General features: G+C 38.5%; 51 protein-coding genes, 3 tRNA genes and 4 pseudogenes. 46 read left to right on the top strand and 12 right to left on the bottom strand.

Translation table 11 applies throughout. The features are described from left to right. Nucleotides 1-662: 662 nt before the first annotated feature. From FNZ60_RS04470 to FNZ60_RS10095, 4 genes and pseudogenes are all read right to left on the bottom strand, one after another. Nucleotides 663-1,613, bottom strand: a complete 951-nt coding sequence (locus tag FNZ60_RS04470) for a lysylphosphatidylglycerol synthase transmembrane domain-containing protein (protein ID WP_142416483.1) — start codon at nucleotides 1,611-1,613, stop codon at nucleotides 663-665. 25 nt (nucleotides 1,614-1,638) lie between these two features. Then, nucleotides 1,639-3,380: pseudogene (locus FNZ60_RS04465) on the bottom strand (cation:proton antiporter domain-containing protein). A 95-nt stretch (nucleotides 3,381-3,475) separates the two neighbouring features. Next, nucleotides 3,476-5,989, bottom strand: a complete 2,514-nt coding sequence (secD, locus tag FNZ60_RS04460) for a protein translocase subunit SecD (protein ID WP_142416482.1) — start codon at nucleotides 5,987-5,989, stop codon at nucleotides 3,476-3,478. Nucleotides 5,990-6,080: 91 nt separating this feature from the next. Continuing rightward, nucleotides 6,081-6,458, bottom strand: coding sequence for a hypothetical protein (locus FNZ60_RS10095; protein ID WP_142416481.1), 378 nt, complete (start codon nucleotides 6,456-6,458; stop codon nucleotides 6,081-6,083). A 184-nt stretch (nucleotides 6,459-6,642) separates the two neighbouring features. On the opposite strand from FNZ60_RS10095, the gene FNZ60_RS04450 reads away from it, so the two are divergent. From FNZ60_RS04450 to FNZ60_RS04440, 3 genes are all read left to right on the top strand, one after another. Further along, the gene (locus tag FNZ60_RS04450; RefSeq protein ID WP_142416480.1) at nucleotides 6,643-9,018 is read left to right on the top strand and encodes a mechanosensitive ion channel domain-containing protein; all 2,376 of its coding nucleotides are present in this window, start codon (nucleotides 6,643-6,645) and stop codon (nucleotides 9,016-9,018) included. Next, nucleotides 9,012-9,284 carry a hypothetical protein gene (locus tag FNZ60_RS04445; protein WP_142416479.1) on the top strand — a complete coding sequence of 91 codons (273 nt, stop codon included), beginning with the start codon at nucleotides 9,012-9,014 and terminating at the stop codon, nucleotides 9,282-9,284. Before FNZ60_RS04450 ends, FNZ60_RS04445 begins: the two co-directional genes overlap by 7 nt. A 553-nt stretch (nucleotides 9,285-9,837) precedes the next feature. Continuing rightward, the gene (locus FNZ60_RS04440; RefSeq protein WP_142416478.1) at nucleotides 9,838-10,731 is read left to right on the top strand and encodes an outer membrane protein; all 894 of its coding nucleotides are present in this window, start codon (nucleotides 9,838-9,840) and stop codon (nucleotides 10,729-10,731) included. A gap of 330 nt (nucleotides 10,732-11,061) precedes the next feature. On the opposite strand, the gene FNZ60_RS04435 is transcribed toward FNZ60_RS04440, so the two are convergent. Next, nucleotides 11,062-11,147 (bottom strand) — tRNA-Leu (locus FNZ60_RS04435). A 156-nt stretch (nucleotides 11,148-11,303) separates the two neighbouring features. On the opposite strand from FNZ60_RS04435, the gene ilvA reads away from it, so the two are divergent. From ilvA to FNZ60_RS04420, 3 genes are all read left to right on the top strand, one after another. After that, the gene (gene ilvA / locus FNZ60_RS04430) at nucleotides 11,304-12,569 is read left to right on the top strand and encodes a threonine ammonia-lyase IlvA (protein WP_142416477.1); all 1,266 of its coding nucleotides are present in this window, start codon (nucleotides 11,304-11,306) and stop codon (nucleotides 12,567-12,569) included. 35 nt (nucleotides 12,570-12,604) lie between these two features. Continuing rightward, nucleotides 12,605-13,135: a hypothetical protein gene (locus tag FNZ60_RS04425; protein ID WP_142416476.1), complete on the top strand. Its 531-nt coding sequence runs from the start codon at nucleotides 12,605-12,607 to the stop codon at nucleotides 13,133-13,135. A gap of 253 nt (nucleotides 13,136-13,388) precedes the next feature. Then, nucleotides 13,389-14,804: a DEAD/DEAH box helicase gene (locus FNZ60_RS04420; RefSeq protein ID WP_142416485.1), complete on the top strand. Its 1,416-nt coding sequence runs from the start codon at nucleotides 13,389-13,391 to the stop codon at nucleotides 14,802-14,804. Between the two features lie 1,268 nt (nucleotides 14,805-16,072). Here FNZ60_RS04420 and FNZ60_RS04415 read toward each other — a convergent pair. Continuing rightward, nucleotides 16,073-16,147 (bottom strand) — tRNA-Asn (locus FNZ60_RS04415). Nucleotides 16,148-16,331: 184 nt separating this feature from the next. Between FNZ60_RS04415 and FNZ60_RS04410 the strand changes: the two genes are divergently transcribed. The 6 genes and pseudogenes from FNZ60_RS04410 (at nucleotide 16,332) to FNZ60_RS04385 (ending at nucleotide 24,831) form a co-directional block, all read left to right on the top strand. Then, nucleotides 16,332-16,405: transfer RNA gene (locus FNZ60_RS04410), tRNA-Cys, on the top strand. Nucleotides 16,406-16,639: 234 nt separating this feature from the next. Then, entirely contained in the window at nucleotides 16,640-17,314 is a 675-nt protein-coding gene (locus FNZ60_RS04405; RefSeq protein ID WP_142416475.1) for a protein-L-isoaspartate O-methyltransferase family protein, read from the top strand. 57 nt (nucleotides 17,315-17,371) lie between these two features. Next, complete coding sequence (locus FNZ60_RS04400) at nucleotides 17,372-18,673, top strand: TolC family outer membrane protein (RefSeq protein ID WP_185913476.1); 1,302 nt, start codon at nucleotides 17,372-17,374, stop codon at nucleotides 18,671-18,673. Nucleotides 18,674-18,918: 245 nt separating this feature from the next. After that, nucleotides 18,919-19,470, top strand: a complete 552-nt coding sequence (locus FNZ60_RS04395; protein ID WP_142416473.1) for a DUF2497 domain-containing protein — start codon at nucleotides 18,919-18,921, stop codon at nucleotides 19,468-19,470. A 150-nt stretch (nucleotides 19,471-19,620) separates the two neighbouring features. After that, nucleotides 19,621-22,344: a valine--tRNA ligase gene (locus FNZ60_RS04390; protein ID WP_142416472.1), complete on the top strand. Its 2,724-nt coding sequence runs from the start codon at nucleotides 19,621-19,623 to the stop codon at nucleotides 22,342-22,344. Nucleotides 22,345-24,033: 1,689 nt separating this feature from the next. Beyond that, nucleotides 24,034-24,831: pseudogene (locus FNZ60_RS04385) on the top strand (tetratricopeptide repeat protein). A 95-nt stretch (nucleotides 24,832-24,926) separates the two neighbouring features. Here FNZ60_RS04385 and FNZ60_RS04380 read toward each other — a convergent pair. The 5 genes from FNZ60_RS04380 to xth form a co-directional block, all read right to left on the bottom strand. Further along, nucleotides 24,927-25,673, bottom strand: coding sequence for an amino acid ABC transporter ATP-binding protein (locus tag FNZ60_RS04380; RefSeq protein ID WP_142416471.1), 747 nt, complete (start codon nucleotides 25,671-25,673; stop codon nucleotides 24,927-24,929). 11 nt (nucleotides 25,674-25,684) lie between these two features. After that, nucleotides 25,685-26,401: an amino acid ABC transporter permease gene (locus tag FNZ60_RS04375; RefSeq protein ID WP_142416470.1), complete on the bottom strand. Its 717-nt coding sequence runs from the start codon at nucleotides 26,399-26,401 to the stop codon at nucleotides 25,685-25,687. Between the two features lie 2 nt (nucleotides 26,402-26,403). Then, entirely contained in the window at nucleotides 26,404-27,156 is a 753-nt protein-coding gene (locus tag FNZ60_RS04370) for an amino acid ABC transporter permease (RefSeq protein ID WP_142416469.1), read from the bottom strand. Between the two features lie 137 nt (nucleotides 27,157-27,293). Further along, a complete protein-coding gene (locus FNZ60_RS04365; RefSeq protein ID WP_142416468.1) occupies nucleotides 27,294-28,199 on the bottom strand; it encodes a transporter substrate-binding domain-containing protein in 906 nt (301 codons plus the stop codon). Nucleotides 28,200-28,318: 119 nt separating this feature from the next. Beyond that, nucleotides 28,319-29,101, bottom strand: coding sequence for an exodeoxyribonuclease III (xth, locus tag FNZ60_RS04360; RefSeq protein WP_142416467.1), 783 nt, complete (start codon nucleotides 29,099-29,101; stop codon nucleotides 28,319-28,321). A gap of 504 nt (nucleotides 29,102-29,605) precedes the next feature. On the opposite strand from xth, the gene rpsL reads away from it, so the two are divergent. From rpsL to FNZ60_RS04190, 34 genes and pseudogenes are all read left to right on the top strand, one after another. After that, entirely contained in the window at nucleotides 29,606-29,977 is a 372-nt protein-coding gene (gene rpsL / locus FNZ60_RS04355) for a 30S ribosomal protein S12 (RefSeq protein WP_005773262.1), read from the top strand. Between the two features lie 19 nt (nucleotides 29,978-29,996). Then, on the top strand, nucleotides 29,997-30,467 hold the full coding sequence (gene rpsG, locus FNZ60_RS04350; RefSeq protein ID WP_142416466.1) for a 30S ribosomal protein S7: 471 nt from the start codon (nucleotides 29,997-29,999) through the stop codon (nucleotides 30,465-30,467). A 24-nt stretch (nucleotides 30,468-30,491) separates the two neighbouring features. Continuing rightward, nucleotides 30,492-32,576 carry an elongation factor G gene (gene fusA / locus FNZ60_RS04345; protein ID WP_142416465.1) on the top strand — a complete coding sequence of 695 codons (2,085 nt, stop codon included), beginning with the start codon at nucleotides 30,492-30,494 and terminating at the stop codon, nucleotides 32,574-32,576. A gap of 62 nt (nucleotides 32,577-32,638) precedes the next feature. Beyond that, on the top strand, nucleotides 32,639-33,814 hold the full coding sequence (gene tuf / locus FNZ60_RS04340; protein ID WP_142416464.1) for an elongation factor Tu: 1,176 nt from the start codon (nucleotides 32,639-32,641) through the stop codon (nucleotides 33,812-33,814). 62 nt (nucleotides 33,815-33,876) lie between these two features. Beyond that, nucleotides 33,877-34,185 carry a 30S ribosomal protein S10 gene (gene rpsJ / locus FNZ60_RS04335; protein ID WP_005773267.1) on the top strand — a complete coding sequence of 103 codons (309 nt, stop codon included), beginning with the start codon at nucleotides 33,877-33,879 and terminating at the stop codon, nucleotides 34,183-34,185. A 28-nt stretch (nucleotides 34,186-34,213) separates the two neighbouring features. Continuing rightward, nucleotides 34,214-34,951, top strand: a complete 738-nt coding sequence (gene rplC, locus FNZ60_RS04330; protein WP_142416463.1) for a 50S ribosomal protein L3 — start codon at nucleotides 34,214-34,216, stop codon at nucleotides 34,949-34,951. Between the two features lie 2 nt (nucleotides 34,952-34,953). Further along, the gene (gene rplD / locus FNZ60_RS04325; RefSeq protein ID WP_142416462.1) at nucleotides 34,954-35,574 is read left to right on the top strand and encodes a 50S ribosomal protein L4; all 621 of its coding nucleotides are present in this window, start codon (nucleotides 34,954-34,956) and stop codon (nucleotides 35,572-35,574) included. Then, nucleotides 35,571-35,864, top strand: a complete 294-nt coding sequence (locus tag FNZ60_RS04320; RefSeq protein ID WP_005773270.1) for a 50S ribosomal protein L23 — start codon at nucleotides 35,571-35,573, stop codon at nucleotides 35,862-35,864. Before rplD ends, FNZ60_RS04320 begins: the two co-directional genes overlap by 4 nt. 21 nt (nucleotides 35,865-35,885) lie before the next feature. Continuing rightward, on the top strand, nucleotides 35,886-36,719 hold the full coding sequence (gene rplB / locus FNZ60_RS04315; protein ID WP_142416461.1) for a 50S ribosomal protein L2: 834 nt from the start codon (nucleotides 35,886-35,888) through the stop codon (nucleotides 36,717-36,719). 15 nt (nucleotides 36,720-36,734) lie between these two features. Further along, on the top strand, nucleotides 36,735-37,013 hold the full coding sequence (gene rpsS / locus FNZ60_RS04310; protein ID WP_004855734.1) for a 30S ribosomal protein S19: 279 nt from the start codon (nucleotides 36,735-36,737) through the stop codon (nucleotides 37,011-37,013). Nucleotides 37,014-37,015: 2 nt separating this feature from the next. Then, nucleotides 37,016-37,405, top strand: coding sequence for a 50S ribosomal protein L22 (gene rplV, locus FNZ60_RS04305; RefSeq protein ID WP_100129420.1), 390 nt, complete (start codon nucleotides 37,016-37,018; stop codon nucleotides 37,403-37,405). Continuing rightward, nucleotides 37,405-38,115, top strand: coding sequence for a 30S ribosomal protein S3 (gene rpsC / locus FNZ60_RS04300; protein ID WP_142416460.1), 711 nt, complete (start codon nucleotides 37,405-37,407; stop codon nucleotides 38,113-38,115). The genes rplV and rpsC overlap by 1 nt, the downstream gene beginning before the upstream one ends. 36 nt (nucleotides 38,116-38,151) lie before the next feature. Next, the gene (rplP, locus tag FNZ60_RS04295; RefSeq protein WP_005773276.1) at nucleotides 38,152-38,565 is read left to right on the top strand and encodes a 50S ribosomal protein L16; all 414 of its coding nucleotides are present in this window, start codon (nucleotides 38,152-38,154) and stop codon (nucleotides 38,563-38,565) included. Nucleotides 38,566-38,576: 11 nt separating this feature from the next. Further along, a complete protein-coding gene (gene rpmC, locus FNZ60_RS04290; protein ID WP_142416459.1) occupies nucleotides 38,577-38,777 on the top strand; it encodes a 50S ribosomal protein L29 in 201 nt (66 codons plus the stop codon). An 11-nt stretch (nucleotides 38,778-38,788) separates the two neighbouring features. Continuing rightward, nucleotides 38,789-39,028 carry a 30S ribosomal protein S17 gene (gene rpsQ / locus FNZ60_RS04285; RefSeq protein ID WP_142416458.1) on the top strand — a complete coding sequence of 80 codons (240 nt, stop codon included), beginning with the start codon at nucleotides 38,789-38,791 and terminating at the stop codon, nucleotides 39,026-39,028. 143 nt (nucleotides 39,029-39,171) lie between these two features. After that, nucleotides 39,172-39,540, top strand: coding sequence for a 50S ribosomal protein L14 (gene rplN, locus FNZ60_RS04280; RefSeq protein WP_004855715.1), 369 nt, complete (start codon nucleotides 39,172-39,174; stop codon nucleotides 39,538-39,540). An 11-nt stretch (nucleotides 39,541-39,551) separates the two neighbouring features. Continuing rightward, on the top strand, nucleotides 39,552-39,866 hold the full coding sequence (rplX, locus tag FNZ60_RS04275) for a 50S ribosomal protein L24 (RefSeq protein WP_142416457.1): 315 nt from the start codon (nucleotides 39,552-39,554) through the stop codon (nucleotides 39,864-39,866). Continuing rightward, nucleotides 39,859-40,416, top strand: a complete 558-nt coding sequence (gene rplE / locus FNZ60_RS04270) for a 50S ribosomal protein L5 (RefSeq protein WP_142416456.1) — start codon at nucleotides 39,859-39,861, stop codon at nucleotides 40,414-40,416. Before rplX ends, rplE begins: the two co-directional genes overlap by 8 nt. Nucleotides 40,417-40,440: 24 nt before the next feature. Beyond that, nucleotides 40,441-40,746 (top strand): 30S ribosomal protein S14, encoded by a 306-nt coding sequence (gene rpsN / locus FNZ60_RS04265; protein WP_120122467.1) that lies wholly within the window; start codon nucleotides 40,441-40,443, stop codon nucleotides 40,744-40,746. Nucleotides 40,747-40,760: 14 nt separating this feature from the next. Next, nucleotides 40,761-41,159 carry a 30S ribosomal protein S8 gene (gene rpsH / locus FNZ60_RS04260; protein WP_142416455.1) on the top strand — a complete coding sequence of 133 codons (399 nt, stop codon included), beginning with the start codon at nucleotides 40,761-40,763 and terminating at the stop codon, nucleotides 41,157-41,159. Nucleotides 41,160-41,198: 39 nt separating this feature from the next. After that, a complete protein-coding gene (gene rplF / locus FNZ60_RS04255) occupies nucleotides 41,199-41,732 on the top strand; it encodes a 50S ribosomal protein L6 (RefSeq protein WP_142416454.1) in 534 nt (177 codons plus the stop codon). Nucleotides 41,733-41,744: 12 nt separating this feature from the next. Beyond that, nucleotides 41,745-42,107: a 50S ribosomal protein L18 gene (gene rplR, locus FNZ60_RS04250; protein WP_142416453.1), complete on the top strand. Its 363-nt coding sequence runs from the start codon at nucleotides 41,745-41,747 to the stop codon at nucleotides 42,105-42,107. Between the two features lie 112 nt (nucleotides 42,108-42,219). After that, nucleotides 42,220-42,768, top strand: a complete 549-nt coding sequence (gene rpsE, locus FNZ60_RS04245; protein ID WP_142416452.1) for a 30S ribosomal protein S5 — start codon at nucleotides 42,220-42,222, stop codon at nucleotides 42,766-42,768. Nucleotides 42,769-42,799: 31 nt separating this feature from the next. After that, on the top strand, nucleotides 42,800-43,006 hold the full coding sequence (gene rpmD, locus FNZ60_RS04240; protein WP_142416451.1) for a 50S ribosomal protein L30: 207 nt from the start codon (nucleotides 42,800-42,802) through the stop codon (nucleotides 43,004-43,006). 20 nt (nucleotides 43,007-43,026) lie between these two features. Beyond that, nucleotides 43,027-43,494, top strand: coding sequence for a 50S ribosomal protein L15 (gene rplO / locus FNZ60_RS04235; RefSeq protein ID WP_142416450.1), 468 nt, complete (start codon nucleotides 43,027-43,029; stop codon nucleotides 43,492-43,494). Between the two features lie 161 nt (nucleotides 43,495-43,655). Beyond that, entirely contained in the window at nucleotides 43,656-45,002 is a 1,347-nt protein-coding gene (secY, locus tag FNZ60_RS04230; protein ID WP_142416484.1) for a preprotein translocase subunit SecY, read from the top strand. Then, nucleotides 44,999-45,577: an adenylate kinase gene (locus tag FNZ60_RS04225; protein WP_142416449.1), complete on the top strand. Its 579-nt coding sequence runs from the start codon at nucleotides 44,999-45,001 to the stop codon at nucleotides 45,575-45,577. Before secY ends, FNZ60_RS04225 begins: the two co-directional genes overlap by 4 nt. 180 nt (nucleotides 45,578-45,757) lie before the next feature. Next, entirely contained in the window at nucleotides 45,758-46,126 is a 369-nt protein-coding gene (gene rpsM / locus FNZ60_RS04220) for a 30S ribosomal protein S13 (protein ID WP_142416448.1), read from the top strand. 115 nt (nucleotides 46,127-46,241) lie between these two features. Continuing rightward, entirely contained in the window at nucleotides 46,242-46,631 is a 390-nt protein-coding gene (rpsK, locus tag FNZ60_RS04215) for a 30S ribosomal protein S11 (RefSeq protein WP_005773294.1), read from the top strand. A gap of 95 nt (nucleotides 46,632-46,726) precedes the next feature. Next, nucleotides 46,727-47,740, top strand: coding sequence for a DNA-directed RNA polymerase subunit alpha (locus FNZ60_RS04210; protein WP_142416447.1), 1,014 nt, complete (start codon nucleotides 46,727-46,729; stop codon nucleotides 47,738-47,740). A gap of 24 nt (nucleotides 47,741-47,764) precedes the next feature. Continuing rightward, nucleotides 47,765-48,193, top strand: coding sequence for a 50S ribosomal protein L17 (rplQ, locus tag FNZ60_RS04205; RefSeq protein WP_142416446.1), 429 nt, complete (start codon nucleotides 47,765-47,767; stop codon nucleotides 48,191-48,193). 269 nt (nucleotides 48,194-48,462) lie between these two features. Further along, the gene (locus tag FNZ60_RS04200; protein ID WP_142416445.1) at nucleotides 48,463-49,857 is read left to right on the top strand and encodes a DegQ family serine endoprotease; all 1,395 of its coding nucleotides are present in this window, start codon (nucleotides 48,463-48,465) and stop codon (nucleotides 49,855-49,857) included. An 8-nt stretch (nucleotides 49,858-49,865) separates the two neighbouring features. After that, nucleotides 49,866-51,185 (top strand): replication-associated recombination protein A, encoded by a 1,320-nt coding sequence (locus FNZ60_RS04195; protein ID WP_142416444.1) that lies wholly within the window; start codon nucleotides 49,866-49,868, stop codon nucleotides 51,183-51,185. Nucleotides 51,186-51,731: 546 nt separating this feature from the next. Next, nucleotides 51,732-52,601: pseudogene (locus FNZ60_RS04190) on the top strand (tyrosine-type recombinase/integrase); the annotation flags it as partial. On the opposite strand, the pseudogene FNZ60_RS04185 reads toward FNZ60_RS04190, so the two are convergent. After that, nucleotides 52,597-52,866: pseudogene (locus FNZ60_RS04185) on the bottom strand (Arm DNA-binding domain-containing protein); the annotation flags it as partial. The pseudogenes FNZ60_RS04190 and FNZ60_RS04185 sit on opposite strands and share 5 nt — an antisense overlap. Nucleotides 52,867-53,061 lie beyond the last annotated feature (195 nt).

Genomic DNA, 53,061 nt, shown 5'->3' with positions numbered 1-53,061 from the left:
AAGTGCCAGGAGTGCCATAACTTTGGGTGTGGAATAGATAACGGTATAGGCTTTTTTTATGAGACATACGGATCTTGGTGCACAATGGCTACTTTTCACGAGGCTTATGAGATGGAAGGATGAGCGATATTTCTAAAGAAAGATGTATAAATTGGTTGCACGATGGTATTTTCTTCTTTGTAAGAGGCATGACTTTGTTCAAGAACGTGACAAATAAAAATATGACATATATGTATATACACTATTATTACATATTTTTTATGATATTTTAGAAGAAATTCTTTTATTCTTTTCTTTTATAGAAAGTTTATTTAATTGTTTTTAATTTATATTTTTTTGAAACAATTATATGCTTTATCTAATCTTAAAGTCGATTATAGCATGAAAAATTACCTCTGATATTTTTAAGCTTAAAGGTTCCTTGAAGCTTATAGAAGCAATTGCTTTTCTTTACGGAGAGGTATTTTCAAATTTATGTTTTTTTGAAGGACAATATATCTCTATGTTTTTCCTAGAGTAGGATCTTTATAAAAGAGGCGCTTAAAGTCTCAATATAAAAAAGATAAATACAAATAACGATTGTATTCATTCATATAGGCAATAAAACTTCAGCATGATGATTATTTATATATGTGAAAAAGAAACCCTTGATAGGGTTTTATTTATTCAGGCGGTGTTTTGATTCTTTTCCAATATTGTTGCGTTTCAAAAATGGCGACCACAAATAATGAAATGATGAGAGGTATGATCAAATAAAGCATTCTAAAGACAATAAGTGCTGCAATAACATCGGTTGGATTTATATTGGGCATGCCCGTTATGAAGAGAGCTTCAAGAACACCTACACCTCCTGCTGGAGCATTGGAGAGAAGAGTTATCGTAAAAGATGCTAGGAAAACACCAAGAACAGAGATAAAATGAATATCTGTATTGTGTGGGAGGACGGCATATATAATTCCTGCTGCTCCTAAAAGTTCTAGGGGGCTAATGAGAAGCTGTTGAACGACAATTTTTAATCGTGGATAGGAAAGCTGAATTTTCTTGCCCAAACGTAAAGGTTTCAATTGAAGCCAGCTACCAAACGTATAAAGTACTATGCAACTGAGTAAAATTGCTCCAACCGTGGTTCCAAGCCATTCAGGAAGCTCTTCATGAATGAGGGTGATAATTTCGGGTTGCAGAACCAAAACGATTCCTAAAAGTAAGATTGTACCGATTACAAAAGTAAAAGAGCAAAAACCCACTAATATTGCGATTTCTGTTCCATTTAATCCTTTCATTTTATAGGCGCGATAGCGCACAACGGCACCAGAAAAAACTGAAGCACCGATATTGTGTGAAAGAGCATAGGTTGTAAATGAACATATAGCGATAAAAACCCAAGAAATTTTATGACCTAAATGTTGTAAGGCAATGCGATCATATCCAGCAAGAGCAGCATAGGCTAGGAGAGAACATAAACAAGCTAATAACCAATGTTGTGCACTTAAATCGCTCAAACGTTCTAATACGTCATCGAAAGAAATGGCAGAGAGCTTTATATAAAGAATCCGAATAGATACTAGCATTGCGAAGATACCAATTAATGGCCATATAAATTGCTTTATTTTCACGCTTCTTTATCCATTTTATGTTTTTTTATAAATTTTCATGATTGAGCATATTCTTTACAGATCTTTGTTCTGTTATATGTTCTATAACGCCATTGGCAATTTCTTCATCATCAGTTACTACAATATCAGCACCTAAATCAATGAGATAAGCTGTTTCTGTGTCGGATAATGCATGTGTGATTATCTGGATGTTTTTCTTCATATCACGTATATTCACGATACATTCTCCTACTTCAATGGTACTTCGCATTGTAATAACAACTTTCTCTGCATGACTGATATTTGCTGCATTCATTATTTCTTGTTGAATAATATTGCCACAAATAACCTCAAAGCCATCGGCAATTGCTTTCTCAGCGAGGCGTTTTGATTCTTCCACGATCACTATAGGCTTATCTTTATTCATGAAAGATAATGCAACACACTGACCAATGGCACCATAGCCAATAATGACGATATGGTTGTTTTTTAAGGTTACGGGTAAAAATCTTGGTCAGGGTCTTCTAGATCAATATCAATAATTGTTTGGTCATTTTGAGAGGAGGCAGAAAGTTTTTCTAAATGTTTTTTAATTTTATTACACGCAATAAAAACAAGAGGATTGAGCAAAATAGAAAAAATTGCTCCTCCAAGAATTAAATCATGAGCGTCATTGTTTAAAAGTCCTAAGCTTAGACTTAAGCCAGCAAGGATAAAGGAAAATTCTCCAATTTGTGCAAGGCTTGCAGCAATCGTTAAAGCTGTTGCATTCGAATAGCGAAAAGCTTTAACGATGAAAAAGGCAACAGCAGATTTTCCGATGACGATAATGAATACGGTTGCTAAGAGGGGAAAAAAATGAGTCAAAAGTTTCTCTGGGTCAAATAACATGCCTACAGATACAAAAAAGAGAACAGAAAAGGCATCGCGCAGTGGTAAGGATTCTTCAGCAGCACGGTGACTTAATTCTGATTCGCTCATGACCATACCGGCAAAAAAAGCACCAAGAGAAAGAGAAACACCAAATAAATGAGCTGCTCCGAAAGCTACGCCTAAAGCAATAGCAAAGACACTAAGGCGGAATAATTCACGTGATCCTGATTGCGCGCTCATTTTTAAGAGCCATGGGATAACGCGTCGCCCAATAATGAGCATAAGGGTGATAAATACAATCACTTTCAGAATGGTGAGACCAAAAATACCCCAAATACTTAAATCTAACCATTGAACGAGAGGGTCCAATGCTTCTTTTTTTGTATTGCTAAGGGCATTGGCCAAGGATGGGATGAGGACAAGTATAAGGACCATTGCTAAATCCTCAATAATCAACCATCCAACGGCAATGCGGCCTTTTTCTGTTTCAATAAGATGACGCTCTTGCAAAGCACGTAGTAGAATAACAGTACTTGCTATGGATAAAGCAAGGCCAAAGATCAAACTCCCGCTGAAGTCCCACCCCATAACCAGACCAAGGCAGAAACCTAGAAAAGTAGAAAATGCCATTTGTGCAATAGCAGCGGGAACAGCAATCGCTTTAACAGATAAAAGATCTTTTAAGGAAAAGTGGAGCCCAACACCAAACATGAGCAAAATAATACCAATTTCAGCAAGTTGGCTGATAATAACGGAATCTATTTTAAAGCCACCGGTATTGGGGCCCACAATAACACCGGCTAATAAGTAGCCGACAAGCGGGGAAATACGTAAACGGCTAGCAAGCATTCCCAAAATAAATGCTAAACATAAACCGGCAACAATGGTTGTGATAAGGGGTGTGTCATGGAGCATAGATTATTGACTATTCTTGATCAAAAAGCGAATGAATGAAAATGACGAATACTTTTATGAGAAGAGTAATGGATCGTATGTAGTAAAGAACATTTTCATTTCACTTTAATATTTACACGATTATTTCGTTCACGCCACCAGTTTCCTAGCAGGAGTAAAATAGGAGCTGCAATAAAGATAGAAGAGGATGTTGCAACAATAATCCCAAAGACCATGGGCAATGCAAAATTATGAACGGCACTTCCACCCCATATCGCCATAGGAAGCATAGCAAGAATTGTTGTGGCTGATGTAAAAAAGCAACGGACAAGAACCTGATTAATGGACAGATCAATTAGTTCGCGCAACGGCATTTTTTTATAAAGACGCATATTTTCGCGCATCCTATCATAGACGACAACCTTATCATTTATAGAATATCCAACAATTGTTAAGAGGGCAGCGATGGCTGTTAAATTAAAATCGAATTGAAATAAAGCAAAAAAACCAATCATTTTTGTGGTGTCTAGAATGAGTGTGACAATGGCGCCAATGGCAAAAAACCATTCGAAGCGTAACCATATATAGAGAGTCATGGCAATTGCTGCAAGAATAACAGCCGTAAAAGCCGCTGTGGCAAGCTCGCCTGAAATTTTAGGGCCAACAACTTCTATTTGGTCAAATGTGGCATCGGGATAGATCTTTTGTACAGCCGTTTTGACTTTATCAATGGCGATGGTTTGTTGTGCTTCGCTACCACTTTGTTTTTGCATACGAATGAGTACGGTGTTTTCATTATCAATATTTTGCAAGGTAATTTCACCAACATTAAGGGCAGAAAGCTTAGAGCGCAGGGTTGCTAGGTCTGCTGGTGCTTTTGTGGTAATACTCATTTGGCTGCCACCAATGAAATCAATGCCGAAATTTAAGCCAGGCTTAAAAAAGAGGAAAACTGAAGCCATTGATAAAACAATTGAGACGCCAATACCCAAAAAGCGCGCGTTCATAAAGTGGAAAGTTGTATTTTCGGGGAGAATGTTAAAAGCAGAGTGAATATGCAATTTTTTAATTTTCCATTTACGAACAATCCAAATCATGATGATACGTACAATGGTGATATTGGTAAACATGGAGATGATAATACCAAGCAACATGGTTACGGCAAAACCACGAACGGGACCGGTGCCAAACCAAAAGAGTAAAACAGTTGCTATAATCGCCGTAACATTTGCATCAACAATAGTTGCAAAAGCCTGTTTAAAACCACGATCGAGAGCCGCAAAAGCACTCACACCTTTGCGACTTTCTTCACGGATACGTTCATTGATGAGAATATTGGCATCAACCGCAATACCGATGCCTAAGATAATACCAGCAATCCCAGGTAGGGTCAGTGTTGCACCGAGGAGACTGAGGGCTGCAAATGTTAAAATCGTGTGGAGCGCTAGGGCTATATTGGCAATGAGCCCCCAAATCCGGTAGAGAAGAAAAATAAAAATTGCAACAAGTATAAAGCCGATTATACCGGTGTAAAGTCCCATTTGAATGGCATCAGCACCAAGATTTGGACCTACCGTTCTCTCTTCAATGACTGTGAGTGGGGCGGGGAGAGAGCCAGCACGGAGCAGCGCAGCTAGAGTTGAGGCTTCTTTGGGGTCAAAGTTTCCTGTAATTTGACCTTGTCCATTGGGAATAACACTATTGATGATAGGAGCGGTTAAAACCTTATGATCAAGAACAATGGCAAAAGGGCGGTTAATATTTTGTCGTGTTATATCGGCAAATATTTTTGCACCAGCAGAATCTAGCGTAAATGAAATAATAGAACGTCCAGGCATTTGCGGGTCGAAACCTGCACGGGCATCTTTAAGGACATTTCCGTCTAAAGCGACTTGATCATAAATCGCAAAATGTTGTGTTTCATCCGTATATCCAGGAAGAATAGAAACACCTATAGGAGGATTATTGAGGTCCACATTAGAGGGAACAAGATGAAAACTCATCTTGGCGGTTGTGCCTAAAAGATCTCGCAGTTGTTTTGGATCTTGTAAGCCAGGCAATTGGACCATAATACGATCATTTCCAACCTTTTGGATTGCTGGTTCTGAAACACCTACTTGATCGATACGGCGACGGATGATTTCTAAGCTTTGTTCAATAGCATTGCTTATACGATCTTTTATCCCTGCTTCTGTTAACGTGACACGGAGTATTTCATTTTCAGCGCTGATCGTGATGTTAGGTTCTGTCGTACCAAAGCTACTGTGGATGGGGGTTATTAATGTTTTTAAAGCAGAGAGTGCTTTTTCAGTTTGTGTGGGATCAGAAATAAGGGCAACAACACTATCTTCGACGATACGCACACTTGAGGTACGGATTTGTTTTTCACGCAATGTATTGCGCACGTTGCTTAAAACGATGTGTAATTGATCGCGTTTTAACGTTTTACTATCAACCTCGAGCAAGAGAGAAGAGCCTCCTTGGAGATCAAGACCAAGGGCGACACGGGTATCGGGTAAGAATTTCGAATTTTTAACTTGTTCGTGTGAAAATAAATTGGGTAAGGCAATATAAATGCTACTTAAAAGAATAAAGCAATAAAGGGTAGTTAACCAACCAGGTGTACGCATGATATATTCCGTTAATAGGCAATCTAACAGTGATTCAAAGTTAAAAGCACAAGTAAAATAAGATGATTGTTTTATAATTCAAGGGAGAGGATTAGGGGTATTCATTGGGAGGAGCCCGTTTATTGGAGAAATATTGCGTTTGAAGATCACAAAGTCTTGTATAACTAACTGGAAGTTCTCTTAAAAAGAAATCCAATGTGAGGATTTTTTGAAAAGTCCTCATGAAAAGAGATTCTGCGTGGAATGTTACAATTTTTTTGGTTTTAGTTGTAGTAACATTCAACTGATCGCACTTGTTTTGTGAAACAAATCTATTCGTTTTAATGATATTACTGCTGTGTGATTGTTTGATAAAAGAAGCACGCGTTCCTAGGTTGCTCGTCAAGAATACTCCCAAACTGGATAGAAAAATCCAAGTTGTAAAAGGGAGAAGATTTTCTTTTTTGCAAGAGAGGTGCAAAAAAAACATAGGAGAATGCCTTCTTTAATCTTAATGGAGTTTAACGTATAATTATCCTTTTCTTTGCCTTATTACCAGTATTATAGGATAAGGGAAAGCTTTTATAAGATTATTCTACAAAAGTTGAAAATATCTGCTTTATACATATTTAAAAAAGGGGTATAAAATTCTTTTTGTATATATAAGGTAGAATATGTATTCATTTTGTAGAAAAAGCATCCCTATACTTTTTCTTCTTTTGGGGATCATTTTTGTTTCTAATTCTGGTGCTTGGGGAAATAGGGGGGTACAACATACAATTGTCGAACAAACAATAGCTTCTTATTCAGTTGATGAAATTATTCAGCAACAACAGTTGATTATTAAGACTCTTGAAGAAAATACTGAAACTTTAAAAAGAGACTTTGATAAAAAATTAGAAGACGAACGTGCTTTAGAAGAATTGCGGTTACGTGCCCAAGATATCCGTGAACGGGCTATTGAGGCAGCATTTGTTTTGCGTTCTCCTCTTAATGAGATTAATGCACTTCTTGATCAATTAACTGAGCTTCATCATGACGTCAAAAAACTGAAGAATTCAGTGAAGGAATATTCTTACTTAATAGAGCAAAAAGCTAAAATTAATCGTATCATGCTTCGGTTCGAGGCAGTTTTCTTGGCAACAAATAGAATAGCTGAACTTTCTATTTCTCAATCTCGTGAGCTTTTTAAACGCACACTTACCGATAGGCTTGAGTTTTCGATCCCGATGGTTAAACATCTCGCCAAAAAAACAAAAGAGGCTTCATTAGATTTTCTTTTGTTGTTGAGCTCTTGGTGGAATTTTATCTTTTATTTCAAGTTGTTGCATCTATTTCTTTCCTTTTTGATTCCACTTTTTATCACTTTAGGACTTTCATATTTTTCTCGTAAGATTCTTGTTCATGTATATTGTCACTTTACCAAGTCTAACGAAGAAATATCTTATTTACAACGCTTACTAATCGCCTTTATTTCAGTTCTCCTCCCTTCGCTTGTCTGTATTCTTTGCGTTTATCTTGTGTTGTTTTTATTTCGTCAGTTTAACTTAGATCCAGGTAAGCTCACGCCAGTTTTTGATATGATCGGTTATCAAATTATTTTAGTCTTTTTAATCAATAGGTTATCGGTTATTCTTTTATCATTGAATATGCCTTCTGTGCGTCTTTTCAATATTGCACCATTGTCTGCTTATCAATTAGTGATTTTGCTGACTTCTTTAGGGGTTGTTTTGGCATTTGATGCTGTTTTTGATAGTATTTATCAAATTATTTCAGCACCTCTATCTTTGACAATTGCTAAAAGTTTTATTGCTGTTTTCTTTGTCGCGATCTTACTGTTTACAATAGCATTTGTGCCTTTGCGGTTTAGACGTCAATCTTTTCAAGGAGAGAAAAGAAAAGCATATTTTGGGCCATTTTATATACGCATTCCTTTTATTGGCTTGGGATTATTGCTCTTTGTATTGATTTTTTTAGGTTATGTTGGTCTCGCGCGTTTTATTATGCAGCAAATTATGATTGGTGGAGCATTTTTAGTTCTCATGTATTTAGGCATAAAAAGTGCTCAAGAAATTGGAACTAAAGGCCAATTTATGAAAACAACAGTTGGTTATCTTTTAATGCAGAGGTTTCACTTAGAAGAAAAAACGATGAATCAGTTGGGAATTGTTGTGAGCATTTTTCTCAATTTGTTTGTTGTTGTATTTTGTGCTATGCCAATTGCTGTACAATTTGGATTTTCTTATTCTGATTTGAAAGCAGTTTTGTGGCAATCAGTGACCGGTTTTCAGATCGGAAATATGACTCTTTCTTTGATTTCTCTTGTAACAGGAATTGTTTCTTTTGGTGTTTGTTGGTTTCTTATTCGCCGATTTATTGATTGGTTAGATCATGTGGTGTTGGCCCATGGAGAATTCGATTCTGGTATCCGTAATTCTATCAAAACAGTGATAAGTTATGGAGGTGTTGTTGTGTCTGCTTTGATAGGATTATCAATGGCAGGTTTGGATCTTAGAAATTTTGCTCTTATTGCTGGAGGACTTTCACTTGGTATCGGTTTTGGTTTACAGAATATTGTGCAAAACTTTGTCTCTGGACTTATTATCTTAGTTGGAAGGCCATTTAAAATAGGAGACTATATAGAATCTGGATCTGTTGGCGGTGTTGTGAGGCGGATTAGTGTGCGTGCAACTGAACTTGAGACCCTTCAGCGTAAGACGATTATTATTCCCAATTCAAGTCTTATTAATAACAATGTTAGTAATTGGACACGACGTAATAAAATAGGAAGAATTGATATTCCTGTGACTGTATCCTCTAAGATTGCTCCAGAGCATGTTGCTGAAATTTTGTTAGAGATTGCTTCTGCGACAGAAGGTGTTTTAAAAAATCCCATCCCACAGGTGAGTTTTACGGCATTTGATCAGAAGAGCTTTTCTTTTAATTTGGCTATTTATGTGCCGAATATTACTTCACCTTCTCATGTAACCAATACTCTTCGATTTGCCTTATATAAGCGTTTTGCTGAGGAAGGAATTTTAGAATGCTGAAATATATTTATGCTTTGATAACAAGTATTCTGTTGAATATCTTTGCCATAACGACTTTTGCTGCAACAGTGAAGAATACTGATTTAAAGATACACTCTCTCATTGTTGTCGAAGGAAGTATACCTTTAAAATTTTCTTTGCATACACATCAAACACTAACAATTTGTATAAAGGGATGTTTTATAACTTTTCCTAATAAAGACCGTTTTGTAATAAAGGCAGATGATCGTATAGAGATTAGCAGGGGACGAGCAATTTTTAAATAAAATGATTGAGAACTTTTATTTTGATACAAGTTTTAGAAGGATAATAGACTTGCACGTTTTCATCATCTCACCCTTTGAAGGTGGTAGGAAAAAGGGTAATTTTAGTGTGAAGTAGCTTTTATTTTATATATAGAGAGAATCTATAATATGGATTTTATATATAAAATATTGATCTATATTTATAATAAGTTTAATATATTTTATTTTTATAGATAATACTTACATAATTTATCTCATTAAAAGAGATGCAGAATATTATATTTGTATTTTTTTGATTTATTTTTTAATGCAAAATGTTTTATATTTACTTATTTAAAATAACAAATAGATACATTTTGTTAAATAGTTATTATTTTAAGTATTTAATATTTTTAAATTATAAAATTTATTTACTAAACTTCAATTTTAATGTAATGATGTGTTTATATAGTGATTATTTTAAATGTAACTATAAAGGAGTAAATGCAATTTTTTTATATAATATTTTATAAAACTTTGTTTTTCTAAATGTGATTTTTGATTGTATTTAAATTTAGAAATGGGGTATAATTTTATGAATACAAAATTTATAACAGCGTCTGTTTTTTCTTTGATGACACCTTCTATAGTACAGGCAGCAGATGTGGTGGCTCCAGAAGAGCCAGTACATGTTGTTTCGGAAGCTGTTGCTTCTTCACCTTTTTCTTGGGCAGGTTTTTATTTTGGGGGGCAAGTTGGTGGCTTTTCAAGTAAAACTTCTGCAACAACGCGTGATGTTGATATTCCTCTCTATCCTGATGAGCGGAGTAAAAGTAAACCATGGGTTCCCGTTGAGAAGCAGTATATGCCTGAACTTTCTGGGTTTGTAGGTGGTTTATATGCGGGTGTGAATTTTGATCTCGGTAATAATTGGATCGTGGGGCTTGATACGGATATCCTTTTTACGGAAAAAAAGGATACAAAGACGAGATTTCATGCTGAGGAATCAGGTTCTGATAAATCGGACACTGATACTGTAGGTACAGAAGATGAAAATGAGAAAAAGGTCAACCTTATCAGTGAACACGGAGGTTCTTCTCGATCTGATCCAGAGAATAAAGAAGAGAAAAATAGTTTAACTTTTAATCATACATTAAAACAAAAATGGGCTGGTGCCACACGGGTACGTGTTGGGTTTTCTGCAGGGCGGGTGATGCCTTATATTGCTGGTGGTGTCGCTTATGGACAGTTTGAAGATATTTTATCGACAGTCATTACAGGAGGTGATCCCTTTAATAAGACATTGGATACTACAAAAACGATGATTGGTTATACACTCGGTGGTGGTATTGATTTTGCAATGACAGATAATCTTGTGGTACGTGCAGAATATCGTTATTCAGATTTTGGTAAAAAGAAATTTAAAGACGAGATTGAAGTTAAGTATAAGACGAATGATTTTCGTGCAGGAATAGCTTACAAATTCTAGTTTTTGTAGGATAAAGGAGCTTTAAGTTTAAGAGGTCCTATCTTTGATAGGGCCTTTGTTATTTTTTATTTTATGTATTGTCAATGCTATTTCATGATAAAGAAAAGAATCTTTGATTTTGGATGACGATGAGGAGATAAGAAAGAGTTACCGAAATTCTTAGTTATTAAGAATAAATTTCTTTAGTTCATAAGGTATGGACAAAATATTTGTTTGCAAAGAAGGAACGATTCGTCTTTCGCATTATGACAGTTTTATTTCATAAATATTGTTATAGCATTATTTAAATTGTTTTCTATTTAAGTGATTAAAAACAAAAAATGCACGAAATGGTGCGGACGGCGGGACTTGAACCCGCAAGGTCTTCGACCGGCAGATTTTAAGTCTGCTATGTTTACCGTTTTCATCACGTCCGCGATGAGAGTTCTCTCATAAGCTATATCTTTTATTGAATCAAGAATTAATAGCAAAAGAAAAAAAATCATTTTTTAGTGAATTTGACTGACAATGGTTTTCTTTATCGCTAGAACAGCTTGTATAATATAAACAAAGCATGGAATGATCAGAGGGTTATGAGCCAATTTATTCAAGATGTCACAAAAGCTATGGTGGGATTGCATCACGTATTTGCTGAAACACCACTTCAAAGAAATGATTTTCTAAGCCAAAAATATGATGCAGAAATTTATTTGAAGCGTGAAGATCTAACACCGGTGCGATCTTATAAGATTCGTGGTGCTTTTAATTTTGTTTCAGAAATGCTGAGCAGTATATCGTCAGATTCTGCCTTTGTGTGCGCTTCAGCGGGGAATCACGCGCAAGGCGTTTCTTTTGTTTGTCGTTATTTTAAACGTAAAGGCGTGATTTTTATGCCTATGACAACACCGCAACAAAAAATTGAGAAGACACGTATTTTTGGTAAAGAGTTTATTGATATTCGTTTGGTTGGTGAAACATTTGATCAATGTTATGAAGCTGCTCAATCTTTTGTCGTAGAGAGCGGTGGTATGATGGCGCCACCTTTTGATGATCTTCGCATTATTACGGGGCAGGCAACAGTGCTTTGCGAAGCTGCTTTGCAATGGAAAAAGCTCAATGGAGAAAGTGAGCCAGATTTAATGATTGTGCCGGTAGGGGGTGGGGGGTTGGCAAGTGGAGTGAGCAAGTTTTTACGTGAATATGGTTGGAATACAAAGCTTCGTTTTGTTGAGCCCCAAAGAGCTGCAAGTCTACTTGCTTGTTTGGAGAGTGGAAAACGGGTCAAACTAGAAAGTATTGATACTTTTGTAGATGGGGCTGCTGTGGCTGAAATTGGTGCCCTAAACTATACAATTTTAAAGCATTTTTCTCCTGATTCTGTCATTACAGTTCCTGAAAATCGCGTTTGTTCTACGATGGTTGAAATGCTTAATGTAGAAGGTGTGGTTCTTGAACCGGCTGGTGCTTTATCGATTGATGCGCTTAACAGTCTTCCACTTCAAGAGTTAAAGGGTAAAAAAATACTTCTTGTTATTTCAGGAGGTAATTTTGATTTTGAGCGTTTACCAGAGATTAAAGAGCGTTCTTTACGTTTCCAAGGCTTGAGAAAATATTTTATTTTTAGTTTTCCGCAACATCCTGGTGCATTGCGTCATTTTCTTTCCACATTATCACCGGATGATGATATCGTGCGTTTTGAATATCTCAAAAAATCAGCGAGAAACTTTGGTTCTGTATTGGTTGCGATTGAAACGAAAAAATACGATAATTTTCGTCTCTTAGAGGAAAAATTTCAAGCGTTAGGGTGGCGCTATCGTGATATTACGGATGATCAAACATTATTTGATTTTGTTATTTGAGAAATTGAAATTTTACTAAAACGAGAAATGTAAAAATGAAATCTATTTTTTATTTTGTGTTAAGTCTCTTTTTCCTTTTGATTGTTCATCAACAGAGTTTAGCATCTCAGGCAACGGCAGTACAAAAAGCTGAACTTTCAAGAATAGTTGTTGATGTCAATAATGCTATAAAAAGTGGAGATTTTTCGCTTATATCTGATTATATGCCTGAGCGGCTTTATAAAGAGATGGCACGTCGGTTAAATACAACAGAGGATGCTTTACGTGCTGATTTTCTTCAACAGTTGCATAGGCAATTTGAGAATTTGCCTTCTGGTGCTTATTCTTTAGATCAGGAAAATATTGAGTATCTTCAAACAGATAATGGTACTTTATATGCTTTAATTCCAACGGTTCTTGAGATGAAAGATCGCCTTATTCAATATAAAACTTTGGCAATTTTTGATAAAACCCAATGGTATTTAGTTTATGGCGGTCAAAAAACTTTACAAAATCCAGTTTTTCTCGAGATTTATCCTGACTTTATTAAGGTGCATTTACCAATGGAAACAACTATTAAGAAATAAATGATTTAAACATTTTTTGTCGTGATAAATGTATTTCGTAAAGCCCTTGCTTTTTTATCATAATCTAAGGATAATAAGAATGAAGGTATTTAAGCTTGTTTGTTGGCTTTTTATAAAGTGAGATTATATGCCTTTACCTTGGTTTCAAGGGGCTCATGGGTTGCGCAGATCGCTTTTCAAGCGTTGCTTTATTTAAAATGTCAAGGATTTTTCTTGCGCGGATTCTTGAGTGGAGAGTTCAGCTGGTGACTTCGTGGAAGTTGTTCAGCTGAGGAAAGATTTTATTTTGCCTATAAAAAAAGAAGATACTTTTACAAAGTTAGGTTTGACCGCTCTTTTGGTTAAAAATTTACACAGTGCTGGGATCAGTAAACCTAAACCTATACAAGAACAAGCTATTCCGGTGATGTTAAAAGGGCACGATATTTTAGGTATTGCACAGACAGGCTCTGGAAAAACCTTGGCATTTGGCTTACCTATTTTAAGTCAAATTTTAGCTTTGGGGAATAAGCGCTGTCCTAAAACTGCACGCGCTTTGATTTTAGCGCCAACGCGTGAGCTTGCTGTCCAGATTGATGAAGCAATTCGCACTGTGGCGAAAGGAACGCATCTTTCGACGTGTCTTGTTTTTGGCGGGGTATCACGTTTAAAACAAATTAAGCGTATGGAAGCAGGTGTGGATGTTTTGATAGCGACGCCAGGGCGCTTGAGAGATCTTGTTCGTGAAAAGTGTGTTGATCTTTCTCAATCTCGTTTTTTAATTTTGGATGAAGCAGATCGTATGTTGGATATGGGATTTATCCATGATGTTAAGCAAATTGCAAAGCTTTTGCATCAAGAGCGTCAGACAGCCCTTTTTTCTGCGACAATGCCGAAAGAAATTGCTGCGCTTGCAAAGTGTTTACTCAATGATCCGGTTAAGATCGAAACTGTCCCTCAAGGGACTACAGCTGTAGAGATTACTCAGAAATTATATTGTGTTCCTACGCGTGAAAAAAAGATTGTTTTAAGTAAACTTTTGACAAATCCAGCTTTTGATTTGGTTATTGTTTTTACGCGAACGAAACATGGGGCTGATGCTGTTACACGTCATTTAGCAAAGATAGGTTATTTAGTTGCAACAATTCATGGGAATAAATCACAAGGTGCTCGCCAGTCTGCTTTAAAAGCTTTTCGTGAAAGATCAATACAGGTTCTTGTTGCAACAGATATAGCAGCACGCGGTATTGATATCCCAAGGATAAGCCACGTTATTAATTATGATTTACCAGATGAAGCTGAAAGTTATGTCCATCGGATTGGTCGTACAGGACGCAATGGTGAATCTGGTGAAGCACTTACACTTTTTGATGAAAAGGTAGAAAGGGCTCGGTTGCGTGCTGTAGAACGCTTGATTCGTATGAAATTGGTGTCTGAATCTGTTCCAGAACAGTTTGCAGCATTTCCAGAAAAGACTATTACGCCAGAAAATGGAGAAAAAGAAAATAATAAAGAACGCCGTTTAAAAAAGTCTAGACGTCAGAAACGGTCTTTAGATCGAAAAGATGATACAGCACAGTTACAGCGGAAGAATTCATCACTTAAAAATGAGAGGCATAAAAAAGCAAAAGCGGCGGCAAAGCGCGCAAAATCTTTCCGTTTCCGCAAGTCAGTCAAGAAGGCGGCTTAAATAAAAATTTGAAAAAAGATTATATACTGGGCGTATTTTTATTGATTCCTTTTCAATTCAAAAAAGAAATATACAATACTCTTGCCAAAATCAGAGAGGTCTTCAAAGGTTTTCATTTTTTAGAAATGAAAACCTTTGAATGTTTAGATTAATTTAAAAATACTTTGAAAAGAAAGCTTTATCCTAAAGACGATTATTTATTTGCTTTATTCCCATCTTTAAAAAAATTTATTATTTAATGATAACCTATTGTTTTGTATATTGAATAATCCATCTATATCGTAATTTTTTTCATTTTGAAGCTGTTTATATTGTTCCTTCAAACTATTCATTTGCACGTTACATGTGCGATTGTTGTGTGGATAAACATTTAAGCAATAAATAAAACTTCTCTTTTAATCTATTGAAAAAGTAAGGATTATTTAGCATTGAGAGTTGAAGAATAGTATGATGGTATGACTTTTATTATAAGTAGAGATGGCGTTGATCAATGGATTTTATTTGATCCCATTTACGGGGGCTATTGTGAAACGAACTTGGGAGGATTGAAGAGATTCTTTTTAAAATAAGCATGCAACTGCATGATATAATGGAGAGAATGTCATGATTGGTTGAAGGATTTCTCAAGATTTTTATCCATTTCATTCGTTATCTTATTTGTTCTGTAAAATATTCTTGTTTAGGGACGTGATATAAAGCCGACAAAATTTTACGCACTCGGTGTTTTTCTTGACCGTGTAGTGAATATTCAAGATAGGATTGTCTGTAGAGACTATGAATTTCTTAGCAGGGAGAAGGTCCGATTAGGATAAAAACTATGCTTGTTTTTGAACAAGTTTTAATGATTACTTCATGAGCATGTTTTTGAGCTTAATTGCTTTATTGTGTACTCATCATTTTTGAATTGAAAGAGGAAGATGATACGAAATCTTTTCCATTTACTTATGGAGTTCAATAATTCTTTCTCATAACAGAAATCGTACTTTAATCGTAATTTAGATGCGAAAACAATTTATGGTGTTCTCTGATGGAGTGATATTTAAAAAGCAATCTTATTTGCGCTATTTTAAAATTAACCAATAAGAAAAAAACTTGCGTAATCGTTTTCTATTTAAAATGAATGGATTGTTTTCTGCATTCATTGCAAAAAGTATATTCTGTAGGATATTGCTTTATTGTAGAAATTCTATTCCCTCACTTTTATTCGGGCATCCCTCACATAAAAAATACTCATAAATTTTAATAAGTTATGTAGAAGACAAAAGAAGTGGCTCCCCGGGCCGGATTCGAACCAGCGACCAACCGGTTAACAGCCGGTTGCTCTACCGCTGAGCTACCGGGGAACGGTGCCCAATCATTTAGCTGAGAAGGCTATAGCAAAGCAAGACTGATTTGCAAAGGATAAAATTACTTTTTTTAAAAAAATATGATAAATTGTGTAATAAGAGGAAAAAAGACGAGAGAAGATTTCTACATCTTGACGGATGCGTTGCCTTCCCTTATTGAGACCTTTATATCTGTTGATAAGGCCTTGTGGCGGAATGGTTACGCAGAGGACTGCAAATCCTTGTATCCCGGTTCGATTCCGGGCGAGGCCTCCAGCCGATTTGAAACGAGACGGCTTTTAGGAGAGGTATAGGAAAATAGATTATTTCCCTCTACAGTTGTAAAGACACTTTTATATGAGAGCACTTTTGTATGAGAGATTGTAAGGTTAGAATCTAATTGGTTGACTGTCGTATCCTTTTTTGTAACATCCTTAGTTTAAGAAATCTTTAGGTCCTCATTGTTGCTGTTTTTGTTTGTTTTTTGTAAATTAGGAGAAAATAGTCGTTATGGTTGCAGATTTTGCTGAGCTTCGTCGCAAAATGGTTGACAATCAAATTCGTACAGTTGATGTGACGGATTTATCAGTTCTTGAAGCGTTTTTAACGGTATTGCGTGAGGATTTTGTATCGGAAGATATGAAAGCATTAAGCTATCTTGATACGGATATTGTTCTATGTCCCATGCAAGATGAGGTTCCAGCACGCTACTTAATGAAGCCTGCATCTCTCGCGAAATTATTACAGCTTGCTGCTGTAAAATCATCAGATGTTGTTTTAGATATTGGTGCAAATAGTGGTTATTGTGCAGCCTTGCTTTCAAAACTCGCAGGATCTGTGATTGCATTAGAAAGTAACAAGTCTCTTTTTGAACATGCTCTTGAAGCTTTAGAACGTAATCAATGTGATAATGTAGTTGTCATTCATGGTTCATTAGAGTATGGATACGCTGTTGAGGGTCCTTATGATGTGATTTTTATTGAGGGATCTGTCGATTTTATTCCACAAGGTATCTTTGATCAAATGAAAGACAATGGACGTCTTGTTGTGGTTGAAGGAAATGGAAATGCTGCTGTGGCACGAATCTATATAAAAGAAGATGGAATCATTTCATCCCGTCGTGCTTTTAACCTCGCTGTAAAGCCTCTTCCTTGTTTTTTAAAAACACCTGACTTTGTATTTTAGTGCTTGTTTGTTTTGTGGATAAAAGATAATTTTACTCTTTATTTGAGGTTTGTTACTGTGTGTATTGTGTTTAAAGTAAACAAGAAGTTTCAAGCGTGTTTTTTTCTTCTCTTGAGTCTTTTACTATCAAGGACTGTTCGTGCTGAAACATTGATGGATGCCTTTTCTAAGGCTTATAAACACAATGCTAAGTTGAATAGTGAACGGGCAGCTGTTCGTATCGCTGGTGATGACGTTGTCATTGCGCGGTCAGGGTTATTGCCACAAATTGAAGGGGTTGGGAGCTATGGGCGGAATAAGTCTTTTCCAGGTTCTTATGTCACTTCTGGATCTATAGGCGTAAGATTAAATCAAAGATTATTTGATGGTTTTATTACGCAAAATATGTTTTCTTCCGCTCAAGTTAAGTTACAAGCTCAACGGGAGTATCTTCGCAATGCTGAACAAAATACCTTTCTAGAAACTGTGACGGCTTATGCTAATGTTTATCAGGCACGTCGTGTTGCTGATCTTCGGAGAGAAAATTTAGCAGCTCTTGAAGAGCAAGTTCGTTCCAATAAGGCAAAACTTGATGTGGGTGAGGGAGGACGTGTTGATCTTGCTCAAGCTCAAGCGGCACGTTCTGTGGCGGTTTCAGAACTCAGTCTTGCGCGTGCTGATGTAAAAGCAGCAGAGGCAGTGTATCGACAAATTATTGGTTCTGATCCGGAAAAACTAAAACGCCCGCCTGTTGCCACAGATTTTCCCGCCAATCTTGATACCGCTTACCAAATGAGCGTTGTGATGCATCCAGCAATCCTTTATGCTCAATATTTAGTCGATGCGAGTGGTTATAATGTAAAGGCGAAAGAAGGAGCGTTGCTTCCTAAAGTTGATTTTTCTGCAACAGCATCTTATAATCGAATTTACAGTGGTGTTGGAGAGGATGGCGTTTCTAAATCAATAGGACTGTCAGTGAGTGTTCCAATCTTTGAAGGGGGGCGTACGTCTGCACAGATTCGCCAATCGAAGGAACAGCTTGGACAGGCGCAGCTTCAACTCGATTTAGCGCATAGTAATACGAGACAAGCCCTTACTTCTGCTTGGTTCCAGTTGGAGGGGGCTCGTGCATCTGTTATTGCCTACCGTGAAAGTGTTCGTGCTGCTGAAATTGCTCTTAAAGGTCGTGTTCAAGAAAATCGTATAGGGCAGGCAACGACATTGGATGTTTTAAATTCTCGTACGCAATTGATTAATGCTCAAATTGCGCTTGCAACGGCAGAGCGTAATGCTGTTGTGGCAAGCTATAGTGTTCAATCTTCTATTGGCAAATTGACTGCGCGTTATTTAGGTTTAAAAACAATTCAATATATTCGATAATGCATAAAAGTAGCTCTTTGATTTCAAATCATTTTAGTTTGGAAAAAATTCGTTAATTCGTCGTTGGATATGTTGAGAAATAGAGCGGTGATTGTTCTTTTTAAATGCAGAAAATTGTGCGTAGCGCCCTCTTTATGACAAGCATATTTGAAAATATCATGAGAGGTATGTTGATCTTATGATTCTTTTGCATACACTGAAAGTATGATTCTATTTATTGTTGCGTCTTTGAGAGGTTGTAAAGTATGGTACAGAGTTCAAGCGTGTTACGTGAGCCAAGTATGGATGAAATTTTGACATCTATTCGTGAAATAATCGAAGAAAATGCGGTTCAGTCTGATCAATTTTTAAATGAAGATGTTGTAGTAAATGCTTCGGAAAATCGTTTAGAAGGTGTTTATGATACAACCTTATCGGTTGATGATGCTATGAAAGCCTTGGCTGATCGTATTGGTCTTTCTACTGAGAATCAAGAGGGAAGGATAGCGCAAGAGAAAGAGAATATAGAGGGAGAAAATAATACAGTGGGTGTGGATGCGCAAAAGATGAAGCTTTCTTCTGAAGAGCAGAATTCTGTTTATAAAGAAAAAGAATATGAAGATGAGATAAGAAAATCACAGTCAGATGGAGGAGCTGGTCGTGTGGAGTTGTCTGCATACTGCATTTCTTCTGCAGAAAAGATTGCAAAGGATGTCTTGCGTCCGGCTATAGCAGAATGGTTACAGTCTAAATTGCCTCTTTTGCTGGAAGATATTTTGCGTGAAGAGATTGTGAAGGCGATTAAAAAGTCGTCTTAATGATTTTCTTTGTATTGTTTTTATATTTTCCATTTTATAGGAACTTTTTAACAGTTTTGCGATCTCTCTAGTAAAGAGTTGAGGTTTCTGGGATTCTGATCGAATTTTGATCATATATTATGTTTTTCAGCGGCGTTATGGATGGATAGAATGTTAGAAAAAAACTATGATGCTGCTTCCATAGAGCAACGGGTTGCAAAGAGATGGGAGACTCGTGAGGCTTTTAAAGCGGGAGCGGGTTCTAAAAGTGGGGCTGAGCCTTTTTGCGTTATGCTTCCACCGCCTAATGTTACGGGCTCACTTCATATGGGGCATGCGCTCAATACAACAATTCAAGATATAATGGTTAGATTCCAACGGATGCGTGGCAGAAATGTATTGTGGCAGCCAGGGATGGATCATGCTGGGATTGCTACACAAATGGTTGTAGAGCGTCAACTTGCAGAACGCCAAGAGCCAACGCGTCAAGAAATGGGAAGAGAAAAGTTTATTGAGCGTATTTGGGGGTGGCGCTATGAAACGGGAGGCGTTATTGCAAATCAATTGCGTCGCCTTGGCATTTCATGTGATTGGTCGCGTGAGCGGTTTACAATGGATGAGGGGTTGTCACAGGCTGTTCGTGAAGTTTTTGTTACGCTTTATAAGCAAGGGTTGATATATAAGGATAAGCGCCTCGTTAATTGGGATCCTAAATTGTTAACGGCTATTTCAGATCTTGAAGTTGAGCAAAAAGAAGTTAAAGGACATTTGTGGCACTTTAGATATCCACTTGAGGGTAAAACTTTTGATCCAAATGATGCGACAACTTTTATAATAGTGGCAACAACACGACCAGAAACAATGCTTGGTGATACAGGAATTGCTGTTAATCCGGAAGATGAGCGTTATAAAAATCTTATCGGTAAAAATGCTCTTTTGCCACTTGTTGGTCGTCGATTATTGATCGTTGGCGATACGCATGCTGATCCTGAGGCTGGAAGTGGTGCTGTGAAAATCACACCAGCCCATGATTTTAATGACTTTGAAGTAGGACAGCGTAATGACTTACACTTGATCAATATTTTTACCCAAAAAGCCGAGATCTTTCTTCGTGAAAATGAAGCATTTTTTGATGGTTTGTTTTTATCAGATGAATTAAAAATGTTAGTAGAAAATCTCGATAAAGCTGATCGTTTTGTTGCACGCCAAAAGATTGTTTCTTTGATGGAAGAACGAGGCTATTTAGCTTCTGTTGATGATCATTCTCATATGGTTCCGCATGGAGATCGCAGTGGTGTGCCTATTGAACCTTTTTTGACAGATCAATGGTATGTTCATGCTGCTGAATTAGCGAAGCCCGCGATAGAAGCTGTACAACAAGGAAAAACGCAGTTTGTTCCTGATAACTGGAAAAAGACCTACTTCAATTGGATGCAAAATATTCAGCCTTGGTGCATTTCACGTCAATTATGGTGGGGACATCAGATTCCTGCTTGGTATGGTCCTGATGGAACGGTTTTTGTTGAAAAAAGTGAAAAAGAGGCTTTAGATTCAGCTTTTGCTCATTATGGTGAGACGGTTGAATTAATCCGTGATCCGGATGTTTTAGATACTTGGTTTTCATCAGCTCTTTGGCCTTTTTCAACATTAGGATGGCCCGATAAGACGACAGAATTATCGACCTTTTACCCAACATCTTTATCGGTGACAGGATTTGATATTATTTTTTTCTGGGTTGCTCGTATGATGATGATGGGACTTCACTTTATGGGTGATGTTCCTTTTCCAACGGTTTATGTGCACGCTCTTGTCCGGGATCAAAAGGGTGCAAAGATGTCAAAATCAAAGGGAAATATTATTGATCCCCTAGAGCTTATTGATCAATATAGTGCTGATTCATTGCGCTTTACCTTGGCGATTATGGCGGCACAAGGTCGTGATGTAAAACTTGATGCTTCTCGTATTGCCGGTTATCGTAATTTTGCTACAAAACTGTGGAATGCTACTCGATTTGCACAGATGAATGGTGTAAAGCATGATCCAAATTTTAAGCCAGAACAAGCGAAACTGGCGCTTAATCGTTGGATTTTAACAGAGCTCTCTAAAGCGATTTCGGTTGTAACGAAAGGGATTGAGCACTATAAATTTAATGAGTCTGCTGCTGCACTTTACCGCTTCATTTGGAATACTTTCTGTGACTGGTATTTGGAACTACTCAAACCTATCTTTCAAGGAGAAGATGACGTGGCTAAAAGTGAGGCTCAGGCTTGTACTGCTTGGGTTTTAGATGAAGTCTATAAGCTTCTTCATCCCTTTATGCCGCATATTACAGAAGAGTTATGGTCACTTACAGAAACGCAAGAAATCAAGCGTGAGGATATGCTTGCATTAATAAAATGGCCAGAGGCAACATTGATGGATGAAGAGGCTGCTGCTGATATTAATTGGCTTATTGATGTGGTCACGGGGATTCGGTCTGTACGTTTTGAAATGAATATTCCTGCGGCGACACGAGCACCTCTTGTTGTTGTTGAAGGAGGGGAAGTAACGCGAAAGCGTGTGCAGCGTTATGATGCACTGCTTAAAAAGTTAGCACGTATCGAAGTCATTGATTTCTCTGATAAAGTTCCGGAAATATCAGCCCAAATGATTTTGGGAGAGGCTGTTTTTTGTTTGCCATTAGGACAGTTGATTGATTTAGAGGCTGAACGTGTTCGCTTGAAGAAGGAAGTTCGTAAAATTGAACAAGATATTGAAAAAATATCACTTAAGTTAAATAATCCTAAATTTATAGAAAATGCAAAAGCAGAAATTGTTGAAGGTGAACAAAATAGGGTTATAGAACTGCGGGCTGCACAAGAAAAAATATCTATTGCTTTAGAGCGGTTGGGCTGATTCTCATTTTTTGTTTTTTGATGGATGATTTCATAGCATTATGGCTGGTATCGATTTTTTTTTGAGAAAACTTTTTCTTTTGTTGGTGTTTCGTGAATGCGATCATGAGATCTCTACGGCGCTCCAACATTTTTTATGTTCATTATTAAAGAGACGTTTCTTAAGGCATCCCAAGCTTATTTCGTGCCGATGCCTATGAATAGTATGATGATAAAAAGTCATAGGGGCTCCCTATCTTTGCGCTTGTGAAGTAACGAGGCGGTGCCACTATACAACTTTACCGGGGTTCAATGCTGTGCGGGCAGCTCTGGGTACTTAAAATGTTTTTTAATTCTTTCTTATACAGTTTCACTCCACGCAGGCTCTCCTGCTTGTAATGTGCAAGTGGATGGTTTTGATTTTTTCAACATGCAACAGGTTTGGAATGAGAAAATTTTTACGGTATTTAGTGTTCTTGTTCAGTAAGCGAAGAAGAAAGTTATCATTATAAATCAACATGTTGATTTGTTACTGGAAGACATTATTATTTAGGGAAATAAGGCATATAAAACTTCACATGTGGTATTTTTGTTAGGAAGTGGTGAATATTTGGGAGAAATCTTACTTGTAGAGCTAAGGCGCAAGCGGGTAGGTCGCTTAGATTTTCTAGTCTCCCATGTTGTGATAGCTTTTCTATTTGAGTATGTTTGTTAGAGGTATTTTAGATTCTCTTTTAAGTTTATCCGCAAACCCTGCTTATCGCTTATGTGCAAGTGATTTTAATTGCTTCAGTATGAAAGGGAAAAGGAATCTTTCTATATCGGGAGTATAAATCATATTAAAAATGATCATTATATCTTTATAAATCAATATATTATTTATTAATCAAAGCGTGTGAAATAACCAGTAGTGAGAATTTAGCGAAAAAACTAGATTGTTTATGGATTGATGGGGATGAGAAACTTCATTGTTAATGAATAACGATAAAGCTATTGAGCAGCACCATCTTTACGCTTATGAAAAAGTAATCCGGCACTATTGTACACTTGTGCCAGCCCTAGAATGTTGTAACAGATCTTGGCATTTAAGACGGAAGAGCCATTTTTAGTCCTTTCTTATACAGTTTTACCCATATGATCCACCCAGCTTGTGACGTGCCAGCCAAGTGATTTTGATTGATTTAACATATACAGATTTGAAATAAGAAAATCTTACAATATTCGGGATACTACTCAACATACAAGACAGTAAATTATGATTATAAATCAATTTGTTGTAAAGTTATAAAGGCAGTTATGAAGTCATCGCTTAACGATCATCATTATATTTATCTATTTTTTATGTTATTTTTTGTATTTAAATTTTTATTATTCAACATATGTTCCCTCTGTTTTCAAAATTCTGTTCAGTGCGCAGGTTATGTTATTGAGTGATTTTTACGCATTCATATAAACTTTAAAGATAAGACAATCCTATAACGTTAAAGAATATGTTATAAAATCTAGAGTGATGATTTGTATTTAAAAATCAAATTGTTGTCTATAAAAATAAACGCTTAATTTTATTGAATAGTTTTGATTGTTTTTATTTATTTGTCTTTTCTTTTAAAAATTTTACTTTAGAATCTCTATTACAAAGAAGAAGAATTGAAAGGTTTACAAAGAAATTTGTAACAGAGAGAGCAATTAACATTCAGAGTGGGAGGGGGAAATGGTTAAGAGATTCCAGAGCAAGGAAAAAAGCTACGATTGTCGTAACTTTAGGCGGATTTCTTTCGACTGTTTATGTAATAGATGTTAATAGTTTGTAGGAAGTAAATGATGGTTCATTTTATTTTTTAAAAGATGGTATGTTTGCTTATAAAAATAGGCATATACATCAGGCTATTTCAGCATTATATTGTGCTGCTAAAAGAGGCCATATTGGTGCGAATTGGAAACTTGGCTCTATCTATGCAAATGGTGATGCTATTCCTAAAGGATGATTATAAGGCCTATTATTTTTTTGCCATATATCGTTGAAAAAGGTGCTGATCTTGGCTCAGAGGATAAAAGTTATGTTTCTGACGCATTGGTTAAACTTGCGGGATATATAAAAAAGTATTCCTCAATCATCTGTAAAACCTAATCCTTCTTATGTCGCTTGTCTTGATACGCAAGCTGCAGTGAACTATGAAAATCCTAAAGCTCAGTATTATTTAGGAAAAATATTTTTAGAGGGCGAGGGAAAGGAAAAACTCTTATATAAGCAGCATGATGATTTCAACTTTCAGCAAAAAAGAAATCCTTCCGCCCAAGCGATGCTTGGAAATATACTTCTTCAAGAAGAAAAGATCATTCGCAGTACGGAAATGTTAACTGCTGCCTATGAAAAAGCTAATGTAAAAGACAAAAAATAGATTCAACCTTTGCAAGAGAAGGCTTTTACTCTTTGTAATGAATTTGAGAAACGTACAGCAATTTCACTGGCTGCTGATATTTAAAAAATAACAATTTTAAAAATATCTGATCATAATATTTTTTATATTCTCTCATCTGTTATTAAATTTTTCTTCTTTATGTCCAATTGTATAGTAGAGATAGCTTTTTATGATAATATAATGGCTAATGACTTAGGATTTTAGATAAAAATTCTTGCGCTCTTGGTGTTCTTTCTTGCGGATGAGAAAAGAATTCTTTAGATAAACAGTCTTCAAGAATTGTTCCTTGATCTATGAAGATAACACGCTCTGAGACTTTTTGTGCAAAGCCCATTTCGTGTGTTACACAAATCATCGTCATGCCTTCTTCTGCTAAACTGATCATGACATCGAGTACTTCACCTACCATTTCAGGATCTAGAGCAGATGTTGGCTCATCAAAAAGCATAACGTGCGGATCCATGGTTAAAGCACGTGCAATAGCAACACGTTGTTGTTGCCCTCCGGAAAGCTGACCAGGATATTTATCTTTATGCTCGGTCAGTCCAACGCGTTCAAGATATAATAAACCACGTTCAAGCGCTTCTTTTTTGCTGCGTTTTAGAACTTTGATTTGTGCAATTGTCAAATTTTCTGTGACAGATAAATGGGGAAAAAGCTCAAAGTGTTGAAATACCATCCCCACCTGACTTCGCAATTTAGGCAGATTCGTTTGTTTTGAATGCACTGGTGTTCCATTAATCCAAATTTCACCTTTCTGAAAAGGAACGAGAGCGTTAATGGTTTTAATAAGCGTTGATTTTCCGGATCCTGATGGTCCACAAATGACAACCACTTCTCCTTTATTAATGTTGGTTGTACAGTTTTTAAGAACTTGAACTTCGCCATACCAATTAGAAACATTTTTTATTTCGATCATATGCGTAGACATTTTTTTCCCCGTTAGCGAATAATGGATACTTTTTTTTGTAAATATAAAACGATTTGTGACAGTGTAAAACAGATCACAAAATAGAAAATAGCTGCTAAGATATAAGCTTCTTGCTTTACACCAAAATTATTAGCAGCAATATCAAAGCCATTCAAAAGGCTATGACCGCTGATGGCATAAACAAGGGTTGTATCCTGAAAGAGGATAATGACTTGGGTTAAAAAGACTGGAAGCATATCTCTAAAAGCTTGAGGAAGAATAACAATATACATACTTTGCCAATATGTCATTCCAAGAGCCTGTCCCGCATATTTTTGTCCTTGCGAAACTGAATTGATACCAGCACGCATAATTTCAGCAAAGTAGGCTGTTTCAAATACGGTAAAGGTAATGAGTGCTGATTTATTGGCACCGATGGAGGTACCGGTTAAAAAAGGCAGAAGCACAAAAAACCATAAGATAACCATTACAAGCGGTATTGAACGCATAGCGGTTATGTAAACGATTGCAAACCAAGAAAGAAGTTTTATGGAAGAAAGGCGCATCATTGCCAAAAATGTGCCGAAAATAAATCCTAATACCGTTGCAAAAAGAGTTAGAAAAACGCTAAAGAGCAAACCTGATAAAATGTAAGCACGAAATACATCAAAGGTAAAAAAGGAAAAATCAAAGTCAGAAAAGTTGAAAGGAAAATAAAGTCCAAACTGAGAGCTTATGAAATTTATCATATTCAATTTCCCTTTGTTTGAAAATTAGGAATTTTGAGTATTTGTTCAATGATTGTCATCACAATGAATACGAATAAGGCGATAAGAATATAAAGAATCGTAACAAGCAAATAGTTTTCGTAAACATGGCTTATTTCTTCAATTGCTTGGTATTGAAACTGCATGAGCTCATTGATTGAAACGGCGAATGCTATAGATGAATTCTTCACAATGCCCATTGCTTCTGAAGTAAGCGGCGGCATAATTGCACGCATAGCACGCGGTAATAGGATATAGCGATAAGTTTGATAAGTCGTAAACCCCATTGCCATTGCAGCATAGCGTTGTCCTGAAGGAATTGCTTCAATGCCTGAACGAACCTGTTCTGCAATGCGTGCTGATGTAAAGAATCCTAACGCGCATGTTACTAAGAGAATCGGGGAAAATTTCATCGCTGGTGGATAAATTTTAGGAACAACGAAATACCACAAAAATACTTGTACAAGGAGGGGAATGTTACGCATGATCTCCACCCAAATAGCACCGATAGTGCGAAATACACAATTGATGATGGATGTTTTGGGTAAAGTGCGCATTGTTCCTATAATAACACCACAAAATAGGGCTAATATCAGTGAGGTGATAGACAATATAACCGTATTTTTTAAGCCATCGAGAAGTGTATCTAGATAAGTATGACTCACACCGGGAGTCCCCAAACATCCCATTACCAGTGTTTGCGTAAGGTCATCTCTACAAAGAAAAGAAAAGTCCATTAATTGATATTCCCTTAAATTAGTCATTCACAGATAGAACAATAAATCCAAGTGTATCTACATAGGTAGAATTTGTTAAAAAGTGAACTAAAATATAAACCACACTCAACTAAAGAGTGTGGTTCTTTTTTCGAATTTTATAAATCTTTTTCTGTGTAGCTTTCCCGCGGCTTATTGTTTGGGTGTTCCCAAGCGTATCTTGTCTGTTTTGATAAGGGAAGGTTCATCACAGTATTAGCAGGTGGAATCGGTTTCATAAACCACTTATTGTAAAGCTGTTCAAGTGATTCGTCTTTAATTTGACGGAGAATACTATCGTTGATTGCTTGTTCAAATTTTTTGTCATGTAATCTAAGCATGCAGGCGATGGGTTCGACTGACAGTACGGTATCAAGAATGACATAATCAGATGGATTTTTTGATTTTGCAATATGTCCAGCAAGAATTGAGGCATCCATAACAAATGCATCGGCACGACCCGATTCGAGCAATAAGAAGCTATCTCCGTGATCCTTTCCTTTGACAACCTTAAAATGAATGTTTTTTGCACGTTTATTTTTACGAATAAGTTGAACTGATGTCGTACCGGTGGTTGTTGCAACCGTTTTTCCATTTAAATCATTAAGAGATTTAATGTTGGAGTTTTTCTTAACAGCAATCCTAACCTCTTCAACGTATGTTGTATAAGCAAATGCTGCTTCTTTACTGCGGGCAATATCATTTGTCGTTGAGCCGCACTCAAAATCATAGGTTTTATTTTTTAAGAGAGGAATTCTATTTTGAGAAGTGATGGGAAGATAATGGATTTTAATTGGTTTACCAATTTTTTTTGAGATATCATGAATGATACGTTCTGCCATTTCTGTGTGAAAACCTACATATTTATTATTACCAAGGGCATAGGCCAATCCCGATGATTCACGGACTCCTAAAGTGATTTCCCCTGTTCGTTTTATTTTTTCAAGGGTATCGTCTCCAGCATGTGCAACACTTGTAAACCCAATGGTTGCTGCTGCAACAAACATTAATAATGATTTCTTCATTTATGTCCTCCATTCATTTATTTTTTAATTACTTAGAATATATTGTTTGTATGGTGTAGCATAGTTATTTTTCTGAGTGGATTTTTTTTGTTATCTCATAAAATGAGGGCTGTACTTTCTTAATTGACATTAAGATGAATCCAAACAGGAACATGGTCTGATGTTTTTTGATATCCCCTTACTTCTGCTTGACTATGAGCACAAATAAGGTGATCAACAGCTTCTGGTGATAAGAGTAAATGATCAATGCGAATCCCATTATTTTTAGGCCAAGCAGCCGCTTGAAAATCCCAGAAACTAAAGGAGGGGGCATCGGTAACATTCCGGATAGCATCGTAAAGACCTAAATGAAGAATACGTTGGAATGCTTTTCTTGTTTGTAGAAGGAACAAGGCATCTTGCTTCCATTCTTGAGGTTTTTTTGCATCTAATGGGGCGGGGATGACATTGTAATCACCTGCTAAAATAAGAGGCTCTTCATAGGTAAGCAGTGATTTTGCATGGGCATATAATCTTTCCATCCATTCCATTTTATAGGCATATTTTTCACTCTCGATAGGATTTCCATTGGGCAAATAGAGAGATGCAATACGCACAACACCTTTGTTTGTTGAATAAACGGCTTCAATGTAGCGTGTTTGTTCATCATTATCATTGCCTGGTAATCGACGGATTACTTCATCAGGTGTTTTTTTAGAAAGAATCGCAACGCCATTAAAACTTTTTTGTCCGTGTGTTTCTATATGGTAACCTAGATTTTCAATTGCATCGCGTGGAAAATTTTCATCAATACTTTTTATTTCCTGCAGACAAACTATGTCGGGCTGACTTTGCTGTAGCCATTGATACAATGTTTCATGTCGTGCTTTTATTCCGGCAATGTTCCACGTTGCTATTTTCATTCCGCTTATCATTAGATGTTAAATATTCAATTCAATTTAATTGCATTCATTTTTTATTATGTTTTATCGTTCGTTTTCTTATTTAAGTCGATATTACTATGGTAAATTCGATATTACTATGGTAAATTGATTTATCAAGGGTACAAAAACAAATTGAAAGTTTTAAAATTTAATTTATTTTGATTTTTGAAAACTTTCTGCTGTTTAGTTCTTGACGAATGTCTGTGTTCTCGCTATTAAACACAAACATAACCGATGTGGAAGTGATCGTTTTTTGGATAGCTCCAAAATATTGTTCAAGCGGGTGTTAAGAAGATTAAAAGCAAATGCTAGTGCAAGAGGCTATTGCCTTCTCTGCTTGTGATCGGGTAGGCTGTTTTTAGCAGGTGTGCCCGATTTTGTGTGTAGAATAAGGTATCCATTTTGATTTCTGTTGGAGTGGATAAAAAAATAAAAAAGCCCGGTTGGGTACAAAGAAATGTAGATCAAAAAGAGGAAGGTTGCATGCCTACCGTAAACCAGTTGATTCGCAAGCCGCGTGTGGCGCCAGTTAAACGTAATAAGGTTCCTGCTTTGCAGTCGAATCCACAAAAGCGTGGTGTTTGTACGCGTGTTTATACAACAACGCCGAAGAAGCCTAATTCTGCTCTTCGTAAGGTTGCTAAGATTCGCTTGACGAATGGATTTGAAGTGATTGGTTATATTCCTGGAGAGGGACATAACCTTCAAGAGCACTCTGTTGTGATGATTCGTGGTGGTCGTGTGAAAGATTTGCCAGGGGTTCGTTATCACATCATTCGTGGTTTGCTTGATACGCAAGGTGTTAAGAATCGTAAACAGCGTCGTTCAAAGTATGGCGCGAAGCGTCCAAAATAATATATGAGAGACAAAGCCGATGTCCCGTCGTCATAGAGCAGAAAAGCGTGAAATTAATCCGGATCCTAAATTTGGTGATTTGGTTATTATGAAATTTATGAATGCCATTATGTTTGATGGTAAAAAGTCAGTTGCAGAGCGTATTGTTTATGGTGCGCTTGATTCTGTAGAGAAAAGAGTAAAGGCAGATCCTGTGGAGTTATTTCATCGGGCTTTGGAGAATGTTGCGCCCCATGTTGAGGTTCGTTCGCGTCGTGTTGGTGGTGCTACTTATCAAGTTCCGGTTGATGTTCGTCCTGATCGCCGCCAGGCTCTTGCTATTCGTTGGTTGATTTCTGCGGCACGTGGTCGCAATGAGACGACGATGATTGAGCGTTTATCTGGTGAATTGATGGATGCAGCTAATAATCGTGGTTCTGCTGTGAAGAAACGTGAAGATGTTCATCGTATGGCCGAAGCTAATCGTGCTTTTTCTCACTATCGCTGGTAGAAGTTTTAAACTAAGGCAAATATAATGGCTCGCGAATATAAAATTGAAGATTATCGTAATTTTGGTATTATGGCGCATATTGATGCCGGTAAGACCACAATGACTGAACGTATTCTGTTCTATACAGGTAAGAATCATAAAATCGGTGAGACCCATGATGGTGCCTCTACGATGGATTGGATGGAGCAGGAGCAGGAGCGCGGTATTACGATTACATCTGCTGCAACGACCACTTTTTGGGAAGGGCATGATGGTCGCAAGCGCCGCTTTAATATTATTGATACGCCAGGGCACGTTGATTTTACTATTGAAGTCGAGCGTTCTTTACGTGTTCTTGATGGAGCAATAGCGTTATTAGATGCCAATGCTGGTGTGGAGCCTCAGACAGAAACTGTTTGGCGGCAGGCTGAGAAATATCGTGTGCCTCGCATGGTTTTTGTTAATAAGATGGATAAGATCGGTGCTGATTTCTATCGTAGTGTGGAAATGGTTGGCTCTCGGTTGGGAGCTAAGGCGCTTGTTTTACAGTTACCGATTGGTGCTGAAAATGACTTTGAAGGTGTTGTTGATCTTGTTGAAATGAAAGCTTTAAAGTGGGATGGCTCTATTGGTGCTTCTGCGGTGATCAGTGAAATTCCTTCTGATTTAAAGGAAAAAGCTGAAGAGTATCGCGAGAAGTTGATTGAAATGGCGGTGGAGGTTGATGAGGCTGCGACAGAGGCTTATTTGGAGGGTGTTATGCCAAGCAACGAGCAACTTGTTTCTCTTATTCGTAGGGGAACCGTAGAGGTTCAGTTTCATCCTGTTCTTTGTGGTACTGCTTTTAAGAATAAGGGTATTCAGCCGCTTTTAGATGCCGTTGTTTCTTATCTTCCTTCTCCAATTGATATTCCAGCTATTAAGGGTATCGATGTAAAGACTGAGGCTGAGACGACACGTGAGTCTTCTGATGATGCTCCGCTATCTATGCTTGCTTTTAAAATTATGAATGATCCTTTTGTTGGTTCGTTGACTTTCTGTCGTATTTACTCTGGTAAAGTCCATAAAGGTTTTTCTCTTGAGAATACAGTGAAGAAAAAGAAAGAACGTTTAGGGCGTATGCTTCAAATGCACTCAAATTCTCGTGAGGATATAGAGGAAGCATTTGCTGGTGATATTGTTGCTCTTGCTGGTCTTAAGGAAACAACAACAGGTGATACGCTTTGTGATCCTTTAAAGCCTGTTATTTTGGAGCGGATGGAATTTCCAGAGCCTGTTATTGAGATTGCTATTGAGCCGAAGACAAAAGCAGATCAAGAAAAAATGGGAATTGCTCTTAATCGTTTGGCGGCAGAAGATCCTTCATTTCGTGTTAAGTCAGATGAAGAGTCGGGACAAACTATTATCGCTGGAATGGGTGAGCTTCATCTTGATATTATTGTTGATCGTATGCGGCGTGAGTTTAAGGTTGAAGCCAATATTGGGCAGCCGCAGGTTGCTTATCGTGAATCAATTACTAAAATGGCAGAAATCGATTATACGCATAAGAAACAATCGGGTGGTGCTGGTCAATTTGCTCGTGTAAAAATTATTTTTGAACCGCATGAAGGTGATGATTTTATTTTTGAGTCGAAGATTGTTGGTGGTGCTGTTCCTAAAGAATATATTCCAGGTGTCCAAAAGGGGATTGAGAGTGTTATGGGGTCGGGACCTCTTGCAGGGTTCCCTATGCTTGGTGTAAAAGCAACGCTTATTGACGGTGGCTATCACGATGTTGATTCTTCTGTATTGGCCTTTGAAATTGCTGCTCGTGCAGCTTTTCGTGATGGCGCAAAGAAGGCTGGTGCACAGCTTCTTGAACCGATCATGAAGGTGGAAGTTGTTACGCCAGATGATTATGTTGGTGATGTTATTGGTGATCTTAACTCTCGGCGGGGGCAGATTTCGGGAACTGAGGCACGCGGTATTGCAACGGTTGTGAATGCCATGGTTCCTTTGGCAAATATGTTTGGTTATGTGAATACTCTTCGCTCTATGAGTCAGGGGCGTGCACAGTATACAATGCAGTTTGATCATTACGAGCCTGTTCCTTCGGCTGTTGCTTTGGAGATTCAAAAGAAATACGCGTAATTTCAGGTTGGTAATTAATTTTTAACTTAGTCCTTATTTTGGACGGAAAATGGAGAGCTCAAATGGCGAAGAGCAAATTTGAACGTACGAAACCGCATGTTAATATTGGTACGATTGGTCACGTTGATCATGGTAAGACTTCGTTGACAGCAGCGATTACGAAATTTTTTGGTGAATTTAAAGCCTATGATCAAATTGATGCGGCACCAGAGGAGCGTGCGCGTGGAATCACCATTTCTACAGCCCATGTTGAGTATGAAACGGAAAATCGTCATTATGCCCACGTTGACTGCCCCGGACACGCTGACTATGTGAAAAATATGATCACTGGAGCAGCGCAGATGGACGGTGCTATTTTGGTTGTTTCAGCCGCTGATGGTCCTATGCCACAGACTCGTGAGCATATTTTGCTTGCTCGCCAAGTTGGTGTTCCAGCGATTGTCGTTTTTCTTAATAAAGTTGATCAGGTTGATGATGCAGAGCTTTTAGAGCTTGTAGAACTTGAGGTTCGGGAGCTTTTATCCAAATATGATTTCCCAGGTGATGATATCCCCATTGTTAAAGGTTCTGCGTTGGCAGCGCTAGAGGATAAAGATAAAAACATTGGTGAGGATGCGGTTCGTCTTCTCATGAGTGAAGTTGATAGTTATATCCCAACCCCTGAGCGTCCTGTTGATCAACCATTTTTGATGCCAATAGAAGATGTCTTTTCGATTTCAGGTCGTGGAACGGTTGTTACGGGTCGTGTTGAGCGTGGTATTATTAAAGTTGGAGAGGAAATCGAGATTATCGGCATTCGTCCAACGTCTAAGACGACGGTGACAGGTGTTGAAATGTTCCGCAAGCTTTTAGATCAAGGTCAAGCGGGTGATAATATAGGGGCTTTGCTTCGTGGTGTTGATCGTGAAGGAATTGAGCGTGGTCAAGTTTTGGCGAAACCTGGTTCTGTTACACCACATACGCGTTTTAAAGCAGAAGCTTACATTTTGACGAAAGATGAAGGCGGTCGTCATACGCCCTTTTTCACGAATTATCGTCCTCAGTTTTACTTCCGTACAACGGATGTTACAGGTATTGTTACGCTTCCAGAAGGAACAGAAATGGTTATGCCAGGCGATAATGTTGCGATGGATGTGTCTTTGATTGTCCCGATAGCGATGGAAGAGAAGTTGCGTTTTGCTATTCGTGAAGGTGGTCGTACAGTTGGTGCTGGTATCGTCTCTAAGATCATTGAGTAAATAATGCTTTGTTGAGCGCCTTGATTATTGAAGGCGCTTTTTATGACAGGAAAATAAAGAGCATGAACAGTCAAAATATTCGCATTCGCTTGAAAGCGTTTGATCATAGGATTCTTGATACGTCGACGCGCGAGATTGTATCAACTGCTAAACGGACTGGTGCAAATGTCCGTGGTCCCATTCCGCTTCCGACGCGGATTGAGAAATTTACAGTCAATCGTGGACCGCATATAGATAAGAAGAGTCGTGAACAGTTTGAAATGCGTACGCATAAGCGTCTTCTTGATATTGTTGATCCAACGCCACAAACAGTGGATGCGCTTATGAAGCTCGATCTTTCTGCTGGTGTGGATGTGGAAATTAAGCTCTGAGGTTTGAAGGACAGAAGGAACAGACCCGATGCGTTCAGGTGTAATAGCACAGAAGCTGGGCATGACCCGTATTTATAATGATGCTGGTGAGCATGTGCCGGTAACAGTACTTCGTTTGGAGAATTGTCAAGTTGTTGCTCAGCGTACAGTTGAAAAGAATGGTTATACTGCTGTTCAATTAGGTGTAGGCTTTGCTAAGGTTAAGAATACTTCACAAGCTCTTCGTGGACATTTTGCTAAGGCTTCTGTTGAGCCTAAAGCTAAAATAGCAGAGTTTCGTGTGAGCCCCGATAATCTTCTTGATATCGGTACTGAAATTACAGTAGAGCACTTTGTCCCAGGACAGAGAGTTGATGTGACAGGTACTAGTATTGGTAAGGGGTTTGCTGGTGTTATGAAACGACATAACTTTGGTGGACATCGTGCTTCCCATGGTAACTCAATTACACATCGTGCTCATGGTTCTACGGGGCAATGCCAAGATCCTGGTAAGGTTTTTAAAGGAAAAAAAATGGCTGGCCATATGGGGCAAGTACGTGTAACAACACAAAATATTGAAGTTATCTCCACTGATATTGAGCGTGGTTTAATTTTAGTACGTGGTGCTGTTTCTGGTTCTAAGGGATCTTGGATTTTGGTGAGAGATGCTGTGAAGAAGCGTCTTCCTGATAATGCTCCAAAGCCTGCCGGTGTTCGTCGTCTTGTAAAGGAGAAAACAGAAATGGTTACTCCGGTGACGGAAACCTCTGAAGTTGAGGGAGCCTAATAATGGATCTTGTAATTAAAACTCTTGATGGTCATGAAGCTGGCAAATTAAAGGTTTCTGAATCTATCTTTGATCTTGTCCCGCGTGAGGACATTTTGCAACGTGTTGTTCGTTGGCAGCTTGCGCGTCGTCAACAGGGAAGTCATCAATCCCAAGGGCGCTCTGATGTGTCACGAACAGGGGCAAAAATGTTTAAACAAAAGGGAACAGGGCGTGCTCGACATTCATCTGCACGTGCGCCACAGTTTCGAGGCGGAGGTAAGGCGCATGGGCCGGTGGTTCGTAGTCATGCGCATGATCTTCCCAAAAAGATTCGTGCTCTTGGGTTACGTCTTGCTTTATCTGCAAAATTAAAAGCAAAAGATTTAATTATTGTGGATGAATTAGCTGTTAAAGATGCTAAAACGAAATTGCTTGTTTCTCATTTTTCTAAGCTTGGGTTTAATAATGCTCTCTTGATTGGTGGTAAAGAGATTGATATTAGTTTTTTTCGCGCAGCATCGAATATCCCTAATATCGATATTTTGCCCATTCAGGGAATTAATGTTTATGATATTTTGCGTCGCAGCAAACTTGTTTTATCAAAGGCAGCTGTTGAGGCTCTTGAGGAGCGTTTTAAATGACAGATCTTCGCCATTATGATGTAATTATTAGTCCAGTTATTACTGAAAAGTCGACTATGATTTCTGAATATAATCAAGTTGCTTTTAATGTCGCGCCGAAGGCGACAAAACCTGAAATTAAGGCTGCTGTTGAGGCGCTTTTTAGCGTAAAAGTTAAGGCAGTTAACACGATCGTCCGTAAGGGTAAAGTGAAACGTTTTAAAGGTATTGTTGGTCGGCAGAGTGATGTCAAAAAAGCGATCGTAACTCTGGCCAGTGGTCAGACTATCGACGTTTCGACAGGTCTTTAAAGAGGCTCGGAGATAGGAATAATGGCACTTAAGCAATTTAATCCAACGACACCTGGGCAGCGTCAGCTTGTCATTGTGGAACGTTCTTGTCTTTATAAGGGAAAACCTGTAAAGATGTTAACTGAAGGTTTATCTTCAAAGGGTGGGCGCAACAATCGCGGTCGTGTTACGGCTCGTTTTCAGGGCGGTGGTCATAAACGTAGTTATCGGTTTGTTGACTTTAAACGTCTTAAACATAATGTTTCAGCGAAGGTTGAGCGTTTAGAGTATGATCCTAATCGTACTGCTTTTATCGCTTTAATTCGCTATGAGGATGGTCAATTAAGTTATATCCTTGCACCACAGCGGCTTGGTGTAGGTGATTCTATTATTGCTGGTTTAAATGTTGATGTTAAGCCAGGGAATGCTATGCCCCTTGGTAATATGCCGGTAGGCACAATTATTCATAATGTTGAAATGAAGCCAGGAAAAGGGGGGCAGATTGCACGTTCAGCGGGTGCTTATGCGCAGTTGGTTGGACGAGATCACGGTATGGCTATTCTTCGTTTAAATTCTGGTGAACAGCGCTTGGTTCCTAGCAGTTGTTTTGCAACTGTTGGTGCTGTTTCAAATCCTGATCATGGGAATATTAATGATGGTAAGGCAGGTCGATCTCGTTGGCGTGGTAAGCGTCCACATGTTCGTGGTGTTGCTATGAACCCCGTTGATCATCCGCACGGTGGTGGTGAAGGTCGTACATCGGGGGGGCGTCATCCAGTGTCTCCTTGGGGTAAACCTACGAAAGGTAAGCGTACGCGCTCCAATAAAGCCACTGATAAGTTTATTATGCGTACGCGTCATCAGCGCAAGAAATAAGAAAGGTAGTCTGAAGTGGTTCGTTCAGTTTGGAAAGGTCCGTTTGTTGACGGCTATCTTCTTGGTAAAGCAGAGAAGGTACGTGCAAGTGGGCGCAATGAAGTTATAAAAATATGGAGTCGCCGCTCTACTATTTTGCCGCAATTCGTTGGTTTGACTTTTGGTGTTTACAACGGCAATAAGCATATTCCTGTTTCTGTTTCTGAAGAGATGGTTGGACATAAGTTTGGTGAGTTTGCTCCTACCCGGACTTATTATGGTCATGGTGCCGATAAAAAAGCGAAGAGGAAGTAGGAATGGGAAAAGCTAAGGTTCCGCGCCAGCTTAAAGATAATGAAGCAAAGGCTGTCACACGAACAATTCGTGTTAGTCCGCAGAAGCTTAATTTAGTTGCTGCAATGATTCGTGGTAAAAGAGTTAATGTGGCATTGGCTGATTTGATGTTTTCGCGTAAACGTATTGCTGCTACGGTGAAAAAAACACTTGAATCAGCGATTGCGAATGCAGAAAATAACCACGATCTTGACATTGATTCGCTTATTGTGGCAGAGGCTTATGTTGGTAAGTCAATCGTGATGAAGCGCTTTCATGTTCGTGGTCGCGGACGTGCTAGTCGAATTGAGCGTCCATTTTCACATCTTACTATAATTGTTCGTGAAGTTAGCGAAAAAGTGGAGGCCGCATAATGGGTCAGAAGATCAATCCAATAGGACTTCGTCTTGGTGTTAATCGGACTTGGGATTCTCGTTGGTATGCTGATAGTGGTGAGTATGGGCGTCTTCTTCATGAAGATTTGAAAATTCGCTCATATGTGCTTGAAGAACTTAAACAGGCGGCTATTTCTAAAGTTGTTATTGAGCGTCCTCATAAAAAATGTCGTGTTACGATCCATTCAGCGCGTCCTGGTTTGATTATTGGTAAAAAAGGTGCTGATATCGAAAAGCTTCGTCGTAGGCTTTCAGAAATGACCAATGCTGAAACTTCATTGAATATTGTGGAGATTCGTAAACCGGAGATTGATGCTACGATTATTGCGCAATCAATTGCTCAACAGTTAGAGCGTCGTGTTGCTTTTCGTCGTGCCATGAAGCGTGCTGTTCAATCTGCTATGCGTCTTGGTGCGGAAGGTATTCGTATTAACTGTTCTGGTCGTCTTGGTGGTGCTGAAATTGCGCGTATGGAATGGTATCGTGAAGGTCGTGTTCCACTTCATACCTTGCGTTCTGATGTTGATTACGGTACAGCAGAAGCTAAGACTGCTTATGGTATTTGTGGTATTAAAGTTTGGGTCTTTAAGGGTGAGATTCTTGAACATGATCCGATGGCTTCAGAACGTCGTGCTACGGAAGCTGATCAATCTGGTTCTTCATCGAATCGTCGCCGCGAAAATGCTTAGTTTTTAAGATTGAACTAAAATTTGGAGTAGAGAACAATGTTGCAGCCAAAGCGCACAAAGTTCCGTAAACAGTTCAAGGGCCGTATTCACGGTGTTGCGAAGGGTGGTACGGATTTGAATTTCGGTGCCTACGGTTTGAAGGCTGTTGAGCCGGAGCGGGTTACTGCTCGTCAAATTGAAGCGGCACGTCGTGCGATTACACGTTACATGAAACGTTCTGGTCGTGTATGGATTCGCATTTTTCCAGATCTTCCGGTTACATCTAAGCCAACGGAAGTTCGTATGGGTAAGGGTAAGGGAAGTGTTGATTATTGGGCTGCACGTGTTGCTCCTGGGCGCGTCATGTTTGAGCTTGATGGTGTTCCTGAAGATGTTGCACGCGAAGCATTGAGGTTAGGTGCTGCAAAGCTACCTATAAAAACGCGTTTCATCCAGCGTATTGCTGAATAAAGAGGTTAGCGATGAGAGCCACAGAATTACGGGCGCAAACGCTCGACCAAATGAAAGATGAATTGGCTAAGTTAAAGAAAGAGCAATTTAATTTGCGCTTTCAAAAGGCAACAGGTCAATTAGAAAAGACCGCGCGTGTTAGGCAAGTTCGTCGAGATATTGCACGCATTAAGACTTTTCTTCGTCAAAGATTAAATGAAAGTAAGGTTTAAGGAAATAAGAGATGCCTAAACGCGTTTTGCAGGGTGTTGTTGTTAGCGACAAAAGCGATAAGACTATTGTTGTCAAAGTCGAGCGTCGTTATTCTCATCCGCTTCTGAAAAAGACTGTTCGGCAGTCTAAAAATTATAAAGCGCATGACGAGAGTAATCAATTCAAGATTGGGGATCAAGTTTCTATTCAGGAATCGAGACCAATTTCGAAAGATAAATGTTGGATTGTTGTGAAAGACAATGTAGCGTAATGGGCTAAGTTTATCGTTTTAGAATTTAACAGTGGTTTTTCGTTGGTAAATTTGAAGGCGATGACTTTATCGTTATTTGGCAGGCAAATCCGATTGTATAAAAGGTACAAGCGGGTATATATATTAAGAAAAGGTGGCCAGTCATGATTCAGATGCAAACAAACCTCGACGTTGCTGATAATTCGGGTGCTCGTCGTGTCATGTGCATCAAGGTGTTAGGCGGTTCAAAGCGGAAATATGCTTCGGTCGGTGACATTATTGTTGTTTCGGTCAAGGATGCTATTCCTCGTGGCCGTGTTAAAAAAGGTGATGTTATGAAAGCTGTTGTGGTGCGTACGGCTAAGGATATTCGTCGCGCAGATGGTAGTGTCATTCGTTTTGATAGTAATGCTGCGGTTTTAGTCGATAATAAAAAAGAGCCGATCGGTACGCGTATCTTTGGACCAGTTCCCCGTGAATTGCGTGGAAGGAATCATATGAAGATCATCTCGCTCGCTCCTGAAGTGCTGTAAAGGGTTCAATTATGCAGAAGATTCGAAAAGGTGATAAAGTTGTTGTTTTATCCGGTAAGGATAAAGGGTCTCGTGGTGAAGTAATTAAAGTTAGTCCAAAAGAGAATAAGGCTTTTGTCCGTGGGATTAATATGGTTAAACGTCATCAACGTCAAACGCAGAAGCAAGAAGCTGGAATTATTTCTAAAGAAGCTCCAATTCATCTGTCTAATTTGGCGATTGCTGATCCTAAAGATGATAAGCCTACACGCGTAGGCTTTCGTGTGAATGCAGATGGTAATAAGGTACGTTTTGCCAAGCGCTCGGGAGAGTTGATTAATGGCTGAGGAAAGACAAATACCGCGTATGAAAGCGCATTATTTTGAAGTGATCCGTAAAGCGCTTCAAGAGAAGTTTAATTACAAGAATGCCATGCAAATTCCGCGGGTTGATAAGATTGTAATTAATATGGGGATAGGTGAAGCAACGGCTGATTCGAAGAAGCCTTCCCTTGCCGCTGAGGATTTAGGACTCATAACCGGTCAAAAGGCTGTTGTTACCCGTGCGCGCAATTCTATTGCGACCTTTAAGGTTCGTGAAGGAATGCCACTTGGGGCAAAAGTGACATTGCGTAAAGATCGTATGTTTGAGTTTTTGGATCGTCTTATTACGATTGCTCTCCCTAGGGTTCGTGACTTTCGTGGGTTAAATCCAAAGAGTTTTGATGGTCGTGGCAATTTTGCTATGGGTATTAAAGAACACATTGTGTTTCCAGAAATCAACTATGATAAAGTTGATCAAATTTGGGGCATGGATATTATCGTTTGTACGACAGCAAAAACGGATGATGAAGCGCGTGAGTTATTGCGTGCTTTTAATTTCCCTTTTCGTTCGTAACGGCAAACGTAGCGAGGTGAAATTATGGCCAAAGTAAGTGCCGTTGAAAAAAATAAGCGTCGTGAAGTGATGGTGAAGCGTTATGCTGCACGTCGTGCACGTTTGAAAGCAATAGTGATGGATCAGAAAGTTTCTCTTGAGGAACGTTTTAAAGCTTCTGTTCAATTAGCAGAATTACCGCGTAATTCTTCGAAAGTTCGTGTTCGTAATCGCTGTGAGGTTTCAGGTCGTCCTAGGGCTTATTATCGTAAGTTAAAAATGTCACGGATTGCATTGCGTGAACTTGGCTCTATTGGCCATATTCCTGGTATTGTAAAGTCTAGTTGGTAAGAGGAGATTATTTAATGTCTATATCAGATCCTCTTGGTGATATGTTAACGCGTATTCGTAATGCACTTAGTCGTAAAAAAAGCAAAGTCGTTACACCAGCTTCAAAGCTTCGTGCACATGTTCTTGATGTTCTTCAGGCGGAAGGTTATATTCGTGGATATCATCAAATAGATTTAGGTGATGGAAAAGCTGAGCTTGAAATCGAATTGAAGTATTTTGAAGGCCTGGCAGCTATTCGTGAGATTTCACGCGTATCAAAGCCTGGTCGTCGTGTGTATGTTTCTGCTAAATCGCTTCCACAGGTGGCAAATGGTCTCGGTATTTCGATTTTATCGACTCCTAGAGGCGTTATGGCGGATCATGAAGCGCGTGAACAGAATGTTGGTGGAGAACTCCTTTGTCGTGTTTTCTAAGTGTGTCCAAGAAAACGGAAGAAAAAGTAGGTTAGAACAATGTCTCGTATTGGAAAGAAACCCATTTCAGTTCCTTCTGGGGTTACTGCTACTGTTGAAGGTCAGCTTGTTAAGGCAAAAGGTCCAAAAGGTGAACTCAGTTACGTCGTTAATGATGAAGTCTTAGTCAAGTTTGAGGAAAATGTTATATCTGTTATGCCGCGTGATCAGTCAAAAGATGCACGATCTAAATGGGGTATGTCACGCTCAATGATTGAAAATATTTTTTGTGGTGTGAAAGATGGTTTTGAAAAGAGATTGGAGATTAATGGGGTTGGTTATCGTGCTGCTATGCAGGGTAAGGATATTCAACTTTCTCTAGGCTTTTCTCATGATGTGGTTTATAAAGTTCCATCGGGTGTGACTGTAACTGTTCCTAAGCCTACAGAGATTGTTGTTTCTGGGATTGATAAACAGCAAGTTGGACAAGTTGCAGCGGAGATTCGCGAATATCGTAGACCTGAGCCTTATAAAGGTAAAGGTGTTAAGCATGCCGATGAACGTATCTTCCGTAAAGAAGGTAAAAAGAAATAAGGATTTTGTATTATGGTTTCATCTAAGGACATTATCCAGCGTCGTGCAAGGCGTGTTCGTCGTAGAATCAAGATGGTTTCTCGTGATCGTCCTCGCTTGAGTGTTTATCGTTCAAATCAAAACATCTATGCTCAGGTTATTGATGATTTACGAGGATGTACACTTGTTTCGGCTTCTACTCTTGAAAGTGATTTGAAAAAATCATTAAAAAGTGGTGCTGATAAAGAAGCCGCTTTTGCTGTTGGTAAGTTAATTGCTGAGCGTGCTAAACAAGCTGGTGTTAATGAAGTGGTTTTTGATCGTGGGGCCTATGTGTATCATGGTCGCATTAAAGCTTTGGCTGAAGCTGCTCGTGAAGGTGGTTTAAACTTTTAAAGTTTTCTATTTATTGAATGAATCAGGATACTTTAGAATATTTCATCTAAGTTCTTCTGATTGGATGAGGAACTTTGTTATCGTGCTTCCGGAAAAGAAAAAGGAATGAGGAATGGCACAAAAAGAACGTAATGATAGAGAAGAACGCGATAATGAATTTGTCGATAGGCTTGTTCATATTAATCGTGTTGCTAAAGTTGTAAAGGGTGGGCGGCGTTTTGGTTTTGCTGCTCTTGTTGTCGTTGGAGATCAAAAAGGGCGTGTGGGTTTTGGACATGGTAAAGCCCGTGAAGTTCCAGAAGCTGTTCGTAAAGCGACAGAATCTGCAAAGCGTGGGATGATTTATGTTCCACTTCGGTCTGGACGTACATTGCATCACGATCTTGAAGGTCGTCATGGGGCTGGGCGTGTTTTGCTTCGTTCAGCATCTGCTGGTACTGGTATCATTGCTGGTGGACCAATGCGTGCTATTTTTGAAGCCCTTGGTATGCAAGATGTTGTTGCAAAATCACTAGGATCGTCGAATCCTTATAATATGGTTCGTGCGACATTTGATGCATTGAAGCATCAAATGCACCCGAGAGATATTGCTGCTCAACGTGGTATAAAATATTCGACTTTGCAGGCGCGTCGTCGTCATTTAGTCGATATAGAAGGGTAGTTTCTGAGATTATCAGAAAAGGAATTAGGAAATGGTTCAGAAAAAATCTCAGAGTGGTAAAACTGTGACGGTAGAGCAAATTGGGAGTTCGATTCGAAATTCACGGATTCAGCGTGCGACCTTGAAGGGGCTTGGACTCAATAAGATACGTCGGCGGCGCGTTTTGGAAGATACACTTTGTGTGCGGGGTATGATTGCTCAGGTTCGGCATCTTGTTCGCGTTATAGATGAAGGTTAAAAGTTGCAGGAGTATTAGATATGAAACTCAATGAACTGCGTGATTGCGAAGGCGCAACAAGAAATCGTAAACGTGTTGGACGTGGTATTGGTTCGGGTATTGGTAAGACGGGTGGCCGCGGTGTAAAAGGGCAAAGATCGCGCTCTGGTGTTTCTCTTAATGGTTTTGAAGGTGGGCAAATGCCTATCTATCGCCGTTTGCCAAAACGTGGATTTAGAAATTTCTTTGCTAAAACCTACAATGAAGTTTCACTGGGACGTATTCAGTTAGCTGTTGATTCAGGTAAGTTGAATATTGAAAAGCCGGTTGATATGATTGCTTTGAAAGAGGCTGGTATTATTCGTCGTGAAAAAGATGGGATTCGTCTTCTTTCTGATGGTGATTTGAAAGCTAAGGTTATCTTTCATGTTTCTGGTGCTTCACAAGCTGCTCGTGCTAAGATTGAAAAAGTGGGTGGCCAGGTTATTTTTCCTGATGTTGTTCGATAATTTTTTTGATATGAAGAGTGATTTAAAGAAGAGGACATCTATTCTTTTAATTATTTTATGAAGAATTGTTTCAGTCCAGCTATTATTTGTGTATAAAGATATAAGTTTTAGGATTATACTTCTGTGATTTAAAGAACTGGAGTGTGAAGTGGAGACGTTTTATGGCATCAGCAGCAGAGCAATTTGCTTCCAATATAAACTTCGGTACCTTTTCGCGTGCAACTGAATTAAAGAAACGTATCTGGTTTACTCTGGCGGCGCTTCTTGTCTATCGTTTTGGCACTTATATTTCTCTTCCAGGTATTAATATTGATGCTTTGCGGCAAACATTTGAACATCATGCATCAGGAGTCTTAGGACTTTTTAATATGTTTGCTGGAGGCGCTGTTGGGCGTATGGCGATTTTTGCACTTGGTATTATGCCTTATATATCGGCATCTATTATTGTGCAGTTGTTAACATCTATTATTCCTTCTTTGGAAATGCTTAAAAAGGAAGGGGAGTTAGGTCGTAAGGTTATTAATCAATATACGCGTTATGTAACAGTCGTGTTGGCTATTTTGCAAGCTTTTGGTATTGCGGTTGCACTGGAAAGCGGTATAGGGACGGGGCTTCAAATTGTTATAGAACCAGGTCTTATGTTTCGTATCTCTTCTGTTATCACGCTTGTTGGTGGGACGATGTTTCTCATGTGGCTTGGTGAGCAAATTACGTCACGCGGTGTTGGTAATGGAGTTTCTCTCATTATTTTTGCAGGGATCGTCGCCAATTTTCCTTCTACTTTTGCTCAGCTTTTGACCGCGCATAGTCAGGCGGATTTATCAACTTTTCTTTTAATAGGAATTGTTCTTATTGCTGTTTTGGTTATCGGACTTATTGTTTTTATAGAGCGTGCACAACGGCGAATTCTTATTCAGTATCCAAAACGTCAGGTTGGTAATCAAATACTTCAAGGTGATATGTCGCATCTTCCTTTAAAGTTGAATACTGCTGGTGTTATCCCACCTATTTTTGCTTCATCTTTATTGTTATTACCTGCTACTATTAATAATTTTTCTGATAAAATGCCGCAATGGGTTCAAGCGATTTCTTATTCTCTTGGTCATGGACAGCCACTTTATATGATTGTTTATGCGTTTTTAATGGCGTTTTTTTGCTTTTTTTATACGGCTATTGTGTTTAATCCAAGTGATACTGCAGATCAGTTGAAAAAACATTCTGGTTTTATTCCAGGGATTCGTCCAGGTGAGCGTACAGCTGAATATATTGATTACGTTTTGACGCGTATTACTGTTGTAGGTGCTCTTTATATTATCTTGGTTTGTTTACTCCCTGAATTTATGATATCTGCATTACAAGTTCCTTTTTATCTTGGGGGGACGTCCTTGTTGATTGTTGTGACTGTTACTCTTGATACGGTTGCGCAAATTCAAGGGCATCTTGTTGCGCACCAATATGAAGGGTTGATAAAAAAATCAAAACTTCGTGGAGGTCGAAGAAATCGATGAGAGTTGTTCTTTTAGGTCCTCCTGGAGCAGGAAAAGGGACGCAGGCTAAAATGTTAACTGAGGAATATAATATTCCTCAGTTATCAACAGGCGATATGTTGCGTGAGGCCATTGCCAGAGAAACGGAAGTTGGTAAAAAAGCTAAAGCTGTTATAAGTTCTGGCGCTTTGGTTCCTGATAGTATTGTTAATCAAATCGTATCAGATCGGATTGATGAAGCTGACTGTATAAACGGTTTTATTTTGGATGGATATCCAAGAACTGTAGGACAGGCAGAAGTGTTACAACAGATCCTTGAGTCAAAAAATATGCGGCTTGATGCTGTTATTGAGTTGTGTGTTGATGAAAACGTATTAATTGAGCGTATGAAAAAGCGTGTTCAAGAGACAATAGAGGCTGGTGGACAGGTTCGTTTAGATGATAATCCTGTTGCTTTTGCAAAAAGATTAGTAGAATACCGTGAAAAAACAGCACCCGTATCAAAATTTTATTCAGAGAGAGGAATTTTGAAGGTCATTGATGGAATGATTGGTGTTGCTGAAGTAACGCGTATGATTAAAGGTTTTCTTTTATGAGATTTTTTTTATAAGGAAATGAAAAGAGTTGACTTTTGAGATAAAATCTATCACAAACAACTTTAGTTTATTTCAGTTAATTAAGCGGATTCGGAAGGGTTTTGTTCTGAGTCTATTCTTTTTCGTAAGGTACATCAGGTATTTTATAATAATTTGTCAACATAACTAAGGAGAGTAGGCGTGGCTCGTATCGCTGGCGTCAATATCCCGACAAATAAGCGTGTAATTATTGCGCTTCAATATATTCACGGGATTGGACCAAAATTTGCTCAAGAAATTATTGAAAAGGTTGGCATTCCCACGGGACGTCGTGTGCATGAGCTTTCGGATGCTGAGGTTTTGCAGATTCGTGAGGCAATAGATCAGGGATATCAAGTTGAAGGTGATCTTCGTCGTGAAGTCGCTATGAATGTTAAACGTTTGATGGATCTTGGTTGTTATCGTGGATTGCGTCATCGTCGATCTTTGCCTGTTCGAGGACAGCGTACACATACGAATGCTCGTACCCGTAAGGGGCCAGCTAGAGCAATTGCTGGTAAGAAGAAATAAGAATCTTTATGAAAGGTTTTTATATATTCTATTTCTTGTTAAAGTTGGTTTAACACGGAAAAGAAGGTGGAGCTGCTGATATTACGGCAGTGATGAGATCGTTGAAAGGAAAAATATGGCCAAGGAAGCCACACGTGTTCGTCGTCGCGAACGAAAGAATATTTCATCAGGTGTTGTGCATATTAATTCAACATTTAATAATACAATGATTACGATTACTGATGCTCAGGGAAATGCGATTGCATGGTCATCTGCTGGGGCTCAAGGGTTTAAAGGTGCACGTAAATCTACACCTTTTGCTGCTCAGGTTGCTGCGGAAGATTGTGCGAGAAAAGCACAAGAACATGGTATGCGTTCTTTGGAAGTTGAAGTTTGTGGTCCTGGGGCAGGGCGTGAATCTGCTCTACGTGCATTGCAATCTGTTGGGTTTGTCATTACTTCTATTCGTGATGTAACACCAATTCCTCATAATGGATGTCGTCCGCGGAAAAGGCGGCGTGTTTAATTGGGTGTTATTTTTTTGTTATCGGAGATTTCTCTGATGTTCACATTGGTCGTTACGATTGAATGGTAACGGAACTAAAGAACGGGAATAAAAATATGATCCAGAAAAACTGGCAGGAACTTATTAAACCCAATAAGGTTGAATCATGTAAGCATGATAATCCAAATATTACAAGTGTCATTGCTGAGCCTCTTGAACGAGGATTTGGCTTGACATTAGGAAATGCGCTTCGTCGTGTGTTGTTATCTTCGCTTCGTGGTGCCGCTATTACTGCTGTACAGATTGATGGTGTTTTACATGAATTTTCATCAATCCCAGGCGTTCGTGAGGATGTTACAGACATTATTTTGAATATAAAGGAAATTGCACTTCGTATGCAAGAAGAAGGGCCTAAACGTGTTGTTGTTTATAAAGAGGGGCCTGGTGTCGTAAGAGCGGGAGATATCAATACCGTTGGAGATATGGAAATTCTCAATCCAGATCATGTTATCTGTACCTTGGATGAAGATGCTGAAATTCGTATGGAATTTATTGTCAACACAGGAAAGGGCTATGTTCCCTCTGATCGTAATTATGTTGAGGATGCCCATATAGGACTTATTCCGATTGATAGTCTTTATTCGCCAATTCGTAAAGTATCTTACAAAGTGGAAAATACACGTGAAGGTCAAGTTCTCGATTATGATAAATTGACATTAACGATTGAGACAAATGGGGCTGTTCATGGGGAAGATGCTGTTGCTTTTGCCGCACGTATTCTTCAGGATCAACTATCGTTATTTATTAACTTTGAAGAACCACAGAAGGAGCCTGTTGAAGAAGCTGATTCTGAGCTTTCCTTTAATCCTGCACTTCTCAAAAAAGTGGATGAATTAGAACTTTCCGTTCGTTCGGCAAATTGTCTTAAGAATGATAATATTGTTTATATTGGTGATCTTATTCAAAAAACAGAATCTGAAATGCTTCGGACCCCCAATTTTGGTCGTAAGTCATTGAATGAGATTAAAGAGGTTTTGGCATGTATGGGGTTGCATCTTGGGATGGAAATTTCAGCATGGCCGCCTGAAAACATTGATGATCTTGCTAAACGCTATGAAGATCAGTATTGAAATTAGAATTTAAGGAGAAGGCTTATGCGCCATAGTAAGTCAGGACGCAAGTTGAATCGGACTGCTAGTCACCGTAAAGCGATGTTTGCAAACATGGCAACTTCGTTGATCGAGCATGAGCAGATTGTGACAACCCTTCCAAAGGCTAAAGAAATTCGTCCTATTGTTGAAAAACTCGTTACTCTTGGTAAACATGGCGGTTTGCATGCGCGTCGACAAGCGATTGCAGCACTTCGTGATACAGGAAAAGTTGCAAAGTTATTTGATATTCTTGCACCACGTTATGCATCACGCAACGGTGGATATTTGCGTATTATGAAAGCGGGGTTTCGTACCGGTGATAATGCACCTATGGCTGTTATAGAATTTGTTGATCGTGATGTTGAAGCGAAGGGAGCAGGGGATCGTGCTCGTATGGAGGCTTCAGAAGATAAAAAGGGAACTTCTTCGTAAAGTTTTCTTATTCTGTTGAATTTTTTAAAGGCCGCCTTGTTATGGGCGGTTTTTTTGATGCGTATTTTTTTAAGTTTGTTTTTATTCAAAAAATAGATGGGGAGAGAAAATTATAGGATATTGAATTATTTGATTTTTATAATATTTACTGCTTAAATGGGTTGTTTTTATTCTCTATTATGAAATATTAATAGAGTTCTTTGCGGGGATGCATTTTAAAAATTCTATGAATCTTCAACGAGTGGGCTGATTTTGTAAGGAGTAGATTTATGAGGTATTCTTTTGGGGTGCGGCTTTTTTTTGTGATTATGGTTCTAATATCGTTTGATCATGTATATGCTCATGTTCCTCAAACACAAAAGGAAATCACTCTTTCATTTGCTCCTTTAGTTAAAAAGACAGTTCCATCTGTCGTCAATATTTATGCAGCTCGACAAATTAGAGCGCGATCTCCTTTTGATGGTGATCCATTTTTTGAGCAATTTTTTGGTCGTTTGCAAAATAATTTTCCTGTTCGTAAGCAATCATCATTAGGATCAGGGGTTATTGTTGATAAGCGTGGTTTGATTGTTACAAATTACCATGTTATTAAAGATGCAAGCGAAATTAAAGTAGCTTTTTCTGATGGGCGAGAGTTTGAGAGCAAGGTTGTGCTTAAAGATGAAGCAACAGATATTGCTATTTTGGAAGTTGATGCAAAAGATACTCTGTTTTCTGTTCTCCCTTTGGGGGATTCTGATGCTGTTGAAGTGGGTGATCTTGTTCTGGCTATTGGTAATCCTTTTGGTGTTGGTCAAACGGTTACAAGTGGTATTGTTTCAGCGCAAGCGCGTACACGTGTTGGGATTTCTGATTTTGACTTTTTTATTCAAACAGATGCTGCTATTAACCCAGGAAATTCTGGTGGCGCTTTAATTGATATGAAAGGTCAATTAATTGGAATTAATACGGCTATTTATTCGCGTTCCGGTGGTTCTGTAGGGATTGGTTTTGCTATTCCGGTTAATCTGGTAAAAGTGATGCTTGAGACTGTTAAACGCGGTGGAAAATATTTTGTACCGCCTTATATTGGGGCGGCTTTTCAAAATGTTACACCTGATATTGCGAGTGGTTTAGGCTTGGAACGTCCCTATGGTGCTCTTGTTATTGAAGTTAGCAAAGACAGTCCTGCTGAAAAAGCCGGCTTAAAAGTAGGTGATGTTATTTTGAGTGTGCAGGGGATACGCGTTGATAGTCCAGATGGTCTTGGCTATCGTTTGATGACAGCGGACGTTGGGCATAGTCTTGCTTTAGAATATTTACGAAGTGGAAAAACTTTAAAGACACAGATAACGGTTGAATCAATATCGGAAACTGCATTTTTAAAATCTGAAAAAATTATAGGTGAAAGTCCTCTTGCTGGTGCTGAAGTGTTAGATTTAACACCGCAAAATAGTCGGCGTTTTCATCTTCCTATATTGGCAAAAGGTGTGGTGATTGCCAATTTTGATGAGATGAGTAATGCTGCGGGAATTTTTCGGCCCGGAGATATTTTACGTGTTGTGAATGGGTATAAGATTCAAACAGTTCATCAGTTGAAAAAGATTCTGATGAAAACGCGTTCGCGTACTTGGCAATTGGAATATGAACGTGATGGTATGTATATTCGTCAATTTATTCGTTGAGGTTTTTTTTGAAGAAAGATTTTTTTACTTCGTCATTTGATCCTAAAGTTAATAAAAATCAGCCCCTTGCAGAAAGAATGCGTCCTTGTTCTCTTAATGAAGTTGTAGGACAAAAGCATTTAATTGGAGAGGATGGTGTGCTTTCACGGATGGTAGCAACAGGCTCAATTGGATCGATGATTTTTTGGGGTCCTCCAGGGACAGGAAAAACAACAGTTGCACGTTTATTAGCACTTGAAACAAATTTCGCGTTTGAACAAGTTTCTGCTATTTTTACAGGCGTTTCCGAGCTTAAAAAGATTTTTGAAGTTGCACAGAGGCGTTTTATGTCTGGGAATAAAACGCTTCTCTTTGTTGATGAAATTCATCGCTTTAATCGTGCACAGCAGGATAGTTTTCTTCCAGTGATGGAAGAGGGTACTGTTATACTTATCGGTGCAACAACTGAAAATCCTTCTTTTGAGCTTAATGCTGCTCTTCTTTCGCGTGCACGGGTTTTAACATTTCGTTCTCATGATCATGAAAGTTTGGCTATGCTTTTGAAGCGTGCTGAAGAGATGGTAGGAAAGTTTCTTCCCTTGGATGATGGGGCCAGAGACGTTTTGATAGGGATGTCTGATGGTGATGCACGGGCAGCATTGACATTAGCAGAGGAAGTTTGGTCCGTTGTGCGTTCGGGAGAGATTTTTGATGCTAGTGCTTTGCAAAAAATTATTCAGCGTCGTGCATCCATTTATGATAAAGGACGAGATGGGCACTATAATCTTATTTCAGCATTACATAAATCCGTTCGTGGTTCTGATCCTGATGCGGCGCTTTATTATTTAGCACGTATGTTGGATGCTGGTGAAGATCCTCTCTATATTGGGCGAAGATTGGTTCGTATGGCTGTTGAAGATGTTGGTTTGGCGGATCCACAGGCTCTTGTTATTTGTAATGCGGCAAAAGACGCTTATGATTATTTAGGATCACCAGAAGGAGAGTTGGCTTTGGCAGAGGCATGTCTTTATGTTGCCACTGCACCAAAGTCAAATGCGACATATCTCGCGTATAAAGCTGCACTGCGTTGTGCACAAAAAAATGGTTCTTTGCCACCTCCTAAACATATCCTTAATGCCCCGACAAAATTGATGAAGGAGGAAGGGTATGGAGAGGGGTATTGTTATGATCATGATGAACCCGACGCTTTTTCAGGACAAGAATATTTTCCTGAAAAACTTGGGCGTCAGAGTTATTATAAACCCGTTGAGCGTGGATTTGAGCGTGAAATTGTAAAACGTCTTGAATGGTGGAAACAATTGCGCAAAAAACGTAAAAATCAACAATAAAATTTGAGTTAAAACATATTTTTATTGATCTTGGATTTATTTTTTTAATCCTTCATGTCATTGTATGAACAATTTAGTTTATATTTTAAACATTTATAGCATTGCTCGTAGAGCATTTTTTTTGATTTCTTCAAAATACATATCTTTTTATGGATTCAAATTTAAATTAAGTCATTCAATTCTTAAGATCTTTATTTTTGTGATTTTGATTTTAATTGAGTAATATATTGATATATATATATGGGTTATCCACTGTTTTGTATGGTGAATGCGAGCTCCAAATACCATATGATTCTTTCATTCTAAATCTAATCAATCAAAACTATTTGCTTATCTGTTATAAGCGGGATTAATGTGTGGTAATAAACTCAACAAGATATTGATTTATAATGATAATTTAGCGTTGTTCACATTGAATGAGAACCCCGAATAACGTAAGATTCTCCCATTTCAAATCTCTTTATCTTGAATCAATCAAAACCACTCATTTGCGCATAACAAGCGGGATAGGTGTGTGGATCAAATTTGTATAAGAAAGGAGTAAAAGTGGTTCTTATGAATCGTCTTAATGCAAGATCTGTCGCAACATTGGGAGCTGGCAAATATAATGATGGTGCCAGTTTGTTACTCCATAAGCGTAAAGATGGTGGTGCTCAATGGATTTATCATTATACCATTCACGGGCGGCGCCGCGAAATGGGCTTGGGTGCTTTAAGAGATGTTTCTTTAAAACAAGCCCGTGAATTGGCAACGGGGTGGCGTTCTGTTTTACGTGAGGGGCGTGCCCCCATTAAAGAACGTGAGAAACAAAAGCGTGCAGCAATCAATAACCTCCATTATCTAAAAGCCATTGCCTTAGATGCTTTTGAAAGTCGTAAAGCTGAATTAAAAGGAGATGGCAAGGCTGGGAACTGGTTTCTACCTTTACAACTTTATGTTCTCTCCAAATTAGGCTGTATGCCCATTTCAGAGATTACACAAACAGAGATACGCAATGTACTTGCTCCCATATGGCATACAAAAGCTGCAACAGCAAAGAAAGCAATAAATCGTCTTAATCTTTGTCTTAAACATGCGGCTGCCTTAGGATTGGATGTTGATTTACAAGCAACAATAAAAGCACGTGCTCTGTTAGTGAAGCAACGCCATAAAGCACAAAACATACCTGCAATGGATTGGAAAGATGTTCCTGCCTTTTATCAGTCACTCTGTAAAACAATAACAATGACACATTTGGCATTACGTTTGCTTATTTTGACAGGCGTGCATACACGTCCTTTGCGTTATATGCGTGAAGATCAGATTAATGGAGATATATGGACAATTCCTGCTGAAAATATGAAAGGAAAGCGTGATACCACAACAGAATTTCGTGTGCCCTTATCATCAGAGGCATTAGAAATTCTCAAACACGCTTTTGTTTTTCACGTTCTTTAATGGGGTCACGCCTTTCACGTAAAATAGAACGCCACCCCGTTGCCAATTCACGGGCTTGTTTTAAAGAAACATCTCTTAAAGCACCCAAGCCCATTTCACGACGGCGCCCATGAATGGTATAACGGTAAATCCATTGAGCACCACCATCTTTACGCTTATGGAGTAACAAGCCGGCACCATCATTATATTTGCCAGCCCCCAATGTTGCAACAGACCTTGCATTAAGACGGTTCATAAGAGCCATTTTAAATCCTTTCTTATACAAATTTGATCCACACACCAGCCCTGCATATGACGTGCAAGCAAGTGATATTAATTAATTCAATATGAGAGGGTTTGGAATGCGAAAACCTTACTATATTCGGTGTCCTAATGCAATATGCAAAACAGTAAATTATATATAAAAATCAATGTGTTGCCAGAACCCGACGTCCTTATA

Source organism: Bartonella massiliensis (assembly GCF_902150025.1).
In the GTDB taxonomy this organism is placed as follows: Bacteria; Pseudomonadota; Alphaproteobacteria; order Rhizobiales; family Rhizobiaceae; genus Bartonella; species Bartonella massiliensis.
Note: the sequence above shows the minus strand (reverse complement) of the source record. Positions and strands in the feature narration are given on the sequence as shown.

Coding starts and splice junctions, on each gene's coding strand:
- xth (WP_142416467.1), bottom strand. CDS start 29,101: ATGAAAATAGCAACGTGGAACATTGCCGGAATAAAAGCACGACATGAA.
- FNZ60_RS04320 (WP_005773270.1), top strand. CDS start 35,571: ATGACAGATCTTCGCCATTATGATGTAATTATTAGTCCAGTTATTACT.
- rpsC (WP_142416460.1), top strand. CDS start 37,405: ATGGGTCAGAAGATCAATCCAATAGGACTTCGTCTTGGTGTTAATCGG.
- rpsQ (WP_142416458.1), top strand. CDS start 38,789: ATGCCTAAACGCGTTTTGCAGGGTGTTGTTGTTAGCGACAAAAGCGAT.
- FNZ60_RS04365 (WP_142416468.1), bottom strand. CDS start 28,199: ATGAAGAAATCATTATTAATGTTTGTTGCAGCAGCAACCATTGGGTTT.
- FNZ60_RS04390 (WP_142416472.1), top strand. CDS start 19,621: ATGTTAGAAAAAAACTATGATGCTGCTTCCATAGAGCAACGGGTTGCA.
- rplB (WP_142416461.1), top strand. CDS start 35,886: ATGGCACTTAAGCAATTTAATCCAACGACACCTGGGCAGCGTCAGCTT.
- rpsL (WP_005773262.1), top strand. CDS start 29,606: ATGCCTACCGTAAACCAGTTGATTCGCAAGCCGCGTGTGGCGCCAGTT.
- FNZ60_RS04200 (WP_142416445.1), top strand. CDS start 48,463: ATGAGGTATTCTTTTGGGGTGCGGCTTTTTTTTGTGATTATGGTTCTA.
- FNZ60_RS04425 (WP_142416476.1), top strand. CDS start 12,605: ATGAAATCTATTTTTTATTTTGTGTTAAGTCTCTTTTTCCTTTTGATT.
- FNZ60_RS04440 (WP_142416478.1), top strand. CDS start 9,838: ATGAATACAAAATTTATAACAGCGTCTGTTTTTTCTTTGATGACACCT.
- secY (WP_142416484.1), top strand. CDS start 43,656: ATGGCATCAGCAGCAGAGCAATTTGCTTCCAATATAAACTTCGGTACC.
- FNZ60_RS04450 (WP_142416480.1), top strand. CDS start 6,643: ATGTATTCATTTTGTAGAAAAAGCATCCCTATACTTTTTCTTCTTTTG.
- FNZ60_RS04380 (WP_142416471.1), bottom strand. CDS start 25,673: ATGTCTACGCATATGATCGAAATAAAAAATGTTTCTAATTGGTATGGC.
- FNZ60_RS04395 (WP_142416473.1), top strand. CDS start 18,919: ATGGTACAGAGTTCAAGCGTGTTACGTGAGCCAAGTATGGATGAAATT.
- rpsK (WP_005773294.1), top strand. CDS start 46,242: ATGGCCAAGGAAGCCACACGTGTTCGTCGTCGCGAACGAAAGAATATT.
- rplV (WP_100129420.1), top strand. CDS start 37,016: ATGGGAAAAGCTAAGGTTCCGCGCCAGCTTAAAGATAATGAAGCAAAG.
- rpsG (WP_142416466.1), top strand. CDS start 29,997: ATGTCCCGTCGTCATAGAGCAGAAAAGCGTGAAATTAATCCGGATCCT.
- fusA (WP_142416465.1), top strand. CDS start 30,492: ATGGCTCGCGAATATAAAATTGAAGATTATCGTAATTTTGGTATTATG.
- rplP (WP_005773276.1), top strand. CDS start 38,152: ATGTTGCAGCCAAAGCGCACAAAGTTCCGTAAACAGTTCAAGGGCCGT.
- FNZ60_RS04405 (WP_142416475.1), top strand. CDS start 16,640: ATGGTTGCAGATTTTGCTGAGCTTCGTCGCAAAATGGTTGACAATCAA.
- rplC (WP_142416463.1), top strand. CDS start 34,214: ATGCGTTCAGGTGTAATAGCACAGAAGCTGGGCATGACCCGTATTTAT.
- rpmD (WP_142416451.1), top strand. CDS start 42,800: ATGGTTCAGAAAAAATCTCAGAGTGGTAAAACTGTGACGGTAGAGCAA.
- rplE (WP_142416456.1), top strand. CDS start 39,859: ATGGCTGAGGAAAGACAAATACCGCGTATGAAAGCGCATTATTTTGAA.
- FNZ60_RS04370 (WP_142416469.1), bottom strand. CDS start 27,156: ATGGACTTTTCTTTTCTTTGTAGAGATGACCTTACGCAAACACTGGTA.
- FNZ60_RS04210 (WP_142416447.1), top strand. CDS start 46,727: ATGATCCAGAAAAACTGGCAGGAACTTATTAAACCCAATAAGGTTGAA.
- FNZ60_RS04375 (WP_142416470.1), bottom strand. CDS start 26,401: ATGATAAATTTCATAAGCTCTCAGTTTGGACTTTATTTTCCTTTCAAC.
- rpsH (WP_142416455.1), top strand. CDS start 40,761: ATGTCTATATCAGATCCTCTTGGTGATATGTTAACGCGTATTCGTAAT.
- rplQ (WP_142416446.1), top strand. CDS start 47,765: ATGCGCCATAGTAAGTCAGGACGCAAGTTGAATCGGACTGCTAGTCAC.
- FNZ60_RS04445 (WP_142416479.1), top strand. CDS start 9,012: ATGCTGAAATATATTTATGCTTTGATAACAAGTATTCTGTTGAATATC.
- rplR (WP_142416453.1), top strand. CDS start 41,745: ATGGTTTCATCTAAGGACATTATCCAGCGTCGTGCAAGGCGTGTTCGT.
- rpmC (WP_142416459.1), top strand. CDS start 38,577: ATGAGAGCCACAGAATTACGGGCGCAAACGCTCGACCAAATGAAAGAT.
- rplD (WP_142416462.1), top strand. CDS start 34,954: ATGGATCTTGTAATTAAAACTCTTGATGGTCATGAAGCTGGCAAATTA.
- rplO (WP_142416450.1), top strand. CDS start 43,027: ATGAAACTCAATGAACTGCGTGATTGCGAAGGCGCAACAAGAAATCGT.
- rplN (WP_004855715.1), top strand. CDS start 39,172: ATGATTCAGATGCAAACAAACCTCGACGTTGCTGATAATTCGGGTGCT.
- ilvA (WP_142416477.1), top strand. CDS start 11,304: ATGAGCCAATTTATTCAAGATGTCACAAAAGCTATGGTGGGATTGCAT.
- FNZ60_RS10095 (WP_142416481.1), bottom strand. CDS start 6,458: ATGTTTTTTTTGCACCTCTCTTGCAAAAAAGAAAATCTTCTCCCTTTT.
- rpsN (WP_120122467.1), top strand. CDS start 40,441: ATGGCCAAAGTAAGTGCCGTTGAAAAAAATAAGCGTCGTGAAGTGATG.
- rplF (WP_142416454.1), top strand. CDS start 41,199: ATGTCTCGTATTGGAAAGAAACCCATTTCAGTTCCTTCTGGGGTTACT.
- secD (WP_142416482.1), bottom strand. CDS start 5,989: ATGCGTACACCTGGTTGGTTAACTACCCTTTATTGCTTTATTCTTTTA.
- rpsE (WP_142416452.1), top strand. CDS start 42,220: ATGGCACAAAAAGAACGTAATGATAGAGAAGAACGCGATAATGAATTT.
- rplX (WP_142416457.1), top strand. CDS start 39,552: ATGCAGAAGATTCGAAAAGGTGATAAAGTTGTTGTTTTATCCGGTAAG.
- rpsJ (WP_005773267.1), top strand. CDS start 33,877: ATGAACAGTCAAAATATTCGCATTCGCTTGAAAGCGTTTGATCATAGG.
- FNZ60_RS04225 (WP_142416449.1), top strand. CDS start 44,999: ATGAGAGTTGTTCTTTTAGGTCCTCCTGGAGCAGGAAAAGGGACGCAG.
- tuf (WP_142416464.1), top strand. CDS start 32,639: ATGGCGAAGAGCAAATTTGAACGTACGAAACCGCATGTTAATATTGGT.